This is a genomic window from Porphyromonas sp. C0041D3, assembly GCF_056590575.1.
In genome coordinates this window covers 1-52,589 of sequence record NZ_JBWPWJ010000009.1, presented here as the reverse complement: position 1 = coordinate 52,589, position 52,589 = coordinate 1, and the positions used below count along the sequence as shown (strand labels likewise).

At 55.5% G+C, this 52,589-nt stretch carries 33 protein-coding genes, 2 tRNA genes, 1 rRNA gene and 1 CRISPR repeat array; of the genes, 25 read left to right on the top strand and 11 right to left on the bottom strand.

The features are described 5' to 3' along the window. Positions 1–227: 227 nt before the first annotated feature. Positions 228–622: a CRISPR direct-repeat array (repeat unit 33 nt; unit sequence CAGACCATATTCCATTAAAACAAGGATTAAGAC). A gap of 1,761 nt (positions 623–2,383) precedes the next feature. Next, positions 2,384–3,442, bottom strand: coding sequence for an IS110 family RNA-guided transposase (locus AC1EKE_RS07210; protein WP_480308857.1), 1,059 nt, complete (start codon positions 3,440–3,442; stop codon positions 2,384–2,386). Positions 3,443–4,121: 679 nt separating this feature from the next. Between AC1EKE_RS07210 and tsaE the strand changes: the two genes are divergently transcribed. The 11 genes from tsaE to murD all read left to right on the top strand — a co-directional run bounded on the left by tsaE (position 4,122) and on the right by murD (position 17,372). After that, entirely contained in the window at positions 4,122–4,541 is a 420-nt protein-coding gene (tsaE, locus tag AC1EKE_RS07205; protein WP_480308856.1) for a tRNA (adenosine(37)-N6)-threonylcarbamoyltransferase complex ATPase subunit type 1 TsaE, read from the top strand. An 8-nt stretch (positions 4,542–4,549) separates the two neighbouring features. Then, entirely contained in the window at positions 4,550–4,789 is a 240-nt protein-coding gene (locus AC1EKE_RS07200) for an Imm17 family immunity protein (protein ID WP_297128828.1), read from the top strand. A gap of 9 nt (positions 4,790–4,798) precedes the next feature. Further along, positions 4,799–6,883, top strand: coding sequence for a tetratricopeptide repeat protein (locus AC1EKE_RS07195; RefSeq protein WP_480308855.1), 2,085 nt, complete (start codon positions 4,799–4,801; stop codon positions 6,881–6,883). After that, complete coding sequence (locus tag AC1EKE_RS07190) at positions 6,870–7,835, top strand: hypothetical protein (RefSeq protein ID WP_480308854.1); 966 nt, start codon at positions 6,870–6,872, stop codon at positions 7,833–7,835. The genes AC1EKE_RS07195 and AC1EKE_RS07190 overlap by 14 nt, the downstream gene beginning before the upstream one ends. Beyond that, positions 7,832–9,445: a YifB family Mg chelatase-like AAA ATPase gene (locus AC1EKE_RS07185; protein WP_480308853.1), complete on the top strand. Its 1,614-nt coding sequence runs from the start codon at positions 7,832–7,834 to the stop codon at positions 9,443–9,445. The genes AC1EKE_RS07190 and AC1EKE_RS07185 overlap by 4 nt, the downstream gene beginning before the upstream one ends. Before the next feature lie 15 nt (positions 9,446–9,460). Beyond that, the gene (locus AC1EKE_RS07180; protein ID WP_480308852.1) at positions 9,461–10,198 is read left to right on the top strand and encodes a shikimate dehydrogenase family protein; all 738 of its coding nucleotides are present in this window, start codon (positions 9,461–9,463) and stop codon (positions 10,196–10,198) included. Positions 10,199–10,685: 487 nt separating this feature from the next. Beyond that, positions 10,686–11,051 (top strand): FtsL-like putative cell division protein, encoded by a 366-nt coding sequence (locus AC1EKE_RS07175; RefSeq protein WP_480308851.1) that lies wholly within the window; start codon positions 10,686–10,688, stop codon positions 11,049–11,051. Positions 11,052–11,072: 21 nt separating this feature from the next. Then, a complete protein-coding gene (locus AC1EKE_RS07170) occupies positions 11,073–13,235 on the top strand; it encodes a penicillin-binding transpeptidase domain-containing protein (protein ID WP_480308850.1) in 2,163 nt (720 codons plus the stop codon). A 27-nt stretch (positions 13,236–13,262) separates the two neighbouring features. Continuing rightward, complete coding sequence (locus AC1EKE_RS07165) at positions 13,263–14,735, top strand: UDP-N-acetylmuramoyl-L-alanyl-D-glutamate--2,6-diaminopimelate ligase (protein WP_480308849.1); 1,473 nt, start codon at positions 13,263–13,265, stop codon at positions 14,733–14,735. Positions 14,736–14,738: 3 nt separating this feature from the next. After that, complete coding sequence (gene mraY / locus AC1EKE_RS07160) at positions 14,739–16,004, top strand: phospho-N-acetylmuramoyl-pentapeptide-transferase (protein WP_480308848.1); 1,266 nt, start codon at positions 14,739–14,741, stop codon at positions 16,002–16,004. Positions 16,005–16,010: 6 nt separating this feature from the next. Next, complete coding sequence (gene murD / locus AC1EKE_RS07155) at positions 16,011–17,372, top strand: UDP-N-acetylmuramoyl-L-alanine--D-glutamate ligase (RefSeq protein ID WP_480308847.1); 1,362 nt, start codon at positions 16,011–16,013, stop codon at positions 17,370–17,372. Between the two features lie 268 nt (positions 17,373–17,640). Here murD and AC1EKE_RS07150 read toward each other — a convergent pair whose 3' ends face one another. Both AC1EKE_RS07150 and AC1EKE_RS07145 read right to left on the bottom strand, forming a co-directional pair. After that, positions 17,641–18,600 (bottom strand): metallophosphoesterase, encoded by a 960-nt coding sequence (locus tag AC1EKE_RS07150; protein WP_480308846.1) that lies wholly within the window; start codon positions 18,598–18,600, stop codon positions 17,641–17,643. A gap of 33 nt (positions 18,601–18,633) precedes the next feature. Then, entirely contained in the window at positions 18,634–21,459 is a 2,826-nt protein-coding gene (locus AC1EKE_RS07145; RefSeq protein WP_480308845.1) for a TonB-dependent receptor, read from the bottom strand. 1,206 nt (positions 21,460–22,665) lie between these two features. Between AC1EKE_RS07145 and AC1EKE_RS07140 the strand changes: the two genes are divergently transcribed. Then, positions 22,666–23,142, top strand: a complete 477-nt coding sequence (locus AC1EKE_RS07140) for a hypothetical protein (RefSeq protein WP_480308844.1) — start codon at positions 22,666–22,668, stop codon at positions 23,140–23,142. A 733-nt stretch (positions 23,143–23,875) separates the two neighbouring features. Here AC1EKE_RS07140 and AC1EKE_RS07135 read toward each other — a convergent pair. Both AC1EKE_RS07135 and AC1EKE_RS07130 read right to left on the bottom strand, forming a co-directional pair. Next, positions 23,876–24,676 (bottom strand): Fic family protein, encoded by an 801-nt coding sequence (locus tag AC1EKE_RS07135; RefSeq protein WP_480308843.1) that lies wholly within the window; start codon positions 24,674–24,676, stop codon positions 23,876–23,878. 616 nt (positions 24,677–25,292) lie between these two features. Beyond that, a complete protein-coding gene (locus AC1EKE_RS07130) occupies positions 25,293–26,612 on the bottom strand; it encodes an ATP-binding protein (RefSeq protein WP_480308842.1) in 1,320 nt (439 codons plus the stop codon). A 580-nt stretch (positions 26,613–27,192) separates the two neighbouring features. Between AC1EKE_RS07130 and AC1EKE_RS07125 the strand changes: the two genes are divergently transcribed. From AC1EKE_RS07125 to AC1EKE_RS07105, 5 genes are all read left to right on the top strand, one after another. After that, positions 27,193–29,028, top strand: coding sequence for an AMP-dependent synthetase/ligase (locus AC1EKE_RS07125; protein ID WP_480308841.1), 1,836 nt, complete (start codon positions 27,193–27,195; stop codon positions 29,026–29,028). A 317-nt stretch (positions 29,029–29,345) separates the two neighbouring features. Beyond that, complete coding sequence (locus tag AC1EKE_RS07120; protein ID WP_480308840.1) at positions 29,346–30,863, top strand: BACON domain-containing protein; 1,518 nt, start codon at positions 29,346–29,348, stop codon at positions 30,861–30,863. Positions 30,864–30,887: 24 nt separating this feature from the next. Beyond that, positions 30,888–32,444: a BACON domain-containing protein gene (locus AC1EKE_RS07115; protein ID WP_480308839.1), complete on the top strand. Its 1,557-nt coding sequence runs from the start codon at positions 30,888–30,890 to the stop codon at positions 32,442–32,444. Further along, on the top strand, positions 32,441–35,191 hold the full coding sequence (locus tag AC1EKE_RS07110; protein WP_480308838.1) for a S8 family serine peptidase: 2,751 nt from the start codon (positions 32,441–32,443) through the stop codon (positions 35,189–35,191). The genes AC1EKE_RS07115 and AC1EKE_RS07110 overlap by 4 nt, the downstream gene beginning before the upstream one ends. Positions 35,192–35,214: 23 nt before the next feature. Further along, positions 35,215–36,165, top strand: a complete 951-nt coding sequence (locus AC1EKE_RS07105; RefSeq protein WP_480308837.1) for a PorV/PorQ family protein — start codon at positions 35,215–35,217, stop codon at positions 36,163–36,165. 231 nt (positions 36,166–36,396) lie between these two features. Here AC1EKE_RS07105 and AC1EKE_RS07100 read toward each other — a convergent pair whose 3' ends face one another. The 4 genes from AC1EKE_RS07100 to AC1EKE_RS07085 form a co-directional block, all read right to left on the bottom strand. Further along, entirely contained in the window at positions 36,397–37,296 is a 900-nt protein-coding gene (locus AC1EKE_RS07100; protein ID WP_480308836.1) for a helix-turn-helix transcriptional regulator, read from the bottom strand. Between the two features lie 234 nt (positions 37,297–37,530). After that, positions 37,531–37,615, bottom strand: a tRNA-Ser gene (locus tag AC1EKE_RS07095). Between the two features lie 33 nt (positions 37,616–37,648). Next, entirely contained in the window at positions 37,649–38,662 is a 1,014-nt protein-coding gene (locus tag AC1EKE_RS07090) for a hypothetical protein (RefSeq protein ID WP_480308835.1), read from the bottom strand. 19 nt (positions 38,663–38,681) lie between these two features. Next, positions 38,682–39,200, bottom strand: a complete 519-nt coding sequence (locus tag AC1EKE_RS07085) for a nitroreductase family protein (protein WP_480308834.1) — start codon at positions 39,198–39,200, stop codon at positions 38,682–38,684. A 150-nt stretch (positions 39,201–39,350) separates the two neighbouring features. On the opposite strand from AC1EKE_RS07085, the gene AC1EKE_RS07080 reads away from it, so the two are divergent. Further along, positions 39,351–40,814, top strand: a complete 1,464-nt coding sequence (locus AC1EKE_RS07080) for an MFS transporter (protein ID WP_480308833.1) — start codon at positions 39,351–39,353, stop codon at positions 40,812–40,814. Positions 40,815–40,835: 21 nt separating this feature from the next. Here the strand turns inward: AC1EKE_RS07080 and AC1EKE_RS07075 are convergent, their stop codons facing one another. Together AC1EKE_RS07075 and AC1EKE_RS07070 are read right to left on the bottom strand one after the other, a co-directional pair. Next, entirely contained in the window at positions 40,836–42,215 is a 1,380-nt protein-coding gene (locus AC1EKE_RS07075) for a bifunctional metallophosphatase/5'-nucleotidase (protein WP_480308832.1), read from the bottom strand. Between the two features lie 81 nt (positions 42,216–42,296). Further along, complete coding sequence (locus AC1EKE_RS07070) at positions 42,297–44,987, bottom strand: TonB-dependent receptor (RefSeq protein ID WP_480308831.1); 2,691 nt, start codon at positions 44,985–44,987, stop codon at positions 42,297–42,299. Between the two features lie 255 nt (positions 44,988–45,242). On the opposite strand from AC1EKE_RS07070, the gene AC1EKE_RS07065 reads away from it, so the two are divergent. From AC1EKE_RS07065 to AC1EKE_RS07035, 7 genes are all read left to right on the top strand, one after another. Beyond that, positions 45,243–45,326 (top strand) — tRNA-Leu (locus AC1EKE_RS07065). 112 nt (positions 45,327–45,438) lie between these two features. Next, positions 45,439–45,714, top strand: coding sequence for a hypothetical protein (locus AC1EKE_RS07060; RefSeq protein WP_296164898.1), 276 nt, complete (start codon positions 45,439–45,441; stop codon positions 45,712–45,714). 36 nt (positions 45,715–45,750) lie between these two features. Further along, positions 45,751–46,236: a ferritin gene (locus AC1EKE_RS07055; protein WP_480308830.1), complete on the top strand. Its 486-nt coding sequence runs from the start codon at positions 45,751–45,753 to the stop codon at positions 46,234–46,236. 162 nt (positions 46,237–46,398) lie between these two features. Beyond that, a complete protein-coding gene (locus tag AC1EKE_RS07050) occupies positions 46,399–48,063 on the top strand; it encodes a formate--tetrahydrofolate ligase (RefSeq protein ID WP_480308829.1) in 1,665 nt (554 codons plus the stop codon). 211 nt (positions 48,064–48,274) lie between these two features. Next, on the top strand, positions 48,275–49,477 hold the full coding sequence (locus AC1EKE_RS07045) for a saccharopine dehydrogenase family protein (RefSeq protein ID WP_480308828.1): 1,203 nt from the start codon (positions 48,275–48,277) through the stop codon (positions 49,475–49,477). Between the two features lie 40 nt (positions 49,478–49,517). After that, positions 49,518–50,603, top strand: a complete 1,086-nt coding sequence (recA, locus tag AC1EKE_RS07040) for a recombinase RecA (protein ID WP_296122175.1) — start codon at positions 49,518–49,520, stop codon at positions 50,601–50,603. A 1,032-nt stretch (positions 50,604–51,635) separates the two neighbouring features. Further along, positions 51,636–52,589: ribosomal RNA gene (locus AC1EKE_RS07035) — 16S ribosomal RNA — on the top strand; the annotation flags it as partial.

Genomic DNA, 52,589 nt, shown 5'->3' with positions numbered 1-52,589 from the left:
TCCCTTATCTATTGTCTCCTCAACAAAGGTAATCTCTTTTTCCTCCCCCTCCCAGCACATCAAAATGCGAATTAGCCTAAGGTAGAGATGACACGTTGTACAATCAATTCAAAAAACCTTTGTATATTTGCACTAAGAGGTATATGTTTTCCCTCAAAATTTTCGGTTTCTGCGGTCTTTTTGGTCATAAAGGGCTCACACACAGATCTTCACAGATTTGACCCTCGCAGACCATATTCCATTAAAACAAGGATTAAGACCCGCTGTGTCGACTACCTTTCCGCCGTCATAGACGTTGCTCACAGACCATATTCCATTAAAACAAGGATTAAGACCTCACCATCCCGCTCTTCAGTCGCACGAAGCGAACTCGCAGACCATATTCCATTAAAACAAGGATTAAGACATGATGCGGTCGTTGAACATATCGAAGGCAATGCTCTCGCAGACCATATTCCATTAAAACAAGGATTAAGACTTTAGAGGCTCACCATCTAGAGTAGATACGTGACGTCTCGCAGACCATATTCCATTAAAACAAGGATTAAGACGTCTGACCGCCAAGGGGTGATCCGAATGGTTCAGTTCGCAGACCATATTCCATTAAAACAAGGATTAAGACTGTGAGACAATAAGCGGGCATACCCGTAGGGGGGCCCCCGAAGGGATCCGTTTTGCTTAGCCCGGTGGTCAAGGCACAAAGTGCCGACGACCCCGGGTTACTTGCGATACGCCATATATGAGACTGTTGCACGAAGGCGGTCTGCTGCGTTGCTTTCGGAATTCGGTCTTGGTCACGTACGTGAGTACGCTCCCTTCGACCTCATCCTCAGCGCCTTGCATCTCATCCTTCGTGCAAAGTCTCAGCACATTTGAAACAAATGTGCGAGAATGGCACTTCGTGCAACATTCTCAATTACCCTAAGGCTTGAGTGCGTCACGCCTTGGCAGGGGCATAATCAGCGGTGGAAAATACCCGAAAATCCAAAAATTGTAAGGTAGAGATGACACGTTGTACAATCAATTCGAAAAACCTTTGTATATTTGCACTCAGAGGTACATGTTTTCCCTCAAAATTTTCGGTTTCTGCGGTCTTTTTGGTCGTAAAGGGCTCACACACAGGTCTTCACAGATTTGACCCTCGCAGACCATATTCCATTAAAACAAGGATTAAGACTTTCCTTTTTCATAACAAAAAGTCGTTTAGGGTTTGTCCCTCGCAGACCATATTCCATTAAAGATTAAGACCGGGGGAGACGATAAGCGGGCTACCCCGTAGGGGGGACCCCGTTAGGGGTCCGTTTTGCTTAGCCCGGTGGTCAAGGCACAAAGTGCCGACGACGCCGGGTTGCTTGCGATACGCCATATATGAGACTGTTGCACGAAGGCGGTCTGCTGCGTTGCTTTCGGAATTCGGTCTTGGTCACGTACGTGAGTACGCTCCCTTCGACCTCATCCTCAGCGCCTTGCATCTCATCCTTCGTGCAAAGTCTCAGCACATTTGAAACAAATGTGCGAGAATGGCACTTCGTGCAACATTCTCTATATACGACCCCGATAGGGGGTCGGTCCCTCTAGGAGCTCTCCATTACGAGCGACACCCTGGCGGGGTCGTGGGGATTAAATAGGCTATGCTTACCCAGGGTCGTCGGGGCGGCGCCCCTCCGACACCCGGGCCATGAAGAAAGCACCCCTCCGGGGTGCGTTGCGACCCGTCCGACCCGTCCCAAAAACAGGGCGTCACCTAATACCGATATTAGAATTCACTAATACCGATATTAGAGATCACTAATACCGGTAAAAGAAATCTCTAATATCGGTATTAGTGATCGCCCCTATCCGCCAGGGGGCCCACCCGGCATAATCGGGGGAGGGATCTGCTCGGCGACCCACAAGGAGTTGATGGGGTAGGAGCGGGTCTCAGCACATCGGTCACCGATTCGCGGATGACCGATGCCTATGGAGCGAGCACCCTTCGGGTGCCTCACGACTCGTCCGACTCGGGCATAGCGCCCCGGAGGATCTACCGCCCAGGGGGGGGTGACGCATTTGAGCTTTACAGAGGAGATCTGAGGTGCGAGACTCCTCTCCTAATGCACACGCCTGCCGATCCCGCAGGGGCGAAGTCCCGGAGGGATCACCGGTCTTTAGCCCGGATGTCGAGGGGCGAAGCCCCGAAGACTCCGGGTTACCGGCGATATGCCTTATATATACGACCCCGTCAGGGTGTCGCACTCCACGGGCAAGCTTGATAGTGCGACACCCTTGCGGGGTCGTGGAGCATTTTTTCCACCGAGACATCCCGGGGTCTTCGTCGGGGCATGCGCCCCTCCTTGACACCCGGGCTATTTATGCTAACCACCAAACTTTTTGGGTAGAAATTTTATGCGGTCTGATATTGTTGAGCTACTTTGAGGTGGTGATCGGGATCATATAAGGTGTCGTTCTTCACCATAGCCCATATTATAGTGATCAGTTTATTCTTAATGTTATTGATGATGACGAGCTTCGGCTTGCCCTTTTTGAGCAGCCTTTCCCTGTAGAGGGCGATCTCAGGATTCCAATTCATGGCTGTGACGGTGACCATATACAGAAGTCCCGAGTAGTAGGAGTCAGCCTGCCTGCTCCTATGGGAGCCGTGTTGTATGGACGTGCCGGACTCGCTTCTGAAGGGGGCTATGCCGAGAAAACAGGCTAGAGACCTCTTGGAGTCAAATGTCGTAAAGCCGCTCGTGAGGACAATCAAAGCGATAGCAGTTACCGGTCCCACACCGTTGATGCTGACGATGATATCATAGATCCCGGAGAGCTTCTTTTCAGACCTTATGAGGCTGTACATTTGTCGATCTACCTTGGCGAGCTGCTCTTTGATGTAAGCCAATTGTCTCTCCAGAATTTTTATATTCATCATGATGGTCTTGCTGCCGGGCTTGGCCTTGATACGGACTTCGGCATCACGTTTCTTGCACATCAGCCCCGCTTGCTCCTTCACGAGACGTCGTCTGATGTCGTTGCACTCCCTGAGCTCTGAGAGGACCGGACTTTCGGGGACAAAGAGTCTGACCCTTTTCTGATAGAAAGTCCTTGCATACTCGGCGATCATGGTTGCGTCCGCTGAGTCAGACTTCTCACGGACGATCCTGCCGGAGCCGTTCTTGATACAGACGGCGTTCTCCAGCCAGCAGTCGATGCCGGCGTCAAAAAGCCTCCGTGGCAGGAGGAGACTATAGCTCCCGGTATGCTCCCCGCAGACCAGCACATCGGAGAGTGAGCACGTCTCAGGGAGGAGCTTTACGATCCACGATACGAGTGCCTTAGCACCCTTATCATCATTGGAGAAGGACTTGGGCAGACAAACCGGATCCGGATCCTCATCAAGAAGAGCAGAAGCGACAAAATTCGCTTTGGCAAAGTCAATGCCGATAAATAGAGTTTTCTTCATAACTTTGAATGCATTTGGTTTGAGCGGTACTAAGCGACAAAAGCTGTTTTAGGCAAAAGCTGTAATTAGGTTCTTCCTATCTATTTATCTGGCTTTTAACAGCTTGACCGAGAGGAGGTCCGTAGCCCGGTATGGATTTTTCAATCCCTGCTAAAAACATGGTTTACCATCCTCTCAGTCGGTTAGTGCCGCTCTTCATACAACAAAGATACGATACTAACCCTGCTGTCAGGAGCACCAGCTCCCAAAAGATTTATCTCCTTTGTTTGAGTGGCGTTGAGGGGCTTTTGAGCGGGGCTCAAAAGCCCCTCAACGATCCTGTGACAAACTTACAGCTAAACAGCGTGCACCCCTGCCGGGGTGCCTCGTTCCCCACCCTTCATAATGAGTTGATGGGCTTCTGTGCTGCTCAGATGCGTCACCCCTGATCTACCGCCCGGGAGAGGAGGGAGAATAGGGGAGACCTTTGCATAATACCCCATCTGCGGCGTCACTTTCGAGATTCGGGCTTGGTCATGTGCGTAAGCACACTCCCTTCGCCCTCACTCTCAGTTCCTTGCATCTGGGGCATTCTGCAAAGTCCCTGCCGAAAAAGCGGTGCTTTTTCGGCGAAAGACCATTTTGCAAAGGTCTTTAGGGGGGAAATGGCTACTTTTGTGGGAAGAGATTGTGACCACTTATGAAGTACGACATCACCTATACACTCGACCAACTCCCCGAGGTGGCAAAGGAGCTGCTGGAGAACTTTGGCGACCACCGCGTCTGGGCTTTTGATGCGCCTATGGGAGCGGGCAAGACGACGCTCATCGATGAGATCTGCAAGCTCCTCCGAATCCAGGAGGTGACCAGCAGCCCCACCTTTGCGATCGTCAATGAGTACCACACCGCTGACGACAGCGTCATCTACCACATCGACTGCTACCGGCTCGATGACCTAGCGGGCGCCTACCGCATCGGCCTCGAGGAGTACATCGACAGTGGCGAGTACTGCTTCATCGAGTGGCCCGAGGTGGTCACTCCGCTCCTCGACGAGGAGGCGCTCACGCTCCACATTGAGATCATCAACGACGGGCAGGCGCGCCGCCTCACCATCGACTAAGTGCCCCGATGACGGCCAGGCTGCTGATAGAGCTCTCGGTGGTGGGGATGTTTGTCCTCCCCGGGCTGCTGGCTCTCTGGGTCGGCATCGCCAATAGAGAGTGGTTTTTCTCCAACCCCCAGGCGCAGATATGGCTCCGTGCCCTGGGGCGAAAGGGTAGCCGCATCGCCACCATCATCATCGGTCTGCTCCTCCTCGCCTGCAGCCTCCTCTTCTACATCGATCCCCTCCACGTAATGAAGTCCTAAGCCCTGCCTATGAGACACCCCTACTCCCCCTCGGAAAACGAGATGACCGACTACAACGCACCCCGGGGCAGACAGCTCATCGAGGATACCCTGAGCGGTCACTACGCCCGGGCCTTTGAGATGCTTGACGGCACGCCCACGGGCGACAGCCCCCGGCTCAGAGAGCTGACAGAGACCTATCGGCTCCTCTGCGACTACTATGCCAAGGGGGCCGAGGATCCCTCCCGCGACGAGATACTCCGCAAGATCGGGCGAGAGCTACGTATGCTGATCCGCGAGGCTCGGGATGTAGAGCGATGTCTGCCCCCGAGCTGCATAGATGCCAGGCGACGTCTCGGGGAGGGGTACGACCTTGCGACGGACCTGGCGCACCCCCTGACGAGGCAGGAGCCGGGCTACTACGACCGGCTGGACCGACTCTTTGACTACCTCTGGGCGACCAACCGGCTGACGGAGTCGGACTGTGAGGCGATACGGCGCTCTACCGACAGGGTGGAGCGGCACATGCTGCTCTCGGGACTCGCCGTGGGGCTGTGCGAGGAGTATGACCCCGCCAAGCTGACCCTCCTCATCGAGGTGCTGGAGGATCGCGAGCCGGCGGAGGTGGCGATCGCCCTGCCTGCCCTACTGATGGGCGGGCGACGGCATCAGAGGGAGATCCTCCACTTCTACCCCGACCTGGCGGAGCGGGGGCTCGCCGCCCTGAGACGCCTTCGGGAAGAGCTCCATATGGCGGTGGAGGTGCTCCTCGACACCTACGCCACGGAGCGCAACGACCGGATCTTCACCGAGGAGGTGCTGCCCAAGCTGCAGGGACTCGGGGAGCACCTGCGCGGTATGCCGGGGGCGACGATGGAGGATCAGGTGCAAAACTTCTACCACAGCCTCGATGAGCAGCGGGACGATGAGATAGAGGGACTCCTCGCCGATGCGATGGGACGGCTGGGGGATATGCAGAAGGACCGCTTCGACATGGAGTACTCGTCGGTGAAAAACCTTAAGGGCTTCCCCTTCTTCGGCAGCCCTGCCCACTGGTTTTACCCCTACATCCCCACCCATCCCGACCTGATCGAGGGCAATGTGAGGATGCTGACCAACTGGGGCAAAGCACTCTTCGGTGGCCGGCGCCTGATCTCCTCCGACCGCTACTCCTTCTCCCTCATCCCCGGGCTCGACCGAATGATCCCGCAGATGGACCTGCCGGAAGGGGTCTCCCTCGGGGAGAGCGAACCGATGACGCTACGGGAGCAGATGAGGGACTTCCTCTTCGGGGCCTACCGCTTCTACACGCTCTACAGCGATGCGGGCGACTTCATCAATCCCTTTGAGGGACATCCTTTCGTCCTCGACGGGCCCTTCACCCGCGCGGCAGACCTCTATACCGAAGAGCAGCTCTGCGACCTCGCCCTGCGGGTGGCGCACGACGGTCACTACGGCTGGGCGGGGCGGCTCTACGAGCGGTCACAGCGAGACTATGGAAGTCACTCTGGGGAGGTGTGGCGCGGCATAGCGGTGGTCTATATGATGGACGAGAGGGACGAGGAGGCTCTCCACGCACTGGAGGAGGCGATCCACGAGGAGGGGATGCGCAGCAGTACGGCAGAGAAGGTCGCCTCACTCTTGGTGAAGCTGGGTCGGAAGAGCGACGCGATCGACTTCATCCGCAAGGCGGAGGATCAGGTGGAGGGTCCGGGAAGGGTCCGGCTGGTGGCGGAGCGTGTCCGGCTGCTGAGAGAGCGGGGAGAGCCGGAGGAGACACTCCAGGCGGCCTACAAGGCGGACTTCCTCGCCGACGGGGAGGATAGGGAGATCTCTGAGACCCTCTGTACCCTCCTCCTCGAGGTGGACCGGGCGGAGGAGGCGGTCAAGCGCGCCCACTCCTCCTCGCTCCCGCTCTACGAGGGGGTCGCACTCCTCGCGACAGGAGAGCGGACCGAGGGCATCGCCCTTCTCCGTCAGGCACTCCATACGAAGCCCGGCAACGCCCCCCGCCTCGAGGCACTCCTGACGCTCCTGGCCAAGTACGACATCCCCGACCGGGAGCGTGCACTGATCTACGACACCATCACTCTACCATCTTATGAGGCAAAGTAAGCCCACTCTCCTTCTCCTCGCCACCCTGCTACTGATCCTCGTCGGCTGCAGCCGCAAGGATCAGGCCGGCAGTCCCCTCGCCGTCGACCTCCGTCCCGGTACGCAGCCGGCACTGCTCTACACCTACGGCACGACCGCCATCAGGATCGACACGATCGATGGAAGGTATAAGGCGCGCTTCGACCGCGACACCCTTGACTTCCTCGTGCTCACCGACACCACCGGACTGATAGAGACGGTCCTGATCCCCGACACCACCAAGCTGAAGTACCGCCCCGGCAAGATCGAGGGAGCGCGCTACGCCGATGAGCTGATTGAGTGGAAGCGACTGATCGCCGAGGCGGGCGACAGCATCACGCCCGACCTGAGGGACTTCTACGGGCGGATGACCGGCCGTCGGCTCAGCCTCTTCTACGCCCTCGACGGGCTGCAGCGCTTCCCCGATCAGGAGCCATCACTCCTCAGGGGACTGCTCTCCGCGGCGCAGTACAGCCACACCGACCTCCTGACTGCCCTCGGGCTGAGTCGCGAGACCTCTTTCAGCCGCTTCCCCGACCGCTTTGGCAGAGAGGAGAGAGAGACAAAGGCCTTCATCAAGCCGGATCACTTCATGGCGGTGATGGCCCTCTGCGAGAGCGATATGGACAGCACGCTGCTCCGCCCCTTTTACCACACCGCCGACAGCCTCGGCGTCAAGAGTCTCCTACTGCTGATCGGGCAAGAGGAGGCGGCACCCTTCCTCCCCTCGTCCGACCGGCGGACCCGCTTCGTCAGCGACAGCATCGGCGAGGCATCGACGATCGCCACCACACTCGGGGCGGAGAGGCTCCCCGCCTACTTCGTCATAGACACGCTGATGAGCGTCATCGATCGTCCCTCGGACCTCACCGAGCTGACCCGATACATCCTCGCTCACGACACCATCCCACTGAAGAAGAGTAAGAGAAAATGATCGAGCTATCGGACGACCTCAGCTACCCCGGCGAGGGGGCTGAGGAGAGAGACCCCTCTCACGCCTTGGCCAAGATCTACGGACAGGCGGTCAATGGCCTCTCTGCCACCACGATCACCATCGAGGCACAGTGTCAGGACGGGGTGCGCTACACGCTCGTCGGACTGCCCGATACGGCGGTCAAGGAGAGCCGAGAGCGGGTAGAGGCGGCGCTACTGGAGTCCGGCATCAGCTGGAAGCGGAGACGCTACATCATCAATATGTCCCCCGCCGACATCCGGAAGGAGGGTGCCGCCTACGACCTCCCCCTCGCCGTCGTCCTCGCCGGGCTGATGTGCCCCCTCGACCTAACCCCTCTGGAGCGCGTGGTGGTGATGGGGGAGCTCTCCCTCGACGGCCGGATACAGCCGATCCACGGCATCCTCCCGATGGCGATCAATGCGGTGCGGGATGGCTTCCGCGCCATCATCGTCCCGCGTGCCAATGCGCGGGAGGCGGCAGTCGTCGACGGGCTGACCGTCTACGCCGCCGACACGCTCACGCAGGTGCTCGCCTTCGTCTCCGGCACCGGGACGCTCGAGGTGGTGAGCGACCAGACCACGGAGGCGGACTTCGTCACCTCGATAGACAGTATGCTCGACTTTGCGGACGTGAAGGGGCAGGAGGAGGTGCGGCGCGCCATGGAGGTGGCTGCGGCAGGCAATCACAATATCCTCATGGTGGGTGCGCCCGGTAGCGGCAAGTCGATGATGGCGAAGCGGCTCCCGGCGATCCTCCCGCCGCTCACCAAGGAGGAGGCGATCGAGACGACGATGATCCACTCCGTCGCCGGCGTGCTGCCTCCCGACAGCGGACTGATGACGCGGCGCCCCTTCCGCTCCCCCCACCACACCACCTCCGGGGTCGCCTTGGTCGGAGGCGGCACCTACCCCAAGCCGGGCGAGATCTCGCTGGCGCACAATGGGGTGCTCTTCCTGGACGAGTTGCCGGAATTTTCCCGCCACGTGCTGGAGGTGCTGCGGCAGCCGCTCGAGGACAGGATCGTCACCGTCTCACGAGCCCGAGGCACGATCACCTTCCCCGCCTCCTTCATGCTCGTGGCATCGATGAATCCCTGCCCCTGCGGCAACTACAATAATCCTGCAAAGGACTGCACCTGCCTCCCCGGGCAGATCTCCGCCTACCTCGGGCGCCTCTCCGGGCCTCTCCTCGACCGCATCGACATACAGGTGGAGATCGTGCCGGTCCCCTTTGAGGCACTCTCGTCGAGAGAGCCGGGCGAGTCGAGCGCCGTGATCCGTGAGCGGGTACTGCAGGCGCGCGCCATACAGGCGGCACGCTACAGGGAGATCCCCGGCATCTACACCAATGCCCAGATGACTCCCGCCCTGATGAAGGAGTACATCCACATCGACTCCGCCGGGCGCGAGCTCCTCCGCCGCGCCATGGACCACTACGGGCTCTCGGCGCGGGCCTACGACCGGATCCTCAAGGTGTCGCGAACCATTGCCGACCTGGAGGGATCCCCCGAGGTGCTGACCCACCACATCGGCGAGGCGGTCAACTACCGCAAGCTCGACCGCAGCAGCTGGGGTGAGGTAAAGTCGTAATTGCTCCTCGGTGTGATGAAGAGAGTCTACCACCTCGGTCTCCTTGGGCGTGACATCGGCTACAGCCGGTCCCCAGAGCTCTTCGCCGAGATCTTCCAGAGAGAGGGGCTCGAAGGCTCCACCTACAGGCTCATCGACCGCCCGGAGGTGGGTCCCTTTTTCACAGAAATTCGCCGTACCGCCCAGTGGGACGGATTCAACGTCACCACACCCTACAAGACCGCCGTCATCCCCTACCTCGACCGGCTCGATCCGTCGGCATCGGCTGTGGGAGCGGTCAATTGTGTCACCTGCCGAGATGGGATCCTCACCGGCTACAATACCGATGTGGAGGGCTTTACCGTCTCGCTCAGGGAAGAGATCGGGGAAGGGACCCTCCCCGGCTGTGCGCTGGTCCTCGGCAGCGGTGGCGCCTCAAGGGCCGTGCGGGTGTCTCTTGAGCAGCTGGGCATCCCCTCCGAGACGGTATCGAGGAGCCGGGGGCTCACCTACGAGGAGCTGACCCCGGAGCAGCTCGCCCGCACGCCACTGATTGTCCATGCCACGCCACTCGGCAGCGCCAAGTACCCCGGCGCCAAGCCACCCCTGCCCTACGACGCACTCCACGCCGGGCAGCTACTCATCGACCTCACCTACGAGCCGGAGGTGCCCCCCTTCCTCGCGGAGGGGCTGGCGCACGGCTGCCGCACCGCCAATGGCCTCACCATGCTCCGTGCTCAGGCGGAGGCAGCCTGGCACCACTTCAAGTCCTAATCATTCCCCTGCTCAAGCATAGAGGCGGATCCTCAGCTACCCAGCAGAGGGCCCGATTCTACACAGCTTTTATTCCTTCACCCCCTGCATATCGTGTACAGGGGCGACGCACTTGAGCATTAGGTTAATCATGTACCGAGGTGGGCTCATTCGTGAGGCACCCGAAGGGTGCTCGCTCCATAGGCATCGGTCATCCGCGAAGCGGTGACCGATGTGCCGACACCTCCTTGATCCCCTCGACCCCTTGCGGGTCGCCGAGCAGAAATTCCCTTTCCCGACGCCTCCTCTCCGGTCATCGCATTCCCCGGCAAACTTGATAGTGCGACACCCTTGCGGGGTCGCTGGGGTCGTTTGCGATGCCCGCTCCCCACTCTTCGCAATGAGTAGATTGACTTCTGTGCTACTCAAATGCGTCACCCCCTGCAGATCGTGTGGAGTAGGGCGCATCATTGTAAGGCGAAATCGGTACCTTTGCTCAAAGTAGAATATGATGGAGAGGAATAGGCAAAAGAAGCCCAAGTTTAAGCTCAATCGTCAGACCTTCCTGGATCGCTTAGGCGACTTCTGGGAGGGGAAGTACTTGGTTCGCTCGATGAATACGCGGACCATGAGATGGGTGGTGGCAGTGGCACTCTTCTGCCTCGTCAGTATCTTCAATTCGTACCACAGCTTGCGACAGAAGAGCAAGGTGGACCGACTGGACCGCGAGATCACCGAGCTGAGGATGGAGTACGTATCCACCTCGTCGACGCTGATGGGCGCCCGTCGCCTGTCCGCCATAGAGAGTCGCGTCAGCGAGGAAGGACTGGAGATCTCCATCCCCAAGAATCCTCCCATTATCATCGACCGATAGCCGGTGGGAGAGGCGATATAGATGATGGAAGAGACGGAGCAGAAGCTATCCAAGCAAGAGCAGCAGAAGAGACACAGACTGCGGCAGTCCTACCGGACCTACAGGATCATCGGCGGGATGCTACTGGTGGCGGCGGTGCTCATCTTTGGCAGGACCTTCCTCACCGCCACGACAGATGCCCCCGCATGGCGTAAGCTCAATGCCAATATGCGCCGTGCCAATCAGCCCTCTCAGCCACTCCGGGGAAATATCTACTCCGATGAGAACCACCCGCTGGCGATCAGCGTCCCCTACTACGACACCCGCATAGACTTCCGTGCCGGTGGCTTCGTCGACAGCCTCTTCACCGCCAATGTCGACAGCCTCGCCTATCAACTATCCAGCCTCCTCAAGGACCGCTCCGCCGCCAGCTATCGCCAGCACCTGATGCAGGGATACAATAAGCGGAGCCGCTCATGGCGCGTCGCCACGCGCGAGGTGACCCACAGCGAGCTGCAGGAGATGCTCCGGATGCCCTACCTCCGCACCCGCAATCGCAATGTATCCGGCTTCACCACCTCCCGGTACATCCGCCGCATACGCCCCTACGGTTCGCTCGCCCAGCGCACCATCGGCAGCCTCCGGCGCGACCCCGACAGCCTCGGCATCACGCACGGCAATAGCGGTCTGGAGCTCGCTTTTGACTCCGTCCTCTGCGGAAAGCAGGGGCTGGACGCCTTCATCTTTGTCCCCCCACGCTGGATCCGCGACCCGATCAAGCTCCCCACCGATGGCATGAGCGTCTACACGACGATCAACGTTACCATACAGGACATCACCGAGCGGGCACTACGTAGCGCCCTCGAGGAGTATGGCGGCACCTGGGCCTGCGCCATCGTCATGGAGGTGGCGACGGGGCAGATCAAGGCGCTCTCCAATCTCGATATGGCGGGTGAGGGACACTACATCGAGCGGACCAATCACGCGCTGGCAGACCTGCTGGAGCCGGGCTCGACCTTCAAGGCTATCTCCATCCTCGCCGCCCTCGACGAGGGCTACGTCACGCCGAGCGACACCGTCGATACCGGCAGCGGGCGCTACACCTACCGAAAGGGGCTGACGATCGTGGACTGGAAGGGGGGAGGCTTCGGTCGCGTCACGGTGCGGGAGGCGATGTATCAGTCCTCCAATATCGGCGTTGCTAAGACGGTGCTGAGGGGGTTTGAAAAGCGGCCGGAGGACTTCTACAATAAGCTCATGGGGATGAATATCTTCTCCCCCATACGACTTGAGATCCCCGGCACCGCCGTCGCCCGGGTGGCAGACATCAAGGACTGGGGGCCGGGTACTCTGCCGTGGGTCTCCTTTGGCTACAGCGTCCAGATGCCTCCGATCTATACGCTCCGCTTCTTCAATGCCGTTGCCAATGGGGGCAAGATGATGGAGCCCTACCTCGTCTCCCGCGTCACCGGTGAGGGCGGCACCTACTACGAGCGTGAGCCACAGGTGATCAATAAGCAGATCGCCGGACGGGCGGCCATCGACTCCCTACAGAGCATACTCCGAGGCGTGGTGATCCAGGGTACGGGGAAGCGGATCAATACGCCCAATGTGACCGTCTCCGGCAAGTCCGGCACCGCCCAGTGCATCGATGCGGCGGGACGGTATATGAATAATCGGCACCGCTACTCCTTTGCCGCCTACTTCCCGGCCGAGAAGCCTAAGTACTCCTGTATGGTGGTGATCAACGCACCCTATAAGGGCAATCTCTCCGCTGCGCCCGGTGCGGTGATCCGCAGCATAGCCGAGCAGGTGAGCGCCACCCAGCACAAGATCCGCCTCCGCGATGTGCAGAGCGACTCCACAGCCGTCTTTACCCACGTCATGGGCGGAGGACTCCGCAGCGGTGTGGAGAAGGCGGCTCACATGACGGGGATCAAGCGGCCCAAGGGGAGCGCTGACTGGGTCGGCTACCTCCCTGAGGATAGTCTCCGGCGCCTCAGCGACCTGAGCATACGGATGAATACGATGCCCAACGTCGTCGGTATGGCCACCTCCGATGCCCTCTACCTCTGCGAGACGCTCGGGCTGAGTGTCACCTGCAGCGGTCGGGGAGGGTACATCCTCCACCAGACGCTCACCCCCGGCACCGCTCTGAGGGGTAGGGGAGCGATCCGCCTCACCCTCGGAGAGCCAAAGTCATAAAATCATCACTTTATCTCACAATAGGTAATGAAACTCAGTAAAATCATGCGGGGCGTCCCCCACGAGCTGATCGCCGGGGAGGACAGCATCGAGATCGGGCAGATCTGCGCCGACTCGCGCTCCGTGGGCAAGGGGGACCTCTTCGTCGCCCTGCGCGGTCTGGTGACCGATGGACACCGATTCATCGATCAGGCACTCGACCGCGGTGCCGCAGCGGTCATCTGTGAGACCGTCCCCGACGAGTATCGCCCCGGGATCGCCTACATACGCGTCGAGCACACCGACGTGATCCTGGGAGATGTGGCGGCCAATCTCTACGACCACCCGTCCGACAAGCTCCGCCTCGTCGGTGTCACCGGGACCAATGGCAAGACCACCATCGCCACACTCCTCTATGAGCTCTTCCGCAAGCTGGGCTACCGCGTGGGGTTGATCTCCACCGTCTGCGTCCGCATCGACGATGAGACGACACCGAGCCACCTCACCACACCCGATGCGCTGACACTCCAGAGGTACCTCCACGAGATGGTGGAGGCAGGCTGCAGCTACGCCTTTATGGAGGTCTCCTCGATAGCGATCCACCAGCACCGCATCGGTGGGACCACCTTTGCCGGCGGGATCTTCACCAACCTTACCCGGGACCACCTCGACTACCACAAGACCTTCGCCAATTACCTCCGGGCAAAGCAGATCTTCTTTGACGAACTGCCGGAGGAGGCCTTTGCCCTCACCAACCTCGATGAGACGAATGGGATGGTGATGGTGCAGAACACCTGCGCCCAAGTCCACACCTACGCACTCAAGCGAAGTGCGGACTATAAGGGACGGCTCCTCGAGGAGCATCTCGACGGAACGGACCTGATCATCGACGGGGAGGAGATCTCGGTGCGACTGGTCGGAGCCTTCAATGCCTACAACCTCCTCGCCGTCTACGGTACAGCGCGACTGCTCGGGGCACCTAAGGAGGAGACCCTCCGCCAGATCAGCACCCTGACAGCGGTGACGGGACGCTTCCAGACCCTCGCCTCCAAGCGGGGATACTACGCGGTGGTCGACTTTGCCCACACGCCCGATGCGCTGGACAATGTCCTCACCACGCTCACCGACCTGCAGCGGGTCCACCACGGACGCGTCATCACCGTCGTCGGGGCTGGAGGACACCGCGACAAGGGCAAGCGACCCATCATGGCCGCCACCGCAGCGAAGTACTCCGACCTGCTGATCCTCACGTCGGATAACCCCCGCGACGAGGATCCGCGGCAGATCCTTGAGGACCTCTGCGAGGGACTCTCGCAGGAGCAGCTCGCCTCCACGCTCCGCCTTGTGGACCGGCGTGAGGCGATCCGCACCGCCTGCACCATGGCACAGCCGGGAGACATCATCCTCATCGCCGGCAAAGGACACGAGACCTACCAAGAGATCAATGGGGTACGGCACCACTTCAGCGACGTGGAGGAGGTGCACCGAGTCTTTGAGGACGAGGAGCGCAGGAGCGAGTAGCCTATGCTGTACTACCTCTTTGACTACTTCGCCTCGCAAAACCTCCGCTGGTCGGCTGTATTCAATTACGTCAGCACCCGCGCCACCTTTGCCGTCATCGTCAGCCTGATCGTCTCCATCGTCATCGGTCGGCAGATCATCACCCTCCTGAGGGAGAAGCAGATCAGCGATGCCGTGCGACCCTACACCATCGAGGGTATGCTCTCCAAGAAGGGCACCCCCACGATGGGCGGGCTGATCATCCTGGCCGCCATCCTGATCCCGACGCTGCTCTTCTGCCGACTCGACAATATCTACATCATCCTGATGATCATCGCCACGCTCTGGCTCGGCGGACTCGGCTTTGCAGACGACTACATCAAGGTATTTAAGAAAAACAAGGAGGGTCTCGCCGGGCGCTACAAGCTCGTCGCTCAGATGGGTCTCGGCGTGCTGGTGGCGCTCGTCTTCCTCACCTCCCCGGCGGTGGTGATCAAGGAGAATGCCCGCCAGGTGCTGGAGGAGGGTAGGGTGGTGACCGAGTTTGCCACCGTAGAGACGCAATCCCTCCAGACCACCATCCCCTTCGTCAAGGGGCACAACCTCGACTACTCCGCCATCGCGCCGTGGCTCGGGATAGGGCAGAATAGTGAGCTCTTCACCATCATCTTCGTCAGCCTGCTCTTCGTCTTCATCGTCATGGCGGTCTCCAATGGCGCCAACCTCACAGACGGGCTTGACGGCCTCTGCACCGGCTCCTCAGCGATCATCGGTGTGGTGCTGGGGATCCTCGCCTACATCTCCTCCCATATCGAGATGGCAGCGTACTTCAACGTCATGTTTATCCCCGGGGCGGAGGAGCTGGTCGTCTTTGCCGCAGCCTTCATAGGCGCGACGGCGGGCTTCCTATGGTTCAATTCGTTCCCTGCACAGATTTTCATGGGCGACACCGGGAGCCTGACGCTGGGTGGCATCATCGCCATCTTTGCCATCGTGATCCGCAAGGAGCTGCTCCTGCCGATCCTCTGCGGCGTCTTCCTCGTGGAGACGCTCTCGGTGATCATCCAGACCACCTACTTCCGATACACCAAGCGACACACCGGCGTGGGGAAGAGGGTCTTCAAGATGACCCCCCTCCACCACCACTATCAGAAGCCCGGTGACGGCAGTATAGACGCCCTCCTGCAGCGGCCCTACCGACCGATCCCGGAGGCGAAGATCACCACCCGCTTCTGGCTCATAGGCATCGTACTGGCGGTGCTGACGATAGCGACACTTAAGTTTAGATAATATAGTATGGAATACACCATTGTCCTGGGAGGGGGCGAAAGTGGCATGTGGGCCGCCCTCCTGGCGAAGCGACTGGGGCACAGGGTCCTCCTCTCTGACAGCAATACCCTCCGCGATGCCACCCGCGACCTGCTGCTCCAGCATGGGATACGGATCGAGGAGCGGGGACACTCCCTCCCCGAGCTCGAGCGTGCCACGAGGGTGATCAAGAGCCCCGGCATCCCCGACAGCGCCGCTGTGGTGCAGCGCTGCATCGAGGCCGGCGTGCCGATCGTCTCAGAGATCGAATTTGCCGCACAGCACGTTGCCCAGGGTAGCATCCTCGTAGGCATCACGGGGTCCAATGGCAAGACCACCACCACCACCCTCACCGCTCACCTCCTGCAGGCGTGTGGCATAGATGCGGTGGCGTGTGGCAATATCGGTCTCTCCCTCGCCCAGTGCCTCGTCCGCGACCCGCACAAGGTCTACGTCATGGAGCTCTCCAGCTTCCAGCTCGACCACATGTACGACACCCACCTGCACGCCGCAGTGCTGATGAATATCACGCCCGACCACCTCGATCGGTACGACCACAAGCTGGAGCTCTACGCCGATGCCAAGGGTAGGGTATTCCAAAACCAGACCGAGGAGGACTACGCCATCACCTTCGCCGATGATCCCGAGACAGCCACCATGCTCGCCCGCAGGGATCCAAGCCCGGCGCACGACCTCTCCTTCTCCCTCACTCGCACCGACACCGCCGCCTACCTCGAGGGCGACACGATCCACATCCGTCTCTCGGGTGGCAAGGAGTGCCTCATCGACTACTCCCGCCTGCAGCTCAAGGGCCCCCACAACGCCTGCAACGTCATGGCCGCCTGCCTCGTGCTCCACGCCCTGGGGCTGGATCCCGACCTCGAGGACGGCACTGTCACCGGGGCGCTGGAGGACTTCACCGGCATAGAGCACCGCATGGAGCTGACGCGCGTCCTCCACGGAGTGAAGTACATCAATGACTCCAAGGCTACCAATATCGATGCCACCCGCCACGCCCTCGAGGCGATGCCTGACGGGCGGACGATCCTCTTCCTCGGCGGTACCGACAAGGGCAACGACTACGAGGAGATCAAGCCACTCGTGGAGGCGAAGTGCAAGGCGCTGATCTACCTCACCACCGACAGCGCCAAGCTGCACACCACCTTTGACCCCCTGCCTATCCCCTCCTTCGATGCGACGGGGATGGAGGAGGCCTTTGTCCTCGTGCAGAGTCTCCACCCGCTGGAGGGCGATGTGGTGCTTCTCTCTCCCGCCTGCGCCTCCTTTGACCTCTTCAAGAACTACGAGCACCGCGGAGAGTGCTTCAAGGAGCAGGTCGCCAAGCTCTGACACCTACCTATAACACACATAGAGCCTATCCGTAGCCGTACGGGTAGGCTCTATGTGTGTACTATACTAATATGGTCAGAACGGACGTACTCCTCTGTACGTGACCAAGCCCTAACTCCGAAGGCAAGGGAGCAGATCGCCACCGTGCAGCAGTCTCGTTGTTTTTTTGCTACTACGGTACAATAAGCGAGATGGAGCAAGACTTCCTTCTAATAGTTACTCGCTTATTGATTAGAGATTCTTCATCCAAGGAGCCAATAAATTACTCTTACCGACACGATGTATGAGGGGCTTTTGAGCGGGTAAAGTGATACAATTCATTCCCATCTTTGTCCAGCAAATACATCGTAAGCCGACCACTCTTAATGGAGATGAATGCAAACCCCGTCACCGGACTACAAAACTGAGTCCCCTCTATCGGCTTCACGTTACGCGAGAGAGCACCCGAGGTCACCACCACATAGTCCACACTGCTATTATCCCGCTTTATGTGCTGATGGTTGTGTATATGACCACTAAGATAGAGGTCGGCATGATACTTATCCAAAAGTGGAGCGACATATTTCTGCATATCCAGTCGCTCGGAGTCCGCTTTACGGGTATCGGCGTAGATTGGGTGATGGCCGGCAACAATCTTATAGTCTGCATTACTACCGGCTAATCCACTCTCAAGCCATGCCAATTGCTCCTCTCTGCTTTGCCCCTTCACACTTTTATACTCAGCATCATTGCGGTATTTATCGATTAGAGGGCAAGTGTCAAGCAAAAAGAGGTCGACAGTCTCTCCCTCATCAGTCCTGAAGCTCAGAGAATAATAGCGTCTATGCAGCTCCCACCGGCGACTAATCTTAGAGTAGTCGATCATGGCTTGCACATTGCCCTTCTGTTCGTGGTTTCCAATAATTGGGTACCATGGGATTTGTAGCTCGGGATGGTCATAGATCAATTCAAAATTGGTCATCCAAAGCGGGTCAGACACGCTCTCCAAACCTATATAGTGGAAGTTATCCCCCAGAGTAAGTACAAACTCGGCATCTCCTTTACCGGCAAGCTCACCCATACTGTGAGCTATTGCTTTTTGATCGTAATACCCATTGCGACCCTGGTCGGTGATAACAAGGAAGTTAAAGCCATCATCGCTAGCCTCAGCCACCTCAGAGAGTGTCCTTTGGGCCGATACGGCTAATGGTAGCAATAATAACCAGAGGGCAATAAGTACTCTATTCATCTTATTTATCATACTATTAATCATCTGAGCTAATTACAAATTCCAGCGAATGCCGGCGTTGAATGTAGGCTTATAAAGCTCCAACTGCATTAACCGATCCTTTTCGCCTTGATAGTAATAGAGAGGGGTATTGAGTAAATTATTGGCATCAAAGAATACTTGCAAATTAGGCTTGATCTTATAATTGGCATTGAAGTCTAAAAAGGCTTGGCTTCCGTAGTAACGATCTTCAAAATCATTTTTGCCCAATTGGTCCACGTAAGAGCTTGTAAAGTTGTATGAGATCCGCGCAGTAAAGTGCTTGTCTTCATACGCCAAAGAAGCATTGACAGTATGGGGTGCAGATCCCGGCAACATCATACCCTTACGCTCTTCACCATCCTCATTGGTGATACCCGAAGCCTTGGAGTGAGTGTAGGTATAATTTAGGTACAGAGACAAGTGCCGCAAAAAAGACGAGGGCAAGAAGTCAAGCTGACGATTGTAGGATACCTCCAGCCCATATATATCTACCGATTCACCATTGTGGTGTGTCTTGAAATCCCACTCCTCACCCTCTGGGATTGGGTTGTGGCGGTCGGGGTAAAGCTGAGCAAAGTCATCGTGAGTAAAGCTACTGGTAGCATAGGTGTAGATGAAGTCATTAAGACGCTTGTAGAAAAGACCTGCGGAGAGTGAAGCAACATTACCAGGGTAATACGAAGCGATTAGGTCCACGTTGTGGGCATAGGTACTCTTGAGGTCTGAGTTGCCAAGCGAAATATTGTGATCGGCATTAGAGATATTCATATAGGGTACCAGCCAATAGTAATTGGGACGTGCTATGGAGGTTGAGTAGGCAGCTCGGAGTACTGTCCTCTTATTGGGCTCGTATTTGAAGGTCAAGTTGGGGAAAAAGTTGGTATAGCTATTGTTGTCCTTAACATTTTCGCCCTTCTGATCCTCAACTAAGGTATGTCCAATGTAGTCAATCGCTGTGTGCTCAATTCGTAACCCTGTGATGATCACAAATCGGTTAGTGACATTCTGATCCCACCTCAGGTATCCGGCGTAAATATTTTCTTTGGCATTATAATTAGCTGTCCAGTATTCACTGAGGATTGCCTCGCTTTCATATTTACTGGGATCATTAAGCTCTAGACTCCCAAGAAATGTTTTGCTTGGAAATACGCCCGGTACATAGCCTTTACCATTGAGAAACTTCGGGTCGTTCCACTCTACCAGATCCATCTCCTTAAACGAGGGGAAGCTGGTTTTAGGCTCATATTCATAGTAGATATTGTCACGATCCTTCTCCTTTAATCGGATCTTGGCTCCCGCACGGATACGCCCCTTCTGCTCCGGAATAACAGAAAAGGGAAAGCGGAAATTGAGCTTGCCACCCCACTCATTTTCATAGGTCATTTGCTCAGACTCGGAGAGCGTTTCTAGGCCAAACTTATCTAAAGACTCATTCTGTGCTGTCACCATAGGATAGCGAGTATCCGAAAGGTCTTGCCCAAAGAGTACTTTCTTCTGTCGCATATTGATATACCGCTCGTGGGGTCGATGCTCGGAAGCTCTAGAAAAAGAGATCCCCCAATTCATCTCAATTTTGCTCCTCAATAAGTGTTCACCGCCCAATGCGATGTCGTAAACACGCTGATCCTCTAACCGACGGTTGCGATTGCGGTCATTGTCTATCCCTCCTTTGGTTTGGCGATCAATCCGACCTGAATAGGTACCATCCTCCTCCAAGCTCATCTTGGACATACGGTATCGGAAGCGATTCTCTCGATCATCACGCCAGTTGTAAAGCGTCTTAAGGTAGATGGAATGAGAGCTATTAAACTTATAATCCATATTAATGGATCCGCTACGGCGAATGCGCTGCACATCGTACTTGCGGATCTGAAAGTCCTTCAAAAAGACATTGCTGTCTTTGGACGTCCATTCCCCCTCAATATTGTCTGACCCATAATCTTTATTTTGGTAGGAGAGCGAAACAACCATACCCAGTTTTTCATCAAAAAAATGATTGCCATAGGTGAGCGAGCCATTAATGGTTGGTCTGTTCCTGATCATATTATAGCCACCACCCATGTTGATGGATAGGTTCTGACTCCTCGGTGCAGTTTTGGTCACTAGATTAACCGACCCTCCGATAGCATCGGCTTCCATATCGGGCAGCAGGGTTTTATTTACCTCTATCATTGAGATCATATCACTGGGTATCAGATCCATCTGCACGTTACGGTTATCTCCCTCAGCACTAGGTATACGCCCACCATTTAGGGTGACGGAGTTGAGGTGAGGTGCTAAGCCTCGCATCACTATGTTGCGGGCTTCTCCCTGATCATTCTGCATAGTGATACCGGGGATCCGCTTCAACGCATCACCCACATTGGAGTCGGGAAATCTACCGATATGGTCAGCAGAGACCATATTGGTGATATTACTATTACTCCTCTCTGTATTTATAGCACGCGCTTGACCTTTCGCCAATTCACCGACAACTACCACCTCTCCGGTAGTAAAGGTAGACTCTTTCAGCTTTACTTTGATGCTACTATTTTTGCCTTCAATTACGGTCACCGTCGAACTATATTCCTCAAAACCAATGTACTTAACGCTCAGAGTATATGTACCAGCGGGTACACCAAGGAACACAAACGAACCGTCGGCCGCAGAAACGGTGTATCTATTATCCCTATCCAATGTCAGGATCGCCCCTGGCAGATACGACCCGGTTTCATCAAGAATAACACCTGATAGGTTTCCTGTGCCTTTGGTCAGCTCTCTTTCCTCTCTACTGCTTATTAAGGATTCGACTGCAGAAACCTTTGGACTGTAAGATAGTAGTGAAAGACCTGTAGCCACGCACCACAGTAGTACCCTTCCTTTCCTAAGAATCATAAAATGTCTATAGTGTATAAAAATTGATAAATTTTCCAATTAACTCGCACGCAATAATAGGACATCTATATTACATTGATCCTTAATCAATATGACGTATCGGTTACACTAAGTAAGACCTTTGCAAAATGGTCTTTCGCCGAAAAAGCGGTGCTTTTTCGGCAGGGACTTTGTAGAATACCTCAGATGCAAGGAACTGAGAGTGAGGGCGAAGGGAGTGTGCTTACGCACATGACCAAGCCCGAATCTCGAAAGTGACGCCGCAGATGGGGTATTATGCAAAGGTCTCTAAGTAGCTGTCGTATCTTGCCTGCCAACATTACTATCCCAAAGCGGGCGTATGGTGGTTAGCAGACTAAAGCTCTCTATCGGGCGAAGGGTGGGGCACATACAGTTGTGTCTATCAGAAGAGGGGGCGACTCATAATAGGCTACCTCAAGGGGCCCGTATCGGGACTGTTACTTTTTATCCTAACAATGTGTGTTGGTAGAGTGTCAGTAGAGAGGGAAAAGGTGTTAGTCGGTGTGGAAAACTTTTCCTCGCACTTTGCTTGCTTTTGTGGTCGAAAAAAGGAACTCAGAAAGCCCTCCGGATAGCCAAACTTTTAGGGCAGAAGTTATGCACCACTTTTCCACAGCCCCACTCACAATTTCACCATTCAGCCAATGTCGCTTGGGTAGCGCGTTTCTCGAAGGGGCTGACTGTTTCACCAACACTTTCCACACTCTTCATCATCTTCCTTAACAGCATTTCATCAAGTCTATTTCTCTAAAGGTATAATAGGATGAAAGGAGCGGGGGGTGACGCATTTGAGCATCAAGGTAATCATATACCAAGTGGGGGGGCATCTGGGAAGCACCCGAAGGGTGCTCGCTTCATAGGCATCGGTCATCCGCGTAGCGGTGACCGATGTACCGAGCCCCGCCCCTACCCCTCGACCCCGATAGGGCGTCGCCGAGCTGACATCCCTTAGTCCGGCACCCAGCATGGGGTAGAGGTGTAAAATAAGGCTTCACCCTCTCCTAACTATCAATGGATAGTTCTAATTAGGTTATTATAGATACATTTGTTCTGTAATTGAACTCTACCTTAGAGGAAAGAGTTCCGGTAAAATTATTCGAGTAGGGGTAAATTAGAACTCGGATTGTACAATCATAATTATATTAGAATATGAAAAGATTACTATTCTTCTGCCTGTTGTTATTGTCTTTCAGTTGTTCCGCTTATACTCAGCAGAGCCAAAAGATGATATACAACAATGTCTTTGTTAGCAAGCTTGACTCTATCCAGATTGGAAATAGCCCGGCGCAGGTCAAGCTTTTATTGGGCAACCCATACAAGAGGACATTCGCACAGTATAAAGATGGAAAAATTGTGGAGCAATTGTCCTACAAGACAAGTACTGATCACCCATACTTAGAATGGTCTGAAATAATATATAAGTTTTCATTTTTGGATTCTAAGCTTATTGCTGTTGAGGACAACGAGTATCGAAAAGGTAGCAATGCCCAAATAATTGTAAACGAAGGAGGTATATCCCAATTTATGACGCAGATGCTTCCCATCATTCAGCTTGATGATAATACCGAGCAATCATCTTCGTGTCGCTGTAAGGACTGCACAACATCTCCTTCTACAAAACCATAGATATAGTCAACATCCCGATAAGTGGCAGAGTATTCATCACAATGAGTTACTCTGCCATTTTATCTTAGTATACAGTGCTGATCACAAATGAAGAATTGTAGAGGTAGAAAAATCCACCATCTGCATGGATGATTGTTGCACCCCTTATTATCCTAACATTGGGTGTTGGTAGAGTGTTAGTAGATGGGAAAAAGGTGTTAGTCGGTGTGGAAAACTTTTCCTCGCACTTTGCTTGCCTTTGTGGGCGAAAAAAGGAACTCAGAAAGCCCTCCGAATAGCCAAACTTTTAGAGCAGAAGTTATGCACCACTTTTCCACAGCCCCACTCACAATTTCACCATTCAGCCAATGTCTCTTGGGTAGGGCGTTCCTCGGAGGGGCTAACTGTTTCACCAACACTTTCCACACCCTTCACCATCTTCCTTTACAGCATTACATCAAGTCTATCTCTCTAAAAGGTATAATAGGATGAAAGGAGCGGGAGCGGCATGACAAAGCAAAGACATAGGGCTGCTCACTCCGTAGGCATCGGTCGATCCACGAAGTGCCTAAGACCGATCTGTACAATACACTGCTAATATCCCTCTATATCACTCCGATACGTGGTATCTCCTCCTTATCGGAGCTTATAGGTTGTTGATCACCTTGCCTTGTATAAGTTGGGCAATCTCAACGTCCCCCGATACAGCTCCTACTTCACACGCCAAAAGGTTTTGCGTTGCCCTATGGCTCTCTTACCGCCACCGGAACTTAGGAGACGCTACCTCATTAATCCTCTGTATCTGCATATCCAGGGCGAAGTCAATGTACGGATTGTAGTCCTCCGTTTCATAGAAGTGAGCTATGGCGCTGCGGTATCGGAGTATGTCTGCCTGCCTATTAGATCGCACCGGGATGATATGAGCGCTCATCAGTACGATGCTCTCCACAAGCCGTGAGGTCCTCTTATTGCCGTCCGAGAATGGTTGCAGGCGAGCTATGTTGCAGTGCAGAAAGATGGAGCGAGCAAAGGGGTCATCGTACTTCTCTTGCTCTATTAGTATATCTGTGAGCTTCTGCTTGATCAATATAGGGTCTGATGGAGGGATATAGTCAGAGCCGGTTATTCTGACCTCGTGTGATCTTAAGGTGCCCCTTTGGGAGAGGGGCAAGAGGTCGTTTGTCAGCATTGCGTGTAGCTCCATTACAGTACAAGGATTTAGCCTTAGCTCTCCGCCCTTTTTGATACGCTCTACACAGTCGATAAAAGTGTTGTATAAGTTCTTGAGCATAGTGGCCTCTGTGTAGGTCTTTAGCGAGGTTATACCGTCCTTAAGGAGGCACTCGGTCTCTACGTAGGTGTAGGTATTGCTCTCGATCTTAGCGGAGTAGTAGGCCCAGTAGATACCCAGATCCACTATCTCGTAGCTCTCCAGAGTAGAGAAGTCAGCAAATGGATTACTGCTAATGAAGCGAGCTTTCTCTCGCTGATCGTGGCTCAAAGTCAAGTGCTGCATATATAGATCCCTGCCATAACGTCGGTTGATGCCGATCATCACAGAGCAAACTTACTGATATAATGCGTCTCCCCTTTGTGGCTTGACCGGTCTGCCCGCTCCTTTCCTCTTATTATATACCTTAAGAGATAGACTTGATGTAATGCTGTAAAGGAAGAGGAGGAAGGGTGTGGAAAGTGTTGGTGAAACAGTCCAGCCTCCCGAGGAACGCCCTGCGCCAGCGACTTTGGCAGGTTGCACAGAGTGTGAGTCGGGCTGTGGAAAAGTGGTGGATAACTTTCGGGGAAAAAGTTTGGCTATCCGGAATGCTTTCTGAGTTCCTTTTTTCGGCCACAAAAGCAAGCAAAAGAGGAGAAAAAGTTTTCCACACGCACTAACACCTTTTTCCCCTCTACTGACACTCTACCAACACGGAGTGTTAGGGTAAATGAGAGACGATGAAAAATCTACCCTCCCTCAGAGATTTCTCTAATACCGATATTAGTGAACTCTAATATCGGTATTAGAATCGTCTAATATCGGTATTAGGTATGTGGCTGACTCTAAGGGACCATTTATACCCCTTTGCGAGCGCTTATTTGTGTATTGTATTGTATTTCAGCTTACGGGCATAGGAGAAGTGGAGTCCCGATAGGGGCTGTAGCTAGCTATACCTCTATAGACCCAGGAGCTTAGGGAACCACTCGGCGAGAGGAGAGGGGCAGCTCAGCAGTCCGTCATTGTACTGAAGGTTGCGGAGAGAGAAACGGATGCGCTTCTCGGGGCTGTACTTGCTCGTGTATATACCAAGGCTCCTCCCGCTGATTGCGCTCTCAGCCTTGACCTCTATGGGTATGATCCGCTCGCCCCACTGGATGACAAACTCCACCTCTGCTTTATTTTCGGATGTCCAATAATTGGGCTGACGATTATCGAGCAGGGGCATAAGTGATTGTAGGATCGCATTCTCTGCCAGACTTCCCTTAAACTCCGTGAAATTTGCACTCGGGCTCATCACGGTGGAGGGTGGGAGATTGGCAAGACGGCGCAGCAGGCCGCAATCGCACGCATAGACCTTAAAGGCTCTCAAGTCCTCATACGCAGATAGGGGCAGCCCGGGCTTGGAGATATTGAATATCCGGTAGATCATACCTGCATCCTCGAGCCAGAGCAGTGCATCCTCGTAGTCCTTGGATCTGGCTCCACTTCGGATCACTCTGTAGATGAATTTCTTATTCTCCTTGGTCAATTGAGAGGGTAGCGAGTGCCATACGGATCGGATGCGAGGGATGTCGCGTGGCTCTGCGTACTTAGAGAAGTCCAGCTCATAGAGATCCAGTATGTCCTGTAGGACTTGCTCCACACGCTCCATACCCTCTCCATCAAGGAGTGCCGTGGCTGCCTCAGGCATACCTCCACATACTAAGTAACGGCGATACTCTGTGGTGAGTTTATTGAGGATCACCTCGGGGAGATGCTCCGGCTCCTTCATCTTCTCTACATAGGAAAAGGTCTTGGGGTCTGCCGTGCGGAGATACTCCCTGAAGGTAATCGGGTACATATGCAGCAGGCTTACCTTGCCTACCGGTACGGTCATACTCTTGCGCTTCACGGCGACACCCAGTAAGCTCCCTGCTGCCAGGATGTGGTACTCTGGTGCATCCTCGTAGAAGTACTTGAGGCTGTTGAGGGCTTCCTCGCACTCTTGTATCTCATCAAATATGAGGAGTGTCTTCCCCGCCTCGAGAGGTACGTCTGCAAAGATGGCAAGCTCCTTCAGGATCCGCTCCGGCCTCTTGGAGGTGCTGAAGATGGACTTGAGCTCAGGCTGTCGGTCGAAGTCAAACTTGGCGTAGTAGTCAAAGTGATCGGCTCCAAAGGACTCCATCACCCAGGTCTTGCCGATCTGCCGAGCACCCTCGAGTAGAATGGGCTTCCGGTGGGGGGAGTCTTTCCACCGGATAAGGTAGTCACTTATGTCTCTCTTAATGGCCATAATACACTTTTAAGTGCGGAAAAGTGTGCAAAATCGCACTTTTCGGCAGTTGATAGTGCAATTATAGCGATTGTTAGGCATATTGCCTAATAGGCTTGGATGGGGTAGGAAGAGGTGGTGCACTTGACATATTACGAGGGCGATCGCACATCAGTCACCGCTACACGGATGACCTGTGCCTATGGAGCGAGCACCCGCAAGGGGTGCTTCATTCCCGACTTTTCACAGGGGTAACTACTTCTATACCACTCTAATGGAGACTGTTGCACGAAGGCGATCTGCTGCGTTGCTTTCGGAATTCGGTCTCGGTCACGTACGTGAGTACGCTCCCTTCGACCTCTTCCTCAGCGCCTTGCATCTCATCCTTCGTGCAAAGTCTCAGCACATTTGAAACAAATGTGCGAGAATGGCACTTCGTGCAACATTCTCTAATGAGATACCTTTATGGGGGCTTGGGAGAAGGGAAAGGGTGAAAAATATTCTCACTATAGGACTTTTGTGTATCTTTGTCTCCGTAAGGGGCTTTGCGTAAGGAGAGACACCTTTGCAGGAACGAAACTTCAGCTATCTGATAAGAGTTATGAGCCATACACCTGAGATATATCCGCTGTGCCAGCTGCCGGATGCAAATGTAGAGCGCTACGGGGCTGCAGCCCCCTGCCTGCTCCTGCGCGATAATGCCTCCAGGACGTGGCATGAGATGAGTCAGCAGGCCTTTGCCGACCTGACGCACCGGATGGCTGCGGCACTCCTCCGCTTCGGGATCCGTCCTCAGGAGGGGGTGGCGATCTTGTCGGAGAATAAGGGGGAATTCCTCGCCCTCGACCTTGCCGTGCAGCAGATACGCGCCTTCAGCATCCCCATCTATGCCAGCTCCGCCGCCGGAGAGATCCGCCATATCGTGACGGAGGCGGAGATCAGGCTGATCTTTGTGGGCGACGACAGGCAGCACAGTATGGTGAGCGAGGTGGTGAAGGATCTGGACTGCACGGTGGTCTGCATAGAGCCGAGTGAGAGGAGACCCTTTGACGGCACCAGGCTCGCTGACTTCACGCAGATGGAGGAGGGCGAGTATGAGCGGTACCGGGCGGAGATCAAGGAGCGGATGGCAGACTACAGCCCGGACGACATTGCTTTTATCCTCTACACGAGTGGCACCACCGGCACATCTAAGGGAGTCCCGCTCACGCAGCGCAATATCATCACGGCCATCACGGCTCACTTGGTGATCGAGGGCATGAAGCCGGGCAGGGTGTCACTGATGTTTCTGCCACTGGCGCATATATTTGAGAAAATGTTTAGCCTCCTCTGCCTGCAGTGCGGGGTGACCATAGCGGTGAATGAGAATGCTCGCTCACTCTTCCACTCCCTCAAGGAGGTGCACCCGCACTTTATGTGCAGCGTGCCGCGCCTCTGGGAGAAGCTGCATCAGGGGCTGATGAAGTATGTGCGTGAGGCGCCTAAGTCGCTCCAGAGCGTAGCTCGTCGGTCGATGAGCGTGGCGACTGCCTATCAGGAGAAGTATATCTCCACGGGGCGGAGGGCGCCCCTCCTGAGGAGGCTGCAGTATAAGTTTTACGACAACATCTTCTTCCACACGATCAAGAAGAGGCTCGGCATCGACCGGGGGCTGGTCTTCCCAACCTCCGGTGCGGCGCTCAATGAGCACGTCTACCGATCGCTCCTCTCGATGGGCATCCCGATCATGTACGGGTATGGCCTGACGGAGACGACGGCATCGGTATCCTTCAGCCGGCAGGGCGACTTCGTGATCAGCTCCGTGGGGCGTGTCATCGACCCAGTGGAGGTGAGGATAGATGAGTCGGAGGGGGGCGAGATACTGGTGCGGGGTGATACCGTCACGCCCGGCTACTACAAGCGCCCGGAGGAGAATGCGAAGGCCTTTACGGCCGATGGATTTTTCCGCACAGGAGACCTCGGTAGGATCGATGAGAAGCGCAACCTCTTCTACATCGAGCGGAAGAAGGATCTCTACAAAACCAGCAACGGGAAGTACATCGCCCCCAACTTCCTCGAGGGGCAGATCCTGCAGGACGAGCTCTTTAGCCAGGTGGTCACCATCGGCGATAAGCGCAATTACGTCACCGCTCTCGTGGTGCCGGACTATAAGGTGCTGAGCGAGCTGATGGGCGAGGGAGCGCCGACCGATCCGAAGGAGCTGGCAGAGAGCGAGGAGGCGCAGAGGATAGTCAAGGAGCATATCAATGAGACGCTCCGTGAGCAGGCCGACTATGAGCAGGTACGGCGGTTTGTGCTGCTGACAGAGCCCTTCTCGATAGAGAATGGTCTCCTCACCTCGACGATGAAGATCCGCCGAGCGCGCATCATCGAGCGCTACACGCCCGAGATCGACTCGATGTACGGCTACTCGGTCGACGAAAAGCCCGAGCTCTGACCCACACCATACGCCAAAAAAAGAGGCGTCCAGGGGATCTCTAAGTCCCTCGGACGCCTTCATTATTATCTTTGCTGTACCGAATTTAAGCCTCTGTGTAAAGAATAATATCCTTTTTTACGAAAAAAAAGAGAAGTAAGTTTGTTTTAGCACCAAGTGAAGAAAAATCAAATGAAACCGATAAAAGTGCTATCTGATGTGAGCAACTAATCGGGGAATAGTACGTACATTTGTGTCGTAAAGCTTGGTGCGAGGCATTTCGATCGCTCTGTCGGACACCAGTGCGAACCTTTTAATTACTTACTTAACACATTATTATGAATCGCTGTAAGCCAAAAAAACTCCTGGGTCTACTGCCGATCCTGCTGCTTCTCCTACAGACAGGATGCACGATCGGTGACGAGCTGAGTGAGACGGCGACCCTGACCCTCTCTGAGGTGGGGATCGTCTCGCTCGATCCGGGTAAGGTGACTCGCGAGATCGGTGTGACGACGGATGCTCCTGACTGGAGTTGCTATACCGCCAATAGCTGGATCTCGGCCACCAAAAAGGATGACCACACCCTCCTCCTCAGCGCGGAGGCCAATCCCTCCTCAAGTGCTCGCTTAGGCTCCGTGGTGGTGACCGCCTCTGGAGTGCGTCGCCAGCTCACCATCATGCAGGGAAAGGGCACGGAGGTGATCATTGCTCATGCCGGTAGCAGTGCCGGCTCGAGTGAGCTCAAGGTTACCCAGTGGGGTGAGACCCGCTCCATCGACGTGGAGAGCGGTACCGACCTCTGGACCGCCAAGAGTGATGACGAGTGGATCACCGTCACGCCCTATCCCGTCGCCAAGCGGATCGATGTCCGTGTAGCTCCCAACCGCAATCGCGAGCCGCGCGAGGGGAAGATCATGATCACCCTGCAGGGTGAGAGCAGCGGAGGTGCTGAGATACGCGTGACTCAGAGTGGAGTAGACTGGTTTATACTCCCCTATATGAATTTTGAGACAGCGACAAGGCCCGACATCCAGCTCTTCGAGGAGAAGAGAGGTGGTGCCATCGAGGATGAGAGTGAGCGCTTCTTCACCTTCTCCACCACGAGCAGCGCCTTCCCGCGTGTCGTATATACGATCTATGCGGGTGGTGCCTACCTGTATGCTCAGGTGGATGCCTCCTCGACACAGCTCCTCCTCGGTGAGGCGCGTCTGGAGCTGATCAGCTTTCTCAAGGAGAATGGCTTCACCGAGCAGGTGGATGAGAATACCTTCCGCCACAAGGATCAGCGCAATCTCACGGTGGAGATCAAGCCTTTCTTCAAGAATACACCACACCTCCTCTTCTCCTACAAGCCGGAGCAGCCCGTAGCGATGCCTACCTTTGACACCCTGCCTCTCGGACTGACCACCTTCGGCATCACGAAGGAAAAGGTGAAGGAGTACGAGGACAGCGTGGGAGGTGAGGAGACCTACAATTATGAGGATGAGTACGAGTTTGTCACTCCTCCGGGTAAGTATCAGGCCGATGGGCGGCTCTATCTCTTCCACCAGGATAAGAAGAGCGGCATCTACCAGCTCGAGAAGACTCGCCAGTACTTCCTCGACACAGATAGAGGATTCTGGAACTATAAGGGGTACTTCACGCCGACAAACGAATTTATGGACCTCTGTGAGAGAGAGGGCTTCCACTTCGAGGAGTACAATATCCTCGAGCATGTCTACGTCTTTGTCTCCAAGGAGAAGGGGCTGACCATGGGTGCTCAGTGCAAGAAGTTCTTCGGAGATCCCAAGCCGATCATCGTCCTGCAGATCAATCCTGGAACCAAGATGATTGCCCACAAAACCAACCGTAAGTAAACCACCATACGACATAATCAGATCATGAATAAATCACTATATATACTTGCATCGCTCCTCACGGCACTCCTCTGCTTCGGATGTACGCCTGAGAGCTTAGAGAAAGAGCCGACCATGCTCGAGCTCGATAAGCCGGAAGTACGCCTTACCAAGGACAAGGGCGAGATGGTCGTCAACGTGCAGACCAATGAGGAGTCCGTCGTCGCCATCAGTAATAGAGACTGGATCACCGCAGTACCTGAGGGTAAGTCCGTCAAGCTGGTCTATGATGAGAATAAGGTGATCGGCCAGCGTGATGCCGTCGTGCTCGTGCAGGCGGGAGACTTAGTCAAGGCTCTTAAGGTGACCCAGGAGGGCAACGCCCTCGATGTGACCACCGTCCCGGAGGCGATCGTACTGGAGCCGTGGGACAGCGAGGTTACCATCAGTGTCCGCGTCAATGGCGAGGGCTGGACCTGCACCTCAGCCACCGACTGGATCCAGGTCACCTCCCTCCCGTGGAAGAAGGAGGTGATCCTCCGCGCCGATGCCAATAAGAGTGGTGGCGCGCGTCAGAGCGAGATCATCTTCCAGGTAGAGGGAGAGGCCGGTACCGTAGCGGTCACTGTGAAGCAGAAGGAGTGGCCACTCTTCCTCCTGCCCTACATTGACTTTGAGTACGGCACCATGAGCCTCATCTCCCGCTTCGAGATGGAGCGCAGGAGCATGATCAAGCAGACGCTCACCGGCTCGGTCACCTTCACGACCACCAGCCCGATGATGAGCCAGATAGCCTACTCCTTCTCCACCAAGGGTGTGATGACTGCCGCACAGGCTTACATCGCCCCCGACTACACCACCACCGACGAGGATGGTGAGACGATGATCACCAAGGAGGCGATGCATGTCATCGACTCCGCACTCCTCGCTGAGGGCTTCACGGAGAAGCAGGGCAAGCTGCGCTACTTCAATCCCAGCAATCGCGTCGTAGCCTCTATCAAGGATCACACCTACGACCCCAATATCGAGTACATCTTCATCCCGAAGCAGCCGCAGGCTTACAAGACCTTCGACAAGATCCCCTACATCCCCGTAGCATTCGGTGCCGACTACAGCGAGGTACAGAAGTACGAGCAGGAGAATGGCGGTGTCTACAACCCCGATGGAGACCAGTATGATGATGCCAATAACATCTGCTACTTCGAGTACAAGGTGCCCGGCAGCAAGCAGATCAAGTCGCGCAACTACTACCTCAGCTGGGATGCCTCCAAGGGGAAGGTCGGAGCCCTGCTTGCTACCTTCCAGGAGTGGTCTGATATCAATCTGGTCTACTGGGAGTACAACGGCCGCCTCAATATCACTGAGGAGTTCCTTGCCCTCTGTGAGAAGGATGGCTTCAAGTACAATGGTAAGGACAAGGAAGGTAAGATGGATGTCTTCATCAATGCGGACAAGGGGATCCAGATGAGGACCCAATTTGCCCACTTCCAGGGAGAGGAGGATCCGTCACTCGTCGTCATGATGCTGCCCTATGTGTCCTCCAAAACGCAGATGAGTGCTCTCGACCATAAGATGACTCAGATGAAGAAGCTATGGAAATGAGAAAAAAGCCAAGTATGGGGCTATTAGCCCTCCTCATTGCCCTCGGACTCGGTCTTGCCTCCTGCTCCGACAGGACGGCACTTGACCCCGAGGCGCCTGAGCAGTCTGCCGAGGTCGATCCGGCAGGTCAGGGGGCGACCGTCCCCGGTCTCGTCCGCGTCCGACTGACGCCCGAGCTGGCCGACAAGATCGGTACCCGTGCCCTCCGTGCTGATGATCCTGCGCTACGGAGCTGTGATGCGCCCATGAGCGATCTCCTCTGGAGTATCGGTGCTCGCGAGGTGAGACCGGTCTTCATTATGGAGCCTGCCTATGAGAAGCGTATGCGCCGGGCGGGGCTCCACCTCTGGTACGACATTATCCTCGATGAGAGTGCCGGTGAGAGTACCACACTCCGCTCTGCGTCTGAGGTCGCTGATCTCCCCGGCGTGGATCTGGTGGAGCAGGTGCCTCTCTACCGGACGATGGATGAGCCGGTATTCTTCCCCCTCAGAGCCTACGGCTTTGACTCAGAGCGGGACGAGAAGGATGTGATGCCCTTCAACGACCCCTACCTCCGCAAGCAGTGGCACTACCACAATACGGGATCGGGACTCAAGTCGCTCAAGGGGGCTGATCTCAACCTCTTTGAGGCGTGGAAGCAGGAGACCGGAGACCCCTCCGTCATCGTCGCTGTCATCGATGGTGGTGTCTACTACGAGCATGAGGACCTCGCCCAGAATATCTGGGTCAATCCCAATCCCGGTCAGGGCGAGTACAAGGATGATATCCACGGGTACAACTTTGCCGACGAGGATGCCAATATCGCTTACGACGCCCACGGCACGCACGTGGCGGGTGTGATCGCTGCGGTGAATAATAATGGCATCGGTGTCTGCGGTGTAGCCGGTGGTAATGGCAGTCCCGACACCGGTGTACGGATCATGGTCTGCGATGCCTTTGGACGAAAGAATGGGCAGGCCTTTGAGCGCGCCTTTGCCTACGCTGCCAATCATGGCGCCGTCATTGCACAGAATTCCTGGGGTGGATCCAAGTTTATGTCCCCCTCTCTCAAGGCTGCGATCGACTACTTTATCGACTATGCCGGCTGCGATGCCGATGGCAATCAGCTGCCCGACTCCCCGATGAAGGGTGGGGTGGTACTCTTTGCTGCCGGGAATGAGTCCTCGGACGATATGTCCTACCCGGCCGCTTACGGTCCGGTGGTGACCATCTCCGCTATGGCTCCCGACTGGAAGAAGGCGTACTACACCAATCGTGGCGAGTGGATCAACCTGATGTGCCCCGGTGGTGACCTCCACTATCCCGGTGGACAGATCTACAGCACCTCGGTACAGAAGAAGGTGGACGAGCAGACGGGGAATATCCTCGCTGCTCAGAGCTACTACGAATTTATGCAGGGGACCTCGATGGCCTGTCCTCACGCCAGTGGAGTGACCGGGCTGATCGTCTCCAAGTATGGCGGTCCCGGCTTCACGAATGCCGACTGTAAGCGTCGCCTCCTCTCTGCCCTCCGCCCGTCGGACATCAATGAGCACAATCCAGGATTTGAGGGCATCCTCGGTACCGGATACCTCGATGCCGCTCGTGCGCTCGACAGCGACACCTCCAAGGCTCCTGCACAGGTCAAGGACGTAAAGGCAGAGCCGGGATATACCGACCTGACCATTACCTTCCCTGCCGTGGCAGACCCTGATGACCGTACCGCAAGCTACTACGTCATCTACTACAGTGATAAGGAGCCCCTCACCGCCTCTACCTACAAGAGTGCAAAGTCTACCAAGGTCTTTGGACTGAAGTATAATGTGGGCGATAAGGTCTCCTATACCAGCCGCAACCTCTCTATCCATCAGGGCTACCACTATGCCATAGTGGCGGTAGACCGCTGGGGCAATGAGGCAGCACCCACCTTCTTCTCCTCCTCTACGCTCGATAATGCCGCTCCTGTGGTGACCGTAGAGGGACCTAAGGAGATCCGCCTCGCCGGCAGTGAGACAGCTCGGCTGCTCCTCAAGGTAGCTGACCCGGAGGGTCACACCTGGTCCTATACCATGAAGGGCGATCTCCTCGGCATCTCAGCCAATAGAGAGGAGGAGACGATCCTCGTCGATCTCTCGGCAAGAGGCTCCGTAGGGAAGCACGACTTCGCTGTGGTCGTGAGGGACCAGTATGGCGCTGAGACGGAGGTGAAGATCTCCTACGAGGTCTACCTCAACTCCGCCCCCGTGCTTTCCAAGCCGATCACGCTCACCTATCTCCCGATAGGCCGTGAGCAGACCCTCTCTCTCGGAGACTTCATCACCGATCCCGATGGGCATAAGCTGACCTACGCCGTCACCTCCTCTGCGGATCAGGTCGTCGCAGTAAAGCTGCATGATGGTGTGGTCACCCTCAAGGGACTCACCAAGGGTAGCTCCACGGTGCAGATACATGCGGTCGATGAGCTGGGTGCTGAGCTCTATGTCAGTCTCAGCATCCGGGCAGTGCCTGACGATATAGTCTACCATGTATACCCGATCCCGACTTATGGTGACCTCAATGTCGTCCTCTCGGGACAGATCGGTAGCGCCACCATCTCCGTCATCGCCGGTAATGGTTCGGTAGTCTACAAGGAGGCTGTCAGTGGCATCACAGGTGAGGGGAGTACCCACAAGATGGATCTCTCCAAGCTCGCCGGTGGCAAGTACCTGCTCCAGGTGGAGGGTAATAATGGTCTGAAGTATACCCGATACTTCGTGAAGTACTAATCGACTCATACCCTATGTATATCATGAAACCAATATACGTCATTGCTCTCCTCCTTGCTGGGATCACTCTCACCGCATCCGCACAGGACTCAGGGACGCTACCCGTGCTTTCGCAAAATCCTGATGCACTCTCTGCCGCCATGGGACAGACGGGCGGTAGCACCCTCTCCGGAGGACACTATATCTACTCAGCCCCCGGGGCAGTATTTGACCGGAGTGAGCGCTTCTCGCTCTCCTACACCGGCATCATCGGTACTGGGCATGACTCGATGTATTCCGGGAGTGGATTTTACAACGCCGTCACCGGGAGCTGGAGATTTCGCGACAAGCATGCCCTGATCGCAGGCTTCCGCTACCTCGGCGGGGGAAGTGTCCTCACGTCGACGGAGAGCGGGGATGGTCGCGAGATACACCCGATGGACATCACCGCTGACCTCGGCTATGCCCTTCGCATCAACAATCACTGGAGAGCCTACGTGGTGGGACACTTCGTCGAGTCGTACATCGGTAAGATCGCTCTCACCGGTGGTGGGTCGCTCGGTGCCACCTACGGCAGCCGGCTCTCCTCTGTACCCCTCGGGTACACCCTCGGAGCCTCTCTCCGTAATTTCGGTGGAGCGGTACTCTACGGCAAGAAGAGTGGCAAGTACTCTATGCCCGGCTCCGTCACCCTCGCCGGTGACCTGCGCTATGGGCTCACCTCGGAGTGGACCCTGCTCGCAGCGGTGACCGGGGACTACCTTGTCCAGCCCGCCTCTGCTAAGCAGTACGCTGTCGGTGTCGGACTGGGTGCAGCATTCCTGGACGTCATGAGCTTCCAGCTCGGTGGCACCATACTGCCCGGTCGGTACTACCTCACCGGAGGTCTCGGCTGTCAGCCGACCCGCAATGTCTCCGTAGGTCTATCCTGTAGGGTAGCCCCGCAACAACGGGAGACCAATCACCTCGCCCTATCTGTAGGCTGTCACTTCTGAGCACTACAGTATAGGGTCACTAAGCAACCTCGGCTCTCAGCATAGGTGATTGTGCACCGGAGCCACATCTAATAGCGGTATTAGTCTCGAGGCTAATACCGCTATTAGCTTGATCGTCTCACACCGGAGTAATACGTTGATCCGATGAGAGCAAAAAAAGAGAGGTCCCCCGCAGGCATTTCTATCCTGCGGGGGACCTCTGTATGTGGGCTCTGTACCGGTGAGGGGAGTTTACTTATCGGACTGCCCTGTCCTCGCCTTCTCGCGGAGGAGCTTATGCCGGCGCTGGGTAGGCGTCATATCGTACTGACGGCGGCAGAAGACGGTGAAGTGGCTCGGGGAGGAGAAACCAAATTCCTTGATGATCTCCGAGAAGGGCACCGCGGGATCGGCGAGCTGACGATCAATATACTTCGCCTTCTCCTGCAGCATCCAGGTGTAGGGGGGGACATTGAAGGTCTCCTGAAATCTCTTCTTGAAGACCCGCACCGGCATCCCTCTTTGGTCGGCAAGATCCTGGACGGTCTTGGCGCGGAGGAAGTTTTGGACCACAAACTCCTTGAAGTCGATCTCCTGGCGGAGCAGTGGGGCGAGGAGCCATGCGATCTGCTCCCGGTCGTAAAAGGCGCCGAGGAAGAAGAAGAGCTCCTTGAGCTTCGACTCGTAGATGTTGATGCAATTGAGCTGGTGACTATTCATATAGAGCATGCTGTCGAGCACCATCTTGATCGACTCGTGTGTGGGGAGCGAGATGAAGACATGCGACGTGGGTGCCTTGTCCTTGAGCCGAGCGATGGAGTAGTTGTCGCAGAGCTGCGAGGGCTTGCTGAAGAAGAAGGTGTGGACCTTTGTCTCCTTGCCATCGCCATAGATGGTGACGGTGCGCTGCGTGCCCAAGAAGAGGAAGTGATCCCCCCGGAAGGCGTGCCGCTCTGTCTCATCTCTATAGCTGTAGGATGAGGTGCGCGCCTCCACGAAGACAAACATAAAGTGCTTCTCGCTGTCGATGGTCAACTCCTCGCCCCGCTCGAGAGTATAGGTACTGAGCGGGCAGCGTAGTGCGCATGCGTAGTAGTGACAATTGAGGTGTCGATCGAGGTCGACAACATCTTTCTTATTATTGGTAATCATTCCTTCTCCATTACTCTAAATATCAGTACTCTCCGAGGAGTCCTCTGTCTTGCAGAAAGTTTTACAAAGTTAGAGCTTTTCTATCAAAGGAGCAAGCAAAATGCAAAAGGAAGATTGTACAATCCACATTTAGCCCCTCGGCTGATTTTTGCCAAATTATGTAGGGATCTCGGTGGTGGGGACACAAAAAAAGGTGCACGCCACAATACTCTGTGACGTGCACCCATAGGCTTGCGGAGAGTGAGGGATTCGAACCCCCGGTAGCTTGCACTACAACGGATTTCGAATCCGCCGCATTCGTCCACTCTGCCAACTCTCCTCAAATGTGTGGCAAAGGTACGATATTTTTCTCTTAGAATCCGAACTGCACCTGCGTCCTGATGTGATGCACCGGTCCGAAGCCCGCCTCAGAACCCAGGGTGCCGGGGACGCGGTACTCGAGCTGCCAGCGGCACTTCTTGGCAAACCATCTTTGGATGCCTATCGTGCCGGTGAGGAGGCTCTCGCTTGAGCTCCGGTCGGTCCTGAGCCAGTCGACCGCACCATAGAGCTCGAAGCTCTTCGGCAGGTGCCCCACAGCCATGAGGTAGGCACCGTCGCTGGTCGTCTCGCCGGTCTCTGCGATGAGGTACTCGGCGGAGAGGGTGATGGGACGGTAGTCGAGGGTGAGACCAGCACTGGCGCTACTGCGCTTGTAGGCGTCTCCCGCCTGTATGGCTCCCCGGGTGCCCATCGCATGCATTTCTCCTCCAAGGTAGGAGGTGTGGAGGGTGATGCCCTGGTAGGGGCGGATGTAGAGCGCACCGCCATACATCTTTGTGGTGCCGAGATCGAGGGTATTCATCCCCTGACCATTCATTACGGCGAGCTTGTAGGTGAGGATCTTGCCCCAGAGGTCGCCCGACAGCTCGAGCCCGATGTCTCGCCCGGAGGTGCCGCGGTAGAGCGGGTCACCGCTTACGCCGGCAAAGTAGCAGGTGGGGGTGGTCCAGCCGGAGGTGAGAGGGAGTAGGGAGGGGGGTATTTGATTCTCCATACCGAAGGGGGTCTTCATCTCCCCGATGCGGACCCTGAGCTGGGGCATGAGGGTGTACTGCAGCCAGAGCTCCTTGAGCTTCGCCGGGCTGTGGAGCTGGACGAGGATGCCCATACTCCAGCGGTCGGTGATGCGACCCTTGGCGACGAGGTTGATCTTATTGATGGCAAAGGTATTGGTCCCATGGACATTGGGACCGAAGGCAGCATCGTAATAGGTCTGCCCCCACCCGGTGACGGTGATATGGTCACGGAGCTCGCCGGAGCCCTGAGCGGTGGCAGTGAGTGCGAGACCGCTGATGGTGAGTAGGGTAAGGAGTATTTTCCTCATGATTATTGATGAAAAGGGTTTAGATTGTCTTGACTAAGTCGTCTATGCTCTTCCGCTTGCGGGTCGGCCGAGTGGCGTCGGGTAGGGGATAGCCGAGAGCGAGGAGTGCGACGGGTGTCTCCCTGCCCATCTCCAGCCCCATGTCCCGGGCGCAGAGGGGTCGGTCAAAGGCATTGATCCAGACGGAGCCGATCCCGAGGTCCTCCGCCTGGAGCTGCATGTAGGCGATCGCAATGGCGGTGTCGGTGTAGAGGGAGTTATTTTCCTTATCCGGATAGACGTAGGCAGCGGCATCCTCCCCCACGATCAGGAGCACCTCGCGTGCGGTGCGGAAGTGGGCTCTATTGTACCACTGCTCTGCACGCTCGCGCATCTCTCGGCTGCGGATCCGGTAGATGCGGAAGGGCTGATTATTGCACGCTGTGGGGGCCTGCACCGCTGCATCGAGGATCAGCTGCATATCCTCCTCCGGTATCTCTCGTGTCGTATCGCACTGACGGACGCTGTAGCGCTCCATCACTAAGTCTCTGAAGTCCATTTGTCTCTGCTCTGCTCTATGGAGTGATCTCCCCCTCTTCCACCGGGTGGGGGAGTGACCCTCGGATGCAAAAGTACCTAAATTCGGGCGCTTCCGTTTTTACGACAATTATGTATCTTGCTCTACCAACAATTAAGTCACTTCGCGCTAATGGATAAGGATAGTACTACCACCTTTAGAGGCAATGACCGGATCCTCTTCGGATTTATATGCGGTCTCCTCTCCTTCTGGCTCTTTGCCATGACGCTCCTCAATGTGAGGGGCGAGATGAATGCTGACCTGGGGCTCTCCCCCTCGCTGCTCAATCTCGCCGTCTCCGTCACCTCCCTCGTCTGCGGGATCCTGATCGTGCTCATCGGTGGTCTCGGGGATCGCCTGGGGCACACGCGGATGACCCGCCTCGGGCTGATCCTGGCGATCGTGGGGGCGGTGCTCATCGCCCTGACACCCAGTCACTCACCACTCACGGCACCGATACTGCTGCTGGGGCGTATCTGTCAGGGACTGAGCGGCGCCTGCGTGACGCCCTCGACGCTGGCACTGCTACGGGTATTCTGGGACGAGAAGGGGAGACAGCGGGCGATCAGCCTCTGGAGTATGGGTACCTGGGGCGGTACTGCATTTAGCTCCCTACTCGGGGGATATATGACTCAGTGGCTCAGCTGGAGGTGGATCTTTTGGCTCGCTGCGGCGGTGGCTCTCCTCGGGCTTTTCCTCATCCGGACCCTGCCTTACTACCGCCCGGGGAGTGACGCGAAGGGCGGGCGGGACATCCCCGGCATTGCCACGCTGATCCTCGGCATCGTCAGCCTGCAACTCTATGTGACGGAGGGTCCGCAGTGGGGTTGGGTGGATGTCAAGTCTCTTGGCCTGCTCCTCACGGCGACGATCTTCATCCTCCTCTTCATCGGCATCGAGCGGGGTGCCAAGCACCCCTTCCTCGACCTCCGTGTCTTCCGAAACCCGGTCTACAGCGGCGCCACGGTGGCTAATTTTCTCCTCAATGCCTCCACCGGCATCATCATCATCGTCAGCAGTCTCCTGCAGCTCGCCTCCGGGGTGCCGGTGGATCAGGTGGGGCTGATGTCGATCGGCTACGGCGTGTCGATCCTGCTCTTCATCCGTGTGGGGGAGAAGCTGATGCAGCGCTATGGTGCGCGACTCCCTATGCTCCTCTCCTGTGGCACGGTCGCAGTGGCCCTCTGTCTGCTCCTCCCGACAAATGTGATGGCAGGTACCTATATGACGCTTGTCGTGATCGCCTACTCGCTCTTCGGTGCCGGGCTGGGGCTCTTTGCCACCGCCTCTACCGACTCGGCTCTGGCTACGCTCCGGAGAGCCGCACGGGGATCGGCTCCGGGATCTTCAAGATGGCTTCCTCGCTCGGCAGCTCCTTTGGCATTGCCATCTCGACGGCGATCTTCCAGGACATCGCCTACTCCGCTGAGCCGGTCACCCTTCTCAGCGAGGTGGTCACCTTTGTCGGGCGACAGGACAATGTCACGATCCGTCAGGGAGCGATGGCCGCCTATCTCTACAATCTCATCATCATCGTCATCTCCTTTGCCGTCATCTACTACACCATCCCCAAGGGCCAGGGCAAGACAACGGTAGCGAGCAAGTAGCAAGGAAGAATTACTCCGCACTGTGCGAAGAGAGATACCGAATCAGTATATCCGAGTCCGTATCGGCTCTGTCCAGGGGCAGAAGATATGAACTATCGGCTATTTTGTCAAATCCTCCCGCTCCGCTCAAGACATACTCCGACAGAGCGATAGTGTACTCCTTGTTCTCCTCCAATGGTGCTCCGTCCACTCGGATGATTAGCTCCTCATTGGATCTGTCTATCTCCACGCCCGAGAGTGCGACATCGTCTCCGTCTATTATCGCTTTCTCAAGGAGCCTCCGGACGGAGTACCCGGGGAGTCTGACGGGTATGATGCGATTCTCGTAGGGAAGGATGGAGTACACGTCTCTCAGGGTGATGTCTCCACTCCTCAGGTCTGCACGGATGCCACCACTCTGTACTAGGGCGATGTCTGTCCCATAATGCTCTCTGAAGGCCTTAGCCACCAGATCCCCCGTCCGTCGTCGTGTACAAATGCGGTCCTGAGGCAGTGTGGTAAGCCGGACTCCTAGTCGGGACTCGATCTCTTCATCGATTGCCCGGACACGACTCTCCATACGCTCGTCCGGTCTCACTGACGGACTGACGGGATGTACTGAGAGAGTGTGACTACCACCCTTACTGCGCAGCGTCACTTCGACGAGGTGACCCATATTGCCGCAGCCATCGACGATCATTTTATCTCCCACGAAGTGTACGTTGGTGATGTACTGGGAGGTCTCCTCGCCCAGTATGAGATCGATCTGAGGACACTCCCGCAGGAGCTGCTCATTGAGCTCGCTATTCATCTGCGTCAGTGCGATGATGTAGTCTGCTCTGGACAGATGGCCTACGGCATCCCGGGCGCAGTCTATGATGTCTCTCTGAGTGATCCCTGAGTGGGGCGATGAAGTATTCACCTTATCGACCAGCCCCATAATGCCGATGCTGAGGTCTCCGATCCTGTGAATGGCGAATGGGACACTGCCACTGATGGTACCACCCTCCCTGGTCATAGTATTGCTGCTTATCCACGTAAACCTCGCCCGATGAGTCAGTGCCAGCGTGTTGTCGATGCCGTAGTCAAAGTCGTGCTGACCATAGTTGGCGTAGTCGACACCGATCTCACTGAGGAAGTCTACCATTATGCTCCCTCTGTACAGCTTTCCGGCGAGGGTGCCACCGCCCAGATCTCCCCCAAATAGTAGTAGGGCATCAGGGGAGGACTGTCTGATGGAGTCCACGACTGTCTTCATTCTGGCAACTCCTCCGAGTAATCCCCCCTCAGTAGGGACCATGTCCGGCTCGTGGGCATCGTTGAAGTACAGGATCTTCACTGCTTCCTCTTGTGCTGATAGGGCAGTGCAGGCGGCTATCCATGTCAGGATAAGAACGATGTATTTTCTCATGCTTCTACTCAAAAATGATTATCCCACGCCACCATCTCTCAGGAGGCGTGGGATAATGAAAGTATGTGTGTAACTAAGTGATCAGAAGTTCATCGTGGCAGAGAGAGACCAAGTGCGACCGTAGCCAAAGGCCACCTGGTTCTTCTTGTTGATTCCCTTCCAGTTGTTCTCTTCCTTGGCATCAGCAGCGTAGTTATTGAAACCGCGTGCGATGTACTTAGTGTCAAGAATATTGTTGACGTTGAGCCTGAAAGAGAGTCCCTTCACAGCACTTGTGTCACTGAATCTGAGTCGGTACGATACGCCTCCGTCCAAAGTGCTGTAAGCAGGCATCTTCAGGTTGGTTGTACCCTCCTTTTTGAAGTCTGTTGCATTAATAGCAGAGTAGTTTCGGTCGTTGTAATACCAGTTCAGGTCTGCACTCAGCCCTTTGTAAATACGTGCCTTGGCACCAAGTCGGGTCTGGAATTGTGGAGCACCGCCGATCGGAATATTCTCGAGATACAGCTTCGGCTTCTCTCCCTGTACAGGACGATTGAGATCATCGTAGATATCAGCAATGGCGGTACTTCCGTACTTCCAGTTACCATATGAGATCATCCCGAAGATGTCGAGGAAGTGAGTCGGGTGAGCAGTCACCTCAAGCTCGACACCACTGTGAACCTGATCCACGTAGGTGCGCGCCTGCCTTCTATCCTCACCTATATTTGCGCTAAAGGACTGATACCTGTCTTTCCACTGTGTGAAGTACGCATTCAGGACAGCTCTGACGAGAGAGGAATTGAATATGTAGCCACCCTCAACACTTGTGATACCCTCGTTCTTGATACCCTCCTGCATCTCGTTGGCACGGGAAGTGTATGCATTAGGATAAAGGGATGAGAAGAAGGGCTGACGGGAGAAGTATCCGGCATTGATGAAAGCATTGTTGTGGGTGTCAAACTTCCAGTTGACTCCTCCCTTGATATTACCACCCCAGCGGTTAGTCCACTTGGTCCACTGCTCAGCGGTAGGCACCTCGAAGTACTCGTGACGCTTATAAAACTGACTGGAGACTGACCCCTGTACAAATGCCGAGATATGCTCGTTATTATACTCTGCCTGACCGAAGAATCCGGTCCAGCCTACGTGGCTATCGTAGTTACGATTTACCTTCTGAGCATTTTGCATCTCTGAGATGGCCAGAGGATTGAGGCTTACCTCGTCTCCCACAAAGACGCCTGCGGAGTTCATGTCCACATTCTCGTAATACGCATCGGCACCCAGCAGGTCATTCACAACCCGGTAGTGCTTGCCGACATAGGTACGGAGGTCGACTCCGGCATTGAAAGTCCAGTTGTCTCCCACCTTTGCATCAAGGTTTGAGAGCAGACCATACCAGCTGTGGTTATTCATCGAGGAGCGAAGTACAGTACCCCCACCACGTTCTGTCACTACATGCTTGCCATTCCAGTAATGATTCTTACTGTCGAGATTTGTCCCGTCCCAGGCAGGTACGCTTTTCTTGATACCTTCTACGGTTTCTCCTCTATTTGCCTTGACGAGGTCATCCACCTTGATCAGACCGTTCTCGTCATCCGGGATTTTATAGTGTGGTGTCCCGAAGGTGCCGGTACCACCTCCAAAGCCCCATGATCCATAGAAAACCGTGGAGAGGGAGGTCTTATCGCTGATTTTCCAGTCCCAATTGAGATTCGCAACAGGCTTGTGATAGAAGTTTCTGGAGAAACTATACGGCTTTCCATCAAGGTATCCCCAGTTGGAGTTGTATCGGGTGCCGAATTTCTCGTAGGTGTAGATGCTCTCCCTAAAGCCCTGGTTATGCACCTGGGGTGCCCCGGTGGTAGTGAAGTTGAAGGAGTGCTTGTCATTGAGCTTATATCCAATGGACAAGAAGTAAGTCCCTCCATATCCGGGGGTGCAGTCGATGTATCCATCACCGCGCCAGTAGGAGACGAGAGCACTGATGGCCCACTGTCCCTGCAGCCCGGAGTCATAGCTGATGGATGATTTGAAGTATCCATCGTTACCGGTCACAAACTTAAGGCTTCCTCCCTGATCACGGTCAGCTGCCTTGGTGACAATATTAGTCGTACCACCGACGGAGGAGATCCCGATCTTGGAGGATCCGAGACCTCTCTGTTGCTGTACGACAGACGCTACGTCAGCGACGCCGGACCAATTGGACCAGTAGATACCACCCCACTCCATATCGTTGACCGGCTGACCATTGATCAGAACGAGTACATTGGCTTGGTCAAATCCTCGCACAGTGAAGTAGGCATCACCATACCCACTATTATTAATGGTGTGTACACTCGGGACACCCTTGAGTGCCTCGGGGAAGTCGAGGTTACCCATCTTCTCAGTCACCTGAGGGCCGGTGAGCGTCGTCGCGGCAATGGGTGTCTGCCGATCCTTGACGATGTCGATGAGACTATTCCCCACGACCACAACCTCGCCAAGGGTGCTGGCGTCCTCCGCCATCTCGATCCGTCCTAAGCTCCTCTTCTCCGGAGAGACTGTGATCTCTCTGGTCTTGTATCCTATGTAGGACACCACGATGACCCCCTTGCCATTGATGCTGATGGTGAAGTTGCCATCGATATCGGTGGAGGCACCATTAGAGGTTCCCTTCTCCAGGACGATGGCTCCCGGGATGCTCTCTCCTGATGTAAGATCCACGACCTTACCGGTGTAGCGCGTCTGTCCTATGGCCACTGCTTCAAGCAACAGAAGTGCCAAGACGGCAAAGATTGCTCTCGTTCTCATACGCAGAAATCTTAAATAAAGTATGTTGGTTGATTACTTCCTATCTTAGTCGCTTATAATTTGTGCAAAGATAGCTTTAAGGGGTGACATTTCTGTTACTTTTTCCATCTATGTGAGAAACCTCATCGGAGAAACCCACGGGGGCGTGCAAGACAACATTTCCTGCCCTAGTTGCACAACTCCTCGGATCTGTCGATCTGACAAAAAGGCACACTTATCCCGTCAGAAAAATGTCGTACCTTTGTCCTCGCGAGAGCCCGGGTGGCGGAATTGGTAGACGCGTTGGTCTCAAACACCAATGGAGTAACATCCGTACCGGTTCGATCCCGGTTCCGGGCACTTGAGGGTGAGTCTCCTTGGACTAAAGGGTCCGGGGAGGCTCGCTTTTTGCACTGATGTAGGTGGGTAGCTTTTTTTGGTACCTTTGTTAGAGTAAAATTGCAAGTAGGATATGTCACCATTTTCCATACTCCTTCTCCTCGTCTTAGGGGTGATCCTCTACTCCCTATGGCCCTTGATACGGCAGATAGCACGCATCAGTGCGGTGCATCGGCAGGTCAAGCGAGAGTACCGCCGCCGAGAGGAGGAGGCTCAGGAGCAGGCTGCTCGGGATGAGCGCGCTCAGAAGAGCAGTGCCGATATCCTGCGGGAGGCACAGCATGACCTCGGTGGAGGCAGCTATGTCGAGTATGAGGAGGTGGATGATGACACATCCGGCAACTCATGACACAACAATCACTAATCACTATAAATACAGTACACTATGAAGATGACTGAAAGACTGATCGCCGCTATCAACGAGCAGATCAATAAGGAGCTCTACTCCGCCTATCTCTACCGCTCTATGGCTATGGACACAGCTGACCGCGCCCTCGATGGTGTGACCAAGTGGCTCAAGCTCCAGTCCCGTGAGGAGGTCGCCCACGCTGAGGCGATGATCTCCTACCTCGAGGGACGTGGCGTGCGCCCCGAGCTGAAGCCGATCGCTGGGGTGCCCAATTCCTTCGGCACCCTCCGCGAGATCCTCACCCAGTCGCTCCACCATGAGCAGTCCATCACCAAGTCGATCGAGGAGATCGTCAAGATGGCCACTGAGGACCACGACTACGGAGTACGCGTCTTCTTCGAGAAGTTCGTCGTAGAGCAGGAGGAGGAAGAGGAGAACGCACAGCACAACCTCGACCGCCTCGATCTTATCGGCGAGGGCGCTGTCGCCATCTTCGATCAGGAGATGGGTATGCGCGAGTAAGAGTAGCGTAGTATATAAGCGTGAGGATGGGTGACCTGCCTATCCTCACGCTCTTTTTTGATGAAATTGCGGAAAGAGATCTCTTATCGCAATTAGGGCACCTGCTGTCACAAAATTATGGGTACCTTTGGTCAAACACTAAAACCAAATCACAACACAATTATGAAATCAGATATCGAGATCGCCAGAGAGGCGAAGCTCAAGCCGATCCAGGAGATCGCTCAGTCACTTAATATCCCGGAGAAGGACTTCCTTCCCTATGGTCACTACATGGGTAAGATCAGCCTGGATGTCCTCAAGGAGAAGCAACACGGTGCCGGGCACCTGATCCTCGTCACCGCCATCACGCCCACCAAGGCCGGTGTCGGCAAGACTACCGTCTCCATCGGACTCGCCCTCGGGATGAATAAGATCGGGAAGAAGGCCATCGTCGCTCTCCGCGAGCCCTCCCTCGGGCCGGTCTTTGGCGTCAAGGGTGGTGCCGCCGGTGGTGGCTACTCACAGGTGCTGCCGATGGATAAGATCAATCTCCACTTCACCGGAGACTTCCACGCCATCACCTCCGCCAATAACACCATCTCGGCTCTCGTCGACAACTACGCCTACCGCCACCGCAATGACGAAGATGGTCTCTCCAAGATCACCTGGAGGCGCGTGCTGGACGTCAACGATCGCAGTATCCGCCACATCATCACCGGCCTCGGGGATGGTAATGGTGAGGTGAGCGAGACGGGATTTGACATCACGCCCGCATCCGAGATCATGGCGATCCTCTGCCTCGCCAAGGACATAGATGACCTCCGTCGCCGCATCGACAATATCGTCGTCGGGTACAAGAAGGACGGCAGCCCCTTCACCGTGGGAGATATGAAGATCGGTGGAGCGATCACCGTCCTCCTGATGGACGCCCTCCAGCCCAATCTCGTCCAGACGACTGAGAATACCCCCGCCTTCATCCACGGTGGCCCCTTCGCCAATATCGCTCACGGCTGCAACTCCGTCATCGCAACCAAGATGGCGATCCACTATGGTGACTACGCCATCACGGAGGCAGGCTTCGGTGCTGACCTCGGCGCCGAGAAGTTCCTCGACATCGTCTGCCGTCAGAATGGTCTCCAGCCTGCCGCCACGATCCTTGTGGCCAGCGCCAAGTCCCTCAAGCTCCATGGTGGTGTCAAGGACGCTGACCTCAGCACGGAGAATGTGGAGGCACTGAAGAAGGGCTTCACCAATCTCGATCAGCACGTGGAGAATATGCGGAAGTTTGGTCAGAGCGTCGTCATCTGCATCAACCGCTTCCCCACCGACACCGAGGCTGAGCTCGAGGCGATCCGCCTCCACTGCGAGGAGCTCGGCGTGCCCTTTGCCGTCAATAACGCCTTCGCTGAGGGCGGCAAGGGAGCGACAGAGCTGGCTCAGGTGGTCGTAGATACCATCGACAAGCACCCCTCCAAGCCCCTCACATTTGGCTACGATCTCGACAGCCCGGTAAAGGAGAAGATCGAGGCCCTCACGAGAGAGATCTACCGGGCAGATCGCGTGGTCTACGACAAGAAGGCGATCAAGGCGCTCAAGATGATCGACGAGCTGGGCTACGACAAGTTCCCCATCTGCATCGCCAAGACGCAGTACTCCTTCTCCGACGATGCCTCCCTCCTCGGGGCTCCGAGAGACTTCGAGATGCATGTTAATGACATCGTCGTCACCACTGGTGCTGAGATGATCGTCGTCATCATGGGCAGCATCATGCGCATGCCGGGACTCCCCAAGGTCCCCAATGCCGAGAAGATCGACATCGTCAATGGTGAGATCGATGGCCTGAGCTGATCGACCCTGTTATTAACTATAGAGGGGGCTGTGCCTATGCGACACAGCCCCCTCTATCCTATATATAATGGTGTATTCCATCAGTTACTGTAGCAGAGCTTGTCAATCAAACTAGTGTGCTCGGCTTTTTGGTGGGCTGTCCGACAACTAAGTTTTTGGTACCTTTGAGACGATAGATTATGACACATACACTCATTAGTAGTATCCATATATGAAAGGACGCGTACTTATTATCGGTGCCGGTGGCGTCGGTACCGTCGTGGCTCAGAAGGTGGCCATGAATAGGGACATCTTCGCCGACATCACCATCGCCAGTCGGACGAAGAGCACCATCGATGCCCTCGTGGCCAAGATTCCCGGTGGCAAGGACTTCATCAAGACCGCTCAGGTCGATGCGGACGATGTGGAGCAGCTCTGCGTGCTCATGGAGCGTGTACAGCCCGAGCTGGTGATCAATGTCGCCCTCCCGTACCAGGACCTCCCCATCATGGATGCCTGCCTCCGCTGCGGGGTCAATTACCTCGACACCGCCAACTACGAGCCCAAGGACGAGGCGAAGTATGAGTACAGCTGGCAGTGGGCGTATCAGGATCGCTTCAGGGAGGCAGGCCTCACCGCCATCCTCGGCTGCGGGTTTGACCCCGGTGTCTGCAGCGTCTACACCGCCTACGCTGCCAAGCACCACTTCGACGAGATCACCCACCTCGATATCGTCGACTGCAATGCGGGTGATCACCACAAGGCCTTTGCCACCAATTTCAATCCCGAGATCAATATCCGCGAGGTGACTCAGCACGGGCGCTACTACGAGGATGGCGAGTGGATCACCACCGAGCCACTCGAGATCCACAAGACGCTCACCTACCCTGAGGTCGGTCCCCGTGAGAGCTACCTGATGTACCACGAGGAGCTGGAGAGCTTGGTGAAGAACTACCCCTCCCTCCGCCGGGCGCGCTTCTGGATGACCTTCGGGCAGGAGTACCTGACCCACCTCCGTGTGATCCAGAATATCGGCATGGCGGGCATCGAGCCGATCAAGTACAAGGGCATCGATATCATCCCGCTTCAGTTCCTCAAGGCAGTCCTCCCCGACCCCAAGGAGCTCGGGAGCGACTACACAGGCCAGACCTCCATCGGCTGCCGCATCCGAGGGCTGCGTGGCGGTGAGGAGCACACCTACTACATCTACAATAATACCGACCACGCTGCGGCCTACAAGGAGACCGGTGCCCAGGGTGTAAGCTACACCACCGGCGTCCCAGCGACGACAGGCGCGATCATGTTCTTCAAGGGGCTCTGGAGCGGTCACGGAGTCTTCAATGTCGAGGAGTTTGACCCCGATCCCTTCCTCGAGGAGGTGGCTAAGCAGGGTCTCCCCTGGCACGAGCTGCACGACATCGATCTGGAGCTCTGAGGATTTTTTCATAGGAAAAGAATAAGTGACAAGCTATACTATGGCAGATAAGAAAGAGATGGGCGAGGACCAGAGCATCACCGAGGAGATCGAGGGCGCTGCCCCTAAGTCTCATCGCGTCGAGGCGGATCCCAATAAGCTCAAGGCTATGCAGGCGGCTCAGGCCAAGATCGAGAAGACCTTTGGCAAGGGCTCGCTGATGAATATGGCCTCTCAGGAAGTGCAGCCCATCGAGGCAATCCCCACCGGCTCCCTCACGCTGGACCTCGCACTCGGTGTCGGTGGCTATCCCCGCGGTCGCATCGTAGAGATCTACGGCCCGGAGTCATCCGGTAAGACCACGCTCGCGATCCACGCCATCGCTGAGGCGCAGAAGCTCGGCGGTCTCGCTGCCTACATCGATGCAGAGCACGCATTTGACCGCGTCTATGCCGAGGCCCTCGGCGTCGACCTCTCCCGCCTCTGGATCTCCCAGCCTGACGACGGTGAGCAGGCCCTCGATATTGCTGAGAACCTTATCCGCTCCTCCGCTGTCGACGTCGTCGTCATCGACTCCGTCGCTGCCCTCACCCCCAAGAGTGAGATCGATGGAGAGATGGGAGAGAATAAGCTCGGTCTCCAGGCCCGCCTCATGAGTCAGGCGCTCCGCAAGCTCGCTGCCCTCATCAGCAAGACCCGCACCTGCTGCATCTTCATCAATCAGCTCCGTGAGAAGATCGGTGGCTACGGCAATCCTGAGACCACCACCGGTGGCAACGCCCTTAAGTACTACGCCACCATCCGCATCGACATCCGCCGCAGTACAGCCCTCAAGGACGGCGAGGAGCAGGTGGGCAACCTCACCAAGGTCAAGGTGGCGAAGAATAAGGTCGCTCCACCCTTCCGTCGTGCAGAGTTTGACATCATGTACGGCAAGGGCATCGCCAAGTCCGGCGAGCTGGTCGACATCGCTGTCGATATGGGTATCATCGACAAGAGTGGCTCCTGGTACAGCTACGGAGATATGCGCATGGGCCAGGGACGCGAGGCGGCCAAGACTCTCCTGGAGGAGAATCCCGACCTCGCCGATGAGATCGAGGCCAAGATCAAGGCTCGTATCGCCGAGGACAACGCAAGCAAGGAATAGGTAGGAAAGGGCGTATTGACGGGTGCAGTTGGCATTTTCGCTGCTTAAATTCAAAAAGTTTGCTAACGAGATGTTTCATTCCTGTTAAGTAACAGATTTTGCCACCTTGATGTAAACGCCATTTTGTCGCACCTTTGCATCATTACAATCACAAGATGCGTAACCTAATCAATCTTTCTTACCTAACATCCTAATATTTTGTGGAACCTATAGTAAGGGTTGCACGGGAGTGCAACCCTTATTTTTCTCCACAGGAAAGAAAGGACCACACTATAGAGAGGGCAGATCCGTTGCAAGCGGGTCTGCCCTCTTTTTTTCCTAGTCCGCTCAGGTGGAAATCTAATACCGATATTAGAGACGACTAATATCGGTATTAGGCAACTCTAATATCGGTATTAGACAACCCTAATATCGGTATTAGTGGAGCGCTGATGGGAGGCGGGTCTTGAGCTTGGTCTACGGGAGGTCTGACTTTGGGTGAAATGTGTTTTTTTTCGTGTTGTAAGTCAGCGACTTGCGGGATCTTCGTAAAATATTTCCGAGAGAGGGCTTGCAGGAAGTAAGAAATGTTGTACCTTTGCACTCGCAAAGCCGAGAGGGATACGCTCCTGAGGCTCCGGCAGAGGTCGGGGTGAGCGGATCGGGAAAAAGAATTTTCCAAGTTGCTTGCAGGAATGAAAAACTTTCGTACCTTTGCACTCACATCACCGCCCGAGGGGCTGGGGATGCTGAAAAAGAGATCATAGACATAAAGATAAGACAAGGGCATCGCCCTTCTTAGAGATAAGGAGTGAGCGATGTGAATTGTGTAAGTACAAGACAAGAAAACAAGTAGTATACCAGTTTTCACGATGGGATAGTAATAGTGTCACTTCGTCTGAGACCTAGAGAGATACAACTTGGGTGAAAGTTTAAGTGACGATATATATACGTCAACGTACGAAACCAATAAAGCGAAGAGCAACATACGAGCAGCTCTTGATCCGCTTCTTGATAGTAGAGGAAGAAGAGCAAAGGAACAAAATTTTCTTAACAATGGAGAGTTTGATCCTGGCTCAGGATGAACGCTAGCGATAGGCTTAACACATGCAAGTCGAGGGGTAACGTGTTGGAAGCTTGCTTCCGATGACGACGACCGGCGGATGGGTGCGTAACGCGTATGCAACTTGCCTCACAGCGGAGAATAACCCGGAGAAATCCGGACTAATGCTCCATACACTCTCAGGGACCCATGTCCCTGAGAGGAAAGATTTATCGCTGTGAGATAGGCATGCGTCCTATTAGGTAGTTGGTGAGGTAACGGCTCACCAAGCCGACGATAGGTAGGGGTGCTGAGAGGCAGATCCCCCACATTGGGACTGAGACACGGCCCAAACTCCTACGGGAGGCAGCAGTGAGGAATATTGGTCAATGGAGGAAACTCTGAACCAGCCAAGTCGCGTGAAGGAAGAATGTCCTAAGGATTGTAAACTTCTTTAGCGAGCGAGTAAGGACTTCCACGTGATGGGAGTTTGAAAGTAGCTCGAGAATAAGTATCGGCTAACTCCGTGCCAGCAGCCGCGGTAATACGGAGGATACGAGCGTTATCCGGATTTATTGGGTTTAAAGGGTGCGCAGGTGGTCCTGCAAGTCAGTGGTGAAAAGCTGAGGCTCAACCTCAGCCTTGCCGTTGAAACTGCAAGACTTGAGAGTACATGATGTGGGCGGAATGCGTAGTGTAGCGGTGAAATGCATAGATATTACGCAGAACTCCGATTGCGAAGGCAGCTCACAAAGGTATGTCTGACACTGAGGCACGAAAGCGTGGGGAGCAAACAGGATTAGATACCCTGGTAGTCCACGCCGTAAACGATGATTACTCGAAGTATGCGATATGACAGTATGCTTCCAAGCGAAAGTGATAAGTAATCCACCTGGGGAGTACGCCGGCAACGGTGAAACTCAAAGGAATTGACGGGGGCCCGCACAAGCGGAGGAACATGTGGT

Bases quoted from the DNA above. Each gene is read 5' to 3' on its own strand.
- AC1EKE_RS07115 (WP_480308839.1), top strand. From the start codon at position 30,888: ATGAATAAATCACTATATATACTTGCATCGCTCCTCACGGCACTCCTC.
- AC1EKE_RS07200 (WP_297128828.1), top strand. From the start codon at position 4,550: ATGACGGCCAGGCTGCTGATAGAGCTCTCGGTGGTGGGGATGTTTGTC.
- AC1EKE_RS07080 (WP_480308833.1), top strand. From the start codon at position 39,351: ATGGATAAGGATAGTACTACCACCTTTAGAGGCAATGACCGGATCCTC.
- AC1EKE_RS07100 (WP_480308836.1), bottom strand. From the start codon at position 37,296: ATGATTACCAATAATAAGAAAGATGTTGTCGACCTCGATCGACACCTC.
- AC1EKE_RS07055 (WP_480308830.1), top strand. From the start codon at position 45,751: ATGAAGATGACTGAAAGACTGATCGCCGCTATCAACGAGCAGATCAAT.
- AC1EKE_RS07175 (WP_480308851.1), top strand. From the start codon at position 10,686: ATGATGGAGAGGAATAGGCAAAAGAAGCCCAAGTTTAAGCTCAATCGT.
- AC1EKE_RS07060 (WP_296164898.1), top strand. From the start codon at position 45,439: ATGTCACCATTTTCCATACTCCTTCTCCTCGTCTTAGGGGTGATCCTC.
- AC1EKE_RS07045 (WP_480308828.1), top strand. From the start codon at position 48,275: ATGAAAGGACGCGTACTTATTATCGGTGCCGGTGGCGTCGGTACCGTC.
- AC1EKE_RS07105 (WP_480308837.1), top strand. From the start codon at position 35,215: ATGAAACCAATATACGTCATTGCTCTCCTCCTTGCTGGGATCACTCTC.
- AC1EKE_RS07140 (WP_480308844.1), top strand. From the start codon at position 22,666: ATGAAAAGATTACTATTCTTCTGCCTGTTGTTATTGTCTTTCAGTTGT.
- tsaE (WP_480308856.1), top strand. From the start codon at position 4,122: ATGAAGTACGACATCACCTATACACTCGACCAACTCCCCGAGGTGGCA.
- AC1EKE_RS07120 (WP_480308840.1), top strand. From the start codon at position 29,346: ATGAATCGCTGTAAGCCAAAAAAACTCCTGGGTCTACTGCCGATCCTG.
- mraY (WP_480308848.1), top strand. From the start codon at position 14,739: ATGCTGTACTACCTCTTTGACTACTTCGCCTCGCAAAACCTCCGCTGG.
- AC1EKE_RS07130 (WP_480308842.1), bottom strand. From the start codon at position 26,612: ATGGCCATTAAGAGAGACATAAGTGACTACCTTATCCGGTGGAAAGAC.
- AC1EKE_RS07185 (WP_480308853.1), top strand. From the start codon at position 7,832: ATGATCGAGCTATCGGACGACCTCAGCTACCCCGGCGAGGGGGCTGAG.
- AC1EKE_RS07070 (WP_480308831.1), bottom strand. From the start codon at position 44,987: ATGAGAACGAGAGCAATCTTTGCCGTCTTGGCACTTCTGTTGCTTGAA.
- AC1EKE_RS07090 (WP_480308835.1), bottom strand. From the start codon at position 38,662: ATGAGGAAAATACTCCTTACCCTACTCACCATCAGCGGTCTCGCACTC.
- AC1EKE_RS07075 (WP_480308832.1), bottom strand. From the start codon at position 42,215: ATGAGAAAATACATCGTTCTTATCCTGACATGGATAGCCGCCTGCACT.
- AC1EKE_RS07190 (WP_480308854.1), top strand. From the start codon at position 6,870: ATGAGGCAAAGTAAGCCCACTCTCCTTCTCCTCGCCACCCTGCTACTG.
- recA (WP_296122175.1), top strand. From the start codon at position 49,518: ATGGCAGATAAGAAAGAGATGGGCGAGGACCAGAGCATCACCGAGGAG.
- AC1EKE_RS07150 (WP_480308846.1), bottom strand. From the start codon at position 18,600: ATGAATAGAGTACTTATTGCCCTCTGGTTATTATTGCTACCATTAGCC.
- AC1EKE_RS07085 (WP_480308834.1), bottom strand. From the start codon at position 39,200: ATGGACTTCAGAGACTTAGTGATGGAGCGCTACAGCGTCCGTCAGTGC.
- AC1EKE_RS07170 (WP_480308850.1), top strand. From the start codon at position 11,073: ATGATGGAAGAGACGGAGCAGAAGCTATCCAAGCAAGAGCAGCAGAAG.
- AC1EKE_RS07125 (WP_480308841.1), top strand. From the start codon at position 27,193: ATGAGCCATACACCTGAGATATATCCGCTGTGCCAGCTGCCGGATGCA.
- AC1EKE_RS07050 (WP_480308829.1), top strand. From the start codon at position 46,399: ATGAAATCAGATATCGAGATCGCCAGAGAGGCGAAGCTCAAGCCGATC.
- AC1EKE_RS07110 (WP_480308838.1), top strand. From the start codon at position 32,441: ATGAGAAAAAAGCCAAGTATGGGGCTATTAGCCCTCCTCATTGCCCTC.
- AC1EKE_RS07135 (WP_480308843.1), bottom strand. From the start codon at position 24,676: ATGATCGGCATCAACCGACGTTATGGCAGGGATCTATATATGCAGCAC.
- AC1EKE_RS07195 (WP_480308855.1), top strand. From the start codon at position 4,799: ATGAGACACCCCTACTCCCCCTCGGAAAACGAGATGACCGACTACAAC.
- murD (WP_480308847.1), top strand. From the start codon at position 16,011: ATGGAATACACCATTGTCCTGGGAGGGGGCGAAAGTGGCATGTGGGCC.
- AC1EKE_RS07210 (WP_480308857.1), bottom strand. From the start codon at position 3,442: ATGAAGAAAACTCTATTTATCGGCATTGACTTTGCCAAAGCGAATTTT.
- AC1EKE_RS07180 (WP_480308852.1), top strand. From the start codon at position 9,461: ATGAAGAGAGTCTACCACCTCGGTCTCCTTGGGCGTGACATCGGCTAC.
- AC1EKE_RS07165 (WP_480308849.1), top strand. From the start codon at position 13,263: ATGAAACTCAGTAAAATCATGCGGGGCGTCCCCCACGAGCTGATCGCC.